The organism is Telluria sp. ZT3P25 (genome assembly GCF_059685895.1).
The window spans coordinates 283,303-340,973 of sequence record NZ_JCASIJ010000001.1 but is presented as its reverse complement, the minus strand read 5'-3'; the positions used below and the strand labels follow the sequence as shown (position 1 = coordinate 340,973).

At 63.0% G+C, this 57,671-nt stretch carries 48 protein-coding genes (2 of these 48 only partly in view); 23 read left to right on the top strand and 25 right to left on the bottom strand.

Annotated elements, in window-relative coordinates:
• The 4 genes from AC56LY_RS01560 to AC56LY_RS01545 form a co-directional block, all read left to right on the top strand.
• Positions 1-117 carry the 3' portion of an ABC transporter permease gene (locus AC56LY_RS01560; RefSeq protein WP_499575923.1) on the top strand. 990 nt of this gene lie to the left of the window's left edge, so 117 of the gene's 1,107 nt are visible here — the last part of the coding sequence; the start codon falls outside the window, past its left edge; it ends in the stop codon at positions 115-117.
• Between the two features lie 3 nt (positions 118-120).
• Positions 121-1,086, top strand: a complete 966-nt coding sequence (locus AC56LY_RS01555; protein WP_183557370.1) for an ABC transporter permease — start codon at positions 121-123, stop codon at positions 1,084-1,086.
• Positions 1,087-1,319: 233 nt separating this feature from the next.
• Positions 1,320-2,933 carry a methyl-accepting chemotaxis protein gene (locus AC56LY_RS01550; RefSeq protein WP_499575921.1) on the top strand — a complete coding sequence of 538 codons (1,614 nt, stop codon included), beginning with the start codon at positions 1,320-1,322 and terminating at the stop codon, positions 2,931-2,933.
• Positions 2,934-3,200: 267 nt separating this feature from the next.
• A complete protein-coding gene (locus AC56LY_RS01545) occupies positions 3,201-3,683 on the top strand; it encodes a hypothetical protein (RefSeq protein WP_499575918.1) in 483 nt (160 codons plus the stop codon).
• A 162-nt stretch (positions 3,684-3,845) separates the two neighbouring features.
• Here AC56LY_RS01545 and AC56LY_RS01540 read toward each other — a convergent pair whose 3' ends face one another.
• Positions 3,846-4,955, bottom strand: a complete 1,110-nt coding sequence (locus tag AC56LY_RS01540; RefSeq protein ID WP_499575916.1) for a serine hydrolase domain-containing protein — start codon at positions 4,953-4,955, stop codon at positions 3,846-3,848.
• 243 nt (positions 4,956-5,198) lie between these two features.
• Here AC56LY_RS01540 and AC56LY_RS01535 point away from each other — a divergent pair, with 243 nt between their 5' ends.
• The gene (locus AC56LY_RS01535) at positions 5,199-5,762 is read left to right on the top strand and encodes a hypothetical protein (RefSeq protein WP_499575913.1); all 564 of its coding nucleotides are present in this window, start codon (positions 5,199-5,201) and stop codon (positions 5,760-5,762) included.
• Positions 5,763-6,360: 598 nt separating this feature from the next.
• On the opposite strand, the gene AC56LY_RS01530 is transcribed toward AC56LY_RS01535, so the two are convergent.
• Entirely contained in the window at positions 6,361-6,669 is a 309-nt protein-coding gene (locus AC56LY_RS01530; RefSeq protein WP_499575911.1) for a hypothetical protein, read from the bottom strand.
• Here AC56LY_RS01530 and AC56LY_RS01525 point away from each other — a divergent pair.
• The 5 genes from AC56LY_RS01525 (at position 6,668) to AC56LY_RS01505 (ending at position 9,987) form a co-directional block, all read left to right on the top strand.
• Positions 6,668-7,333: a helix-turn-helix transcriptional regulator gene (locus AC56LY_RS01525; protein WP_499575908.1), complete on the top strand. Its 666-nt coding sequence runs from the start codon at positions 6,668-6,670 to the stop codon at positions 7,331-7,333. The two genes, AC56LY_RS01530 and AC56LY_RS01525, sit on opposite strands and share 2 nt — an antisense overlap.
• 61 nt (positions 7,334-7,394) lie before the next feature.
• Entirely contained in the window at positions 7,395-7,694 is a 300-nt protein-coding gene (locus AC56LY_RS01520) for a hypothetical protein (protein WP_499575906.1), read from the top strand.
• 531 nt (positions 7,695-8,225) lie between these two features.
• On the top strand, positions 8,226-8,882 hold the full coding sequence (locus AC56LY_RS01515; protein ID WP_499575904.1) for a Vat family streptogramin A O-acetyltransferase: 657 nt from the start codon (positions 8,226-8,228) through the stop codon (positions 8,880-8,882).
• A 154-nt stretch (positions 8,883-9,036) separates the two neighbouring features.
• The gene (locus AC56LY_RS01510) at positions 9,037-9,324 is read left to right on the top strand and encodes a hypothetical protein (RefSeq protein ID WP_499575902.1); all 288 of its coding nucleotides are present in this window, start codon (positions 9,037-9,039) and stop codon (positions 9,322-9,324) included.
• 114 nt (positions 9,325-9,438) lie between these two features.
• On the top strand, positions 9,439-9,987 hold the full coding sequence (locus AC56LY_RS01505; protein ID WP_499575899.1) for a DUF6438 domain-containing protein: 549 nt from the start codon (positions 9,439-9,441) through the stop codon (positions 9,985-9,987).
• Positions 9,988-10,188: 201 nt separating this feature from the next.
• Here AC56LY_RS01505 and AC56LY_RS01500 read toward each other — a convergent pair whose 3' ends face one another.
• From AC56LY_RS01500 to AC56LY_RS01445, 12 genes are all read right to left on the bottom strand, one after another.
• Positions 10,189-11,052: a MipA/OmpV family protein gene (locus AC56LY_RS01500; protein WP_499575896.1), complete on the bottom strand. Its 864-nt coding sequence runs from the start codon at positions 11,050-11,052 to the stop codon at positions 10,189-10,191.
• Between the two features lie 101 nt (positions 11,053-11,153).
• Positions 11,154-12,227 carry a S1/P1 nuclease gene (locus AC56LY_RS01495; RefSeq protein WP_499575894.1) on the bottom strand — a complete coding sequence of 358 codons (1,074 nt, stop codon included), beginning with the start codon at positions 12,225-12,227 and terminating at the stop codon, positions 11,154-11,156.
• 17 nt (positions 12,228-12,244) lie between these two features.
• A complete protein-coding gene (locus AC56LY_RS01490) occupies positions 12,245-13,930 on the bottom strand; it encodes a bifunctional metallophosphatase/5'-nucleotidase (RefSeq protein ID WP_499575891.1) in 1,686 nt (561 codons plus the stop codon).
• Positions 13,931-14,127: 197 nt separating this feature from the next.
• Positions 14,128-17,544, bottom strand: a complete 3,417-nt coding sequence (locus AC56LY_RS01485) for a TonB-dependent receptor (RefSeq protein ID WP_499575889.1) — start codon at positions 17,542-17,544, stop codon at positions 14,128-14,130.
• A gap of 511 nt (positions 17,545-18,055) precedes the next feature.
• The gene (locus AC56LY_RS01480) at positions 18,056-19,549 is read right to left on the bottom strand and encodes an adenosine deaminase (protein ID WP_499575885.1); all 1,494 of its coding nucleotides are present in this window, start codon (positions 19,547-19,549) and stop codon (positions 18,056-18,058) included.
• Positions 19,550-19,633: 84 nt separating this feature from the next.
• A complete protein-coding gene (gene guaD, locus AC56LY_RS01475) occupies positions 19,634-20,938 on the bottom strand; it encodes a guanine deaminase (protein ID WP_499575883.1) in 1,305 nt (434 codons plus the stop codon).
• A complete protein-coding gene (gene xdhC / locus AC56LY_RS01470; RefSeq protein ID WP_499575881.1) occupies positions 20,938-21,930 on the bottom strand; it encodes a xanthine dehydrogenase accessory protein XdhC in 993 nt (330 codons plus the stop codon). The genes guaD and xdhC overlap by 1 nt, the downstream gene beginning before the upstream one ends.
• A 2-nt stretch (positions 21,931-21,932) precedes the next feature.
• Positions 21,933-24,266, bottom strand: coding sequence for a xanthine dehydrogenase molybdopterin binding subunit (gene xdhB, locus AC56LY_RS01465; RefSeq protein WP_499575879.1), 2,334 nt, complete (start codon positions 24,264-24,266; stop codon positions 21,933-21,935).
• A 10-nt stretch (positions 24,267-24,276) separates the two neighbouring features.
• Positions 24,277-25,746 (bottom strand): xanthine dehydrogenase small subunit, encoded by a 1,470-nt coding sequence (gene xdhA, locus AC56LY_RS01460; protein WP_499575876.1) that lies wholly within the window; start codon positions 25,744-25,746, stop codon positions 24,277-24,279.
• A gap of 119 nt (positions 25,747-25,865) precedes the next feature.
• Positions 25,866-26,813 (bottom strand): allantoinase PuuE, encoded by a 948-nt coding sequence (gene puuE, locus AC56LY_RS01455; protein WP_499575872.1) that lies wholly within the window; start codon positions 26,811-26,813, stop codon positions 25,866-25,868.
• A gap of 86 nt (positions 26,814-26,899) precedes the next feature.
• Complete coding sequence (locus AC56LY_RS01450) at positions 26,900-28,072, bottom strand: sigma-54-dependent transcriptional regulator family protein (RefSeq protein ID WP_499575870.1); 1,173 nt, start codon at positions 28,070-28,072, stop codon at positions 26,900-26,902.
• Positions 28,072-28,464: a response regulator gene (locus AC56LY_RS01445; protein ID WP_499581909.1), complete on the bottom strand. Its 393-nt coding sequence runs from the start codon at positions 28,462-28,464 to the stop codon at positions 28,072-28,074. Before AC56LY_RS01445 ends, AC56LY_RS01450 begins: the two co-directional genes overlap by 1 nt.
• A gap of 141 nt (positions 28,465-28,605) precedes the next feature.
• Between AC56LY_RS01445 and uraH the strand changes: the two genes are divergently transcribed.
• From uraH to AC56LY_RS01400, 9 genes are all read left to right on the top strand, one after another.
• Entirely contained in the window at positions 28,606-28,959 is a 354-nt protein-coding gene (gene uraH, locus AC56LY_RS01440; protein ID WP_499575867.1) for a hydroxyisourate hydrolase, read from the top strand.
• Positions 28,960-28,964: 5 nt separating this feature from the next.
• Positions 28,965-30,758 carry a DUF4153 domain-containing protein gene (locus AC56LY_RS01435; protein ID WP_499575865.1) on the top strand — a complete coding sequence of 598 codons (1,794 nt, stop codon included), beginning with the start codon at positions 28,965-28,967 and terminating at the stop codon, positions 30,756-30,758.
• Positions 30,759-30,983: 225 nt separating this feature from the next.
• Entirely contained in the window at positions 30,984-32,210 is a 1,227-nt protein-coding gene (locus AC56LY_RS01430) for a porin (RefSeq protein ID WP_499575863.1), read from the top strand.
• Positions 32,211-32,219: 9 nt separating this feature from the next.
• Positions 32,220-32,621 carry a type 2 periplasmic-binding domain-containing protein gene (locus AC56LY_RS01425; protein ID WP_499575861.1) on the top strand — a complete coding sequence of 134 codons (402 nt, stop codon included), beginning with the start codon at positions 32,220-32,222 and terminating at the stop codon, positions 32,619-32,621.
• 66 nt (positions 32,622-32,687) lie between these two features.
• On the top strand, positions 32,688-34,265 hold the full coding sequence (locus tag AC56LY_RS01420; RefSeq protein WP_499575860.1) for a methyl-accepting chemotaxis protein: 1,578 nt from the start codon (positions 32,688-32,690) through the stop codon (positions 34,263-34,265).
• Positions 34,266-34,564: 299 nt separating this feature from the next.
• Positions 34,565-36,289, top strand: a complete 1,725-nt coding sequence (gene pilB / locus AC56LY_RS01415; RefSeq protein WP_499575858.1) for a type IV-A pilus assembly ATPase PilB — start codon at positions 34,565-34,567, stop codon at positions 36,287-36,289.
• Positions 36,290-36,308: 19 nt separating this feature from the next.
• Positions 36,309-37,541 (top strand): type II secretion system F family protein, encoded by a 1,233-nt coding sequence (locus AC56LY_RS01410; RefSeq protein ID WP_499575856.1) that lies wholly within the window; start codon positions 36,309-36,311, stop codon positions 37,539-37,541.
• 201 nt (positions 37,542-37,742) lie between these two features.
• Positions 37,743-38,786 (top strand): S41 family peptidase, encoded by a 1,044-nt coding sequence (locus tag AC56LY_RS01405; protein WP_499575854.1) that lies wholly within the window; start codon positions 37,743-37,745, stop codon positions 38,784-38,786.
• Between the two features lie 223 nt (positions 38,787-39,009).
• Entirely contained in the window at positions 39,010-39,495 is a 486-nt protein-coding gene (locus tag AC56LY_RS01400) for a hypothetical protein (protein ID WP_499575852.1), read from the top strand.
• 92 nt (positions 39,496-39,587) lie between these two features.
• On the opposite strand, the gene AC56LY_RS01395 is transcribed toward AC56LY_RS01400, so the two are convergent.
• The 9 genes from AC56LY_RS01395 to AC56LY_RS01355 all read right to left on the bottom strand — a co-directional run bounded on the left by AC56LY_RS01395 (position 39,588) and on the right by AC56LY_RS01355 (position 54,470).
• On the bottom strand, positions 39,588-40,211 hold the full coding sequence (locus tag AC56LY_RS01395) for a 4'-phosphopantetheinyl transferase superfamily protein (RefSeq protein ID WP_499575851.1): 624 nt from the start codon (positions 40,209-40,211) through the stop codon (positions 39,588-39,590).
• Positions 40,208-44,239: a Pls/PosA family non-ribosomal peptide synthetase gene (locus AC56LY_RS01390; protein WP_499575850.1), complete on the bottom strand. Its 4,032-nt coding sequence runs from the start codon at positions 44,237-44,239 to the stop codon at positions 40,208-40,210. Before AC56LY_RS01390 ends, AC56LY_RS01395 begins: the two co-directional genes overlap by 4 nt.
• A 254-nt stretch (positions 44,240-44,493) precedes the next feature.
• On the bottom strand, positions 44,494-46,143 hold the full coding sequence (locus AC56LY_RS01385; protein WP_499575847.1) for a methyl-accepting chemotaxis protein: 1,650 nt from the start codon (positions 46,141-46,143) through the stop codon (positions 44,494-44,496).
• Between the two features lie 208 nt (positions 46,144-46,351).
• A complete protein-coding gene (locus AC56LY_RS01380; protein WP_499575845.1) occupies positions 46,352-47,377 on the bottom strand; it encodes a porin in 1,026 nt (341 codons plus the stop codon).
• 30 nt (positions 47,378-47,407) lie between these two features.
• Entirely contained in the window at positions 47,408-48,112 is a 705-nt protein-coding gene (locus tag AC56LY_RS01375) for a MarC family protein (RefSeq protein ID WP_499575842.1), read from the bottom strand.
• Positions 48,113-48,434: 322 nt separating this feature from the next.
• Positions 48,435-49,823 carry a c-type cytochrome gene (locus AC56LY_RS01370; protein ID WP_499575840.1) on the bottom strand — a complete coding sequence of 463 codons (1,389 nt, stop codon included), beginning with the start codon at positions 49,821-49,823 and terminating at the stop codon, positions 48,435-48,437.
• 12 nt (positions 49,824-49,835) lie between these two features.
• On the bottom strand, positions 49,836-51,611 hold the full coding sequence (locus tag AC56LY_RS01365) for a GMC family oxidoreductase (protein ID WP_332533090.1): 1,776 nt from the start codon (positions 51,609-51,611) through the stop codon (positions 49,836-49,838).
• Positions 51,612-51,614: 3 nt separating this feature from the next.
• Positions 51,615-52,340 carry a gluconate 2-dehydrogenase subunit 3 family protein gene (locus tag AC56LY_RS01360; RefSeq protein WP_499575836.1) on the bottom strand — a complete coding sequence of 242 codons (726 nt, stop codon included), beginning with the start codon at positions 52,338-52,340 and terminating at the stop codon, positions 51,615-51,617.
• Positions 52,341-53,102: 762 nt separating this feature from the next.
• Positions 53,103-54,470 (bottom strand): MBL fold metallo-hydrolase, encoded by a 1,368-nt coding sequence (locus AC56LY_RS01355; protein WP_499575834.1) that lies wholly within the window; start codon positions 54,468-54,470, stop codon positions 53,103-53,105.
• Positions 54,471-54,665: 195 nt separating this feature from the next.
• Between AC56LY_RS01355 and AC56LY_RS01350 the strand changes: the two genes are divergently transcribed.
• The 4 genes from AC56LY_RS01350 to AC56LY_RS01335 all read left to right on the top strand — a co-directional run bounded on the left by AC56LY_RS01350 (position 54,666) and on the right by AC56LY_RS01335 (position 57,193).
• Positions 54,666-55,535, top strand: coding sequence for a prepilin peptidase (locus AC56LY_RS01350; RefSeq protein WP_499575833.1), 870 nt, complete (start codon positions 54,666-54,668; stop codon positions 55,533-55,535).
• The gene (gene coaE, locus AC56LY_RS01345; RefSeq protein ID WP_499575831.1) at positions 55,532-56,137 is read left to right on the top strand and encodes a dephospho-CoA kinase; all 606 of its coding nucleotides are present in this window, start codon (positions 55,532-55,534) and stop codon (positions 56,135-56,137) included. The genes AC56LY_RS01350 and coaE overlap by 4 nt, the downstream gene beginning before the upstream one ends.
• An 87-nt stretch (positions 56,138-56,224) precedes the next feature.
• Positions 56,225-56,980 (top strand): cell division protein ZapD, encoded by a 756-nt coding sequence (zapD, locus tag AC56LY_RS01340; RefSeq protein WP_499575829.1) that lies wholly within the window; start codon positions 56,225-56,227, stop codon positions 56,978-56,980.
• Positions 56,981-56,995: 15 nt separating this feature from the next.
• Positions 56,996-57,193, top strand: coding sequence for a DNA gyrase inhibitor YacG (locus AC56LY_RS01335; protein WP_499575826.1), 198 nt, complete (start codon positions 56,996-56,998; stop codon positions 57,191-57,193).
• A gap of 48 nt (positions 57,194-57,241) precedes the next feature.
• Here AC56LY_RS01335 and AC56LY_RS01330 read toward each other — a convergent pair whose 3' ends face one another.
• On the bottom strand, positions 57,242-57,661 hold the full coding sequence (locus AC56LY_RS01330; protein WP_499575824.1) for an NUDIX domain-containing protein: 420 nt from the start codon (positions 57,659-57,661) through the stop codon (positions 57,242-57,244).
• Positions 57,658-57,671, bottom strand: the end of a protein-coding gene (locus AC56LY_RS01325) for an ATP-binding protein (RefSeq protein WP_499575822.1). It continues 877 nt past the right edge of the window; the window shows 14 of its 891 coding nt (coding positions 878-891); its start codon lies off the right edge, out of view; the stop codon is at positions 57,658-57,660. Before AC56LY_RS01325 ends, AC56LY_RS01330 begins: the two co-directional genes overlap by 4 nt.

Below are 57,671 nucleotides of genomic sequence, written 5' to 3'. Positions count from 1 at the left end.
ATTTTCATCCAGGGCCTGATCATCCTGTTCTGCGGCGCCATGGAAAACATGTACGCGCCGGCGGTACTCAAACTGATCAACGCAACACGCTCCAACAACGGCGCAAGCAAGGGATAAGCCATGGAAGACTTCCAGTTCGCCAGTATCGTCGTCTCCACCATCCGCAATGCGCCGGTGCTGATGTTCGCGGCCATGGCCGGCCTGTTCGCCGAGCGCAGCGGCGTGGTCGACATCGGCCTCGAAGGCAAGATCCTTGCGTCGGCCTTTGTCTCGGCCGGCGTTGCCTACACCTACCAGGATCCGTGGCTGGGCATCGCGGCCGGCATCGTCGCCTCCGTCGTGCTGGCGCTGATCCAGGCCTTCGTCTCGATCACCCAGAAGGGCAACCAGCTCGTGGCCGGCATCGCGATCAATATCGCGATGAGCGGGCTGACGTTCGTCGTCGCCCAGTACTTCTTCCAGCAGGGCGGCCGCACGCCGGACCTCGGCGAAGCGCGCCTCGCCAGCGTCATCCTGCCCGGGACCGAACTGGTGGCCGACGTCCCGGTGCTGGGCTGGGTCTATGGCAGCCTGATCGGCGGGCACTCGGTGCTGGTGTACCTGGCCTTTGCCCTGCTCCCGATCGTGCACTGGGTGCTGTTCTACAGCCGCTTCGGCCTGCGCCTGCGCGCCTGTGGCGAAAACCCGCATGCAGCTGACGCGGCCGGCATCTCGGTCCAGCGCACCCGCTACACGGCGATGATCATTGCCGGCGTGCTGTGCTCGTTCTCGGGCGCCTACCTGTCGATCGTCCAGAGCGGCTTCTTCTTGCGCGACATGTCGGCCGGCGCCGGCTATCTGGCGCTGACGGCGCTGGTGTTCGGCAACTGGCGCCCCGTGCACACGGTGCTGGGCTGCATGATGTTTGGCTTCTTTGCCGCGGTGCAGATCCAGATCGAAGGCGTCGACCTGCCGGTCGTGGGTCGTATTCCGGGTTCGCTGATCCAGATGATTCCGTACATCGTCACGGTGGTCGTGCTGGCGGGCCTGATGGCCAAGTCGGTGGCGCCCAAGGCGCTGGGCAAGCCGTTCGTCAAATCGCGCTAACGCGTATTCCCCGTCCTGCCCTCCACCGCTGGGGGCAGGAAAGAATTCTCTCAAAATCCCACAACCAACAGTAGTATTGACACTGAAATCGTCGGTATCTCGCCACAATTGCGCGAATTTATCGTCATTACAGCAATTTTTCAGTTTTTCTTGTTCCGAATCTGCAACAATGTGATTCCCCATGGAAACTTTTGGTTTCTATGGACATCGTATTTACTGACTCACGGAACGCCATGACATTTCAAAACCTTAAGATTCGTACGCTGATCCTCAGCGGCTTCGCCACCATTCTTGCAACCATGCTGCTACTGGTGGGAATCGGCCTGCTGCAGATGCAGAAAGCCGAAGCCCTTACCGACAAACTGACCGGCGAAAGCATGTACCGCCTGACCATGCTGCAGGAGTGGCAAGCCATCATCGACGCCAACGCCGCGCGCACCCTTGCCGCCATCAAGGTGACCGATGCAAGCGACGAAAAATACTTCGTCGACGCGATGTCCAAGGCGTCCAAGCGCTCGGATGTGCTGCACAAGGCCCTGGTCGACAGCCTGGCCGGCAACGACGCTGCCATGGCGCTGTTTGCCAAAGTCGACGAGCAGCGCGAAGGCTACCGCAAGGCGCGCAAGAGCGTGATGGCGCAAAAGGCGGCCGGCGACGACGCTGCGGTGCGTGCCTTCCTCACGACCGACATGCTGCCACGCGTGCAGTCCTATCTCGATAGCCTGAGCGCAATCGTCAAATTCCAGCAAGAGGTCGTGGCCGCCGATTCGAAGCAGATCCAGGACGGCTTCCAGACCAGCCTGAAGCTGCAAGTGGCGTTTGCCACGATCGCACTGATCATCGGCGGCCTGTTCGCCTGGTGGATGGGCCGTCGCATCACGACCCCGCTCGAAGAAGCCGTACTGGTCGCGCAGACCGTCGCGACGGGCGACCTGAGCAGCCAGATCGTCGTCCAGGGCAACAATGAAACCGGCGCGCTGATGGGCGCCCTGAGGGACATGAACGACAACCTGGTCGGCATCGTCAGCCAGGTGCGCAGCGGCACCGAAACCATCGCCGAAGCAGCCGACCAGATCTCGGCCGGCAACCTTGAACTGTCGGCCCGCACCGAGCAGCAAGCCGGCGCGCTGGAAGAAACCGCATCGTCGATGGAAGAACTGACCGCAACCGTCCGCCAGAACGCCGACAACGCCCGCGAAGCCAACACGCTTGCGCAGAACGCTTCGCAGGTGGCCGGCCGTGGCGGCGACACCGTTGGCCGCGTCGTCCAGACGATGGACGCGATCACCGATTCGTCGAAGAAGATCGTAGACATTATCGGCGTCATCGACAGCATTGCGTTCCAGACCAATATCCTGGCGCTCAACGCGGCAGTCGAAGCAGCGCGTGCCGGTGAACAGGGCCGCGGTTTCGCGGTCGTGGCATCCGAAGTGCGCAGCCTGGCGCAACGTTCGGCGGCTGCGGCGAAAGAGATCAAAACCCTGATCGGCGACTCGAGCGCCAAGGTCGAAGAAGGCAGCCGCCTGGTGTCGGATGCCGGCGCAACGATGCAGGAAATTGTCAGCAGTATCGGCCGCGTGACGAGCATCATGTCCGGCATCGCCATGGCAAGCCAGGAGCAGTCGGCCGGCATCGAACAGGTGAACCAGGCGATTGCGCAGATGGACCAGGTGACGCAGCAGAACGCGGCGCTGGTCGAAGAGGCGGCCGCCGCATCGACGTCGATGCGCGAACAGGCGAAGGCGTTGTCGCAGCTGGTGTCGACGTTCCGCTTTGAAGCGCAGCAGGTGCGGCCGGCGCTCAAACACGCGGCGCGGCCGGCGCTGGGGATGCGCGAAGCTGCGTAATCCGGGACACATCGAGTTGCTAGCCAAACGCCGGGTTCGCCCGGCGTTTTTCATGGTTTGAAGGAAGGTAGCCAGGGTCACAGCCGACACAGCCGGGGTCAGGTCTGACATTTGGACACGGACTCTTCCTTATTACCGTCCCCACGGCATTCAAAAATCGACGTTTTGTTGAGCTCGTGTCTGAATGTCAGACCTGACCCCGGCTCCAGACCTGACCCCGGCTCCCGGCTCCTGACCCCGGCTCCCATGCTGTGAGTCGAGTGTTGCATGGTCGATGGCGAATCAGGATTTTTACACAACCTTGGCCGATTCCAGTCCTTCGTGACCGTCCGATGTTTTGCGGCCATGGCAACCTGCTATGCTCAGTCCAACGCGCGGGTTCGGCCAAGAGCAGACATGGCTGGAAGCTCAACATCACATCAACGCATCCTTATGAAACTTTTAGACGCGATCTTCCTGTCGGCGCAGATGCCGGAAAACTCTGTGATATGCGCTCGGGAGCCGTTCCACCAGAATAGTGAAGCAATGATCGTTCAGTTTGGTGAGGACTTTTCGATTCCGTGGGAGGTGACGCAGGATGGCTACGTTTATTTTCTTGAGACAGACGGCGTGACAGAGTTGCTTGAGATGATCAGCCAAAAGCGCAGTTCCAGAGAAACGAAAGTTGAGTTTGTTTGCTACTACGCGTCGTGGGATGCATATCCAGCGTTTTACAACGATCTGGGAGACGTAGCCGCACTGAGCCGGTGACCGCTTCGGGTCGGTACCGGCCTGTCGTGACAGTCCATGCTTTTTCAAGCCGGGCAACCTGCCAAGCGGACGCGAACGGCCGGGGTCGGCCAAAAGCGGCGTTACCGACGGTCGTTGAAAAGTGGTGTCAAGTTACAGGCCGTCCCCTCGCCTGATGGTCCTCTACTGCTCTACGGTCGCAGCAATTTGGCGGAACAGTTTATTGACCTCGATTGCCCCCGCCTCATCGTTGTACATCCCCGCAGTGACAACGACAACCAGATCCAGCCCCGGAACCACAACCAGCCGTTGCCCGCCATTCCCGAATGCCGCCGTCCAGGCTTGCTCGCCACCCATCGCCCGGGTCTTTCCGTGCCACCAGTGATAGCCGTACTGGAAGCCGTTACCCGCGGCAATACGAGGTTGCAGCGATGCGTCGATCCATGTGGAAGGCACAATCTGCTTGCCGTTCCAGCGTCCGTGCTGCAGGAGTAACTGCCCAATTTTGGCCAAGTCTTTCGGGCGCATTCGCAAGCCCGCAAAGCCCAGCGGCCGGCCACGGATGTCGTTCAGCCATTCCCAGTCGGTGATGCCCAGCGGCGCGAACAGGCGCGTACGCGCATAGTCTGGTAGGGACATGCCGACGCCTTTTTCGAGCATGGCGGTCAGCACTGCCGTGCCGCCGCCGTTGTAGCTGAAGCTCTGTCCCGCGGGATCTTTCATTGGGCGATCGAACAGGTAACGCGCTTGGGAAGAACGCCAGTACAGGCCCTGTTCTGGATTGCCCGGGCCGTAACCGCCCGACTCGTTCCAGGCCAGCCCGCTGGTCATGTTCAGCAGGTGGCCGATCGTGATGTCCTGGCGCCCCGCCGTCTTCAAGCCAACCAGTTCCGGCATCAGGTCTAGCACACGCGCGTCGAGCGGCGGCACCTTGTTTTCCGATTCGGCGATGCCCCATAACAGGCTCGTTACCGATTTGCTGATCGAGCGTAAGTCGTGTCGGGTGCTGGGATCGAATTCCAGAGTGTGGTCGAACAGCGAGTAGACCGAGCGGTCCTTGCCAGCACGGTAGCACTCAGCCACGACGACGCCGTGGCGTTCGATGACCAAGCCGTGCAGATTGGCACTGTTGGTCTGGAATGCGAACAGCGCCGCTTGCAGCCTGACAGGATCGAAGCCATTGGTGGTGCCAGAAACAGTGTCGCAGCCGGATGTCGCCGCATGGCCAGTACTGCACAACGCCCAGCCGCCAAGGAATGCAGCACCAAGAAATCGGGGAGAAAGGAATCGCATGACTCATCTTGCCATGAAAAAGTTCCTTAAAAGTATCAAATTATTATTGTCGCAGATGGTTTGCTGCACGGGCACTGATCCGGCATTCCTCGCCAGTCACCGAGCGTCCGCACTGGGTCGATTCCTACCCTTCGTGAGAGTTCGCGACTTTTTCGTCCCAGCAACCTGCTAAGCTAACGCTAACGTCCGAGTTCGGCCAAAAGCGGTCATTTAATGCTGCACCTTATGTCAACGATAGAGTCCATGAAAGTAGAATTCACCAGTCCTCGGTATCCCCGGGTTGAGTGCGACCAAGTTCTCGTTGCAGGTGGTGAATTTTCGGACTCGAATGTTGTCGCAAGCGTCTCTGTGGCTGTCGATAGTGCAGTAGTTGCCCGGGTGGACATTCTCTCGAGTGCAGGCGAATCAGGTTTCAGAAGCCTACGTTCCATCGGCAGCATGATCTACATCGGCTTTGGGCGGTTCTTGTTCGTGGTTGATGTTCATCTCAGCCACGTGCGCCGCTATTCACTGAGTGGTTACTTCGGGTATTTATACGACTCCCGTGACCTCGATCAACTTGATAGTCACATCTCCGTCCTTGTCACTTCTGCATCTGAAGTGCTCGCATTTGACCTTACAGGCGGTCTGATCTGGCAGCAGTCCGACCTTGGAATTGATGGCGTGGTACTCCATCGTGCGAGCTCGGGCCAAATTGATGGAGAAGGAGAATGGGATCCGCCTGGCGGCTGGCGGCCGTTCAGCCTGAAGTCAGAAACCGGTTTGATCATCCGAGGACCGCTTCGGGTCGATTCCTGCCCTTCGTGAGAGTTCGCGACTTTTCCATCTCGGTGACCTTATATGCTGAACAGCCGGGTTCGGCCAGAAGCGGTCCTTCGCATACGTCGTGATCGGCCAACTGCGGACGTACAAATTACCGGACTGGAGCTACTGCCGGCCGTTACCGATATAAGGCAAATGATGTCAAGACGTTCTCGCAAAATTATTTGGAGCCGCACAGGACTGTGCTTAGTAGGAATCTACTTCATCCTTACGGTATTGGCGCTCATTGCTGCCTTTTCGACGGGCGATACGAAAGGGAATTTTGTCCTATTACAGCTTCCAATAGCTCTCCAAATAGGGGCGATGCCGGAAAGCCTGTTGCGCCAGTTAGCTGGACTTTCGTGGGGTGTGGCCTATCTCATCATCTGGCCCGCAACCGCGCTGATCCTATACCTGCTTGGTTACTGTGCTGGGTACCTGGTGAAGCCTCAGTCGCACTAACTTACAACAACACCCGGCGAACGAGGAAAACGCCTTGAAACGAAGCACTCTTATCCTTGGCCCAGGCATTCTTGTGGAGGGGAAATAAAGCTCGACACAAAACAATAACGCACATGGTACTGGCTTCGTGGCGTTACCAACCTCATACACCTGCGTCACGGCAGATCCGGCGTTCACGTACGTTGTGCGTCAACCGTGCCGGGCGGCTGCATTGCGGTGATCTTTTTACATCGTTGAATCGGCCGGCCTGCTGCGCTGCGGCTGCCATGGCGCCGGCCAGCGCCCGGCATTCGTTCTCGCCCTGGGCCAGCAACATGCGAAACGAGGGAATGCGCGATATCGACCACAAGATGGCGGCCGTTACCCAGAACGGGCTGGCGTGCAGCCGCCGTTTCCCGGCTGGATAGAGCTGGTCGCCGCCGCTGACGATCAGCGCAAAACACGCCTGCATGCCGCGTGCCAGGACTGCCGCTGTCTACGGCCTGGGCGGCTACTTCGCTTTTGACAGCCGCCATGCTGACATCCTGCTCGGCGTGCTGCCGCCCATTGTGCACATCCGCGCGGAGTCGGACCGTGCAGCATTGCGTAGTGCAATGGAGCGTGTCATGGCCGAACTGCGTACACCTTTGCCGGGCGGATTTTTGATGGCGCGGCACCTGGCGCACCTGGTATTGCTGCAGGCGCTGCGCATCATCCTGGCCGAGGGTCGGGCTGGCGGCATCGGCTGGATTTATGGCCTGGGCGACAAGCAGATTGGCGCCGCGTTGAATGCGCTGCATGGCGATCCGTCCCGCAAGTGGACGATCGACGCGCTGGCCGCCTTGGCGGCGATGTCGCGTTCGACGTTTGCGCTGCGCTTCAAGGAGCGCGTCGGCGAAACGCCCATCGATTACCTGACGCGCTGGCGCATGCTGTTGGCCGCCGACCGGCTGCTGACATCGCGCGACGCGATCGCCGTCATCGCACCGGCGCTCGGCTATGAATCGGAGAGCGCCTTCAGTACCGCGTTCAAGCGTGTCATGGGTTGCGCACCGCGCGACTACGTACGCCAGCCCAGCCCAATTGGGCTGCCCGTAGTCAGGTCACGTAGCCAGCATAGCCAGGGTCAGGTCTGACATTCGGACACAGACTCTTCATTAATATCGTTCGTGCGCAATTCATACATGGAGGTTTTGAATGGGTCCTCTGTTCTCGCTGATTTTGATAGCGGTGGCATCGGCAGCACTATTTGGGGTAGTGTTCCTCGTGTTGAAAATGTTCCTGCGCACCACTGATTCGCTTCGGCGCGCAGGTGGTTTTGTCATAGGAACTGGAATTGGCGCGATCCTGTCTGCAGGGGTACTTGCTCTAGCAATGGGAACTGATGTCACGCTTGCGACAACAACACATGTATACGCTTATCTTTCTGCGGTCGCTCTCGGTGCTCTCGCTGGCGGCACCGCTCTCTCATGCTTCGTCGCGTGGAAGTTTCGTTAGAGCGGCGTCCGCTTCGGGTCCAGGCTGTGTAAAAATGCAAGCAAGGCGTCGGCTTGGCGACACTCGACCTTTCAGATCGCTCACTACGGCGTGTTTTTACACAGCCCCGGTCTTCAGATCGGCGAGCTGCCAAGCTGTCGTAAACGGCCGGGTTCGCCCACAAGCAGCCATTCAACGCAGCCACCAAGAACGGTCAGACTTATGACGGCCAAATTCGTATTGGATTCTCCCCGTGCCAGACTCCTGGTGGAGTTGCCAGCCGACCGCGATAGAATTCTCTCACCCGAAGGTCGGGTTCCGAGGATTGGCGACTTGGTGGTACCGGACCAAGGATTCACTGGTCCGGAGGGATGTCGGATGGTCCTGGCATATTTCCCGACGCTCGACGCCTGTGCGTACGAAGCTGAAATCTATGAGTCGGCATTAAAACAGATTTAATGCCGTGCTAACGCCGAATGTGCGGTGACAAGGGGATGAACGTTCACTTCGGCACGCATTGCCGGCGGTAGACCTAGAAATGAATAATGGAGAATGCACATGCATGGCCCTAGTCCGGACACGGCGTATCCGATGGACGGTTTTCCTCAGATCTGCTTCCTGAAAAACATCGTTACCCGCCCGAACATCGACATTGGCGACTTCACGTATTACGACGATCCCGATGGTGTCGACAACTTCGAAAATAACGTGTTGTATCACTTTCCTTTCATTGGCGATCGGCTGATCATCGGTCGATTTTGTGCAATCGCGCGTGGCGTCAAATTCATCATGAATGGCGCCAATCACCAGATGAATGGTATTTCAACCTTCCCGTTCTTCATTTTCGGCAATGGTTGGGAAGTTGCTCGTCCAGCTGCGGGCGAACTTCCGTACAAAGGCGATACCATCATCGGCAACGATGTCTGGATCGGTTACGACGTATTGATCATGCCCGGCGTGACGATTGGCGATGGCGCCATCCTCGCTGCGCGCTCGGTGGTCACTGCCGATGTCCCGCCTTACACCGTCGTTGGCGGAAACCCTGCTCAGGTCGTGCGACGGCGCTTTGATGCCGACATCGTGCGGCGCCTGCAAGCGGTCGCGTGGTGGGCCCGTTCACCTGCGTGGATCACCAGGCATCTCAATCACATTCGGGCCGCCGACATTGACGCTCTCGAAAGCGCGGCCAATGCCGATCCGCTCGAGTAGACTGTTTTGCTTGCTTACGTCAGGCTGATTTCGGTGTCAGCTTCGCGTCGAGGGGCTGCCGTACGGTGTGAGGCAGAGCCCGGCCAACAACGGCCCGCACGGTCAAACCCTCATTGTTCCGGGACAGATCGGTCCATTAACCAAGCAAGCGTAGATGACCATATTTTCAAACGAACTGAAAACGGCCAAAAGAACAGTACGTATCAGTATCCTGGTGGCGTTAGCATTGGTTGGCCTTGGAATCAATGAGCTTCGTTCGCAACAGACCGGTTCATTTGGTCAGGGAGCAAGCGGCCTGCTTCGCGAGTTTCTATACACCTACGTTGGCGTCACTGGCCTTTTTGCTCTATGGATCGTGCTGGCAATGATCCCTCTCTCGCTTGCACGATTGATATGGCGCCACACACCTCATGCTCCCAGCGATCGCTGGTACCAGAACTAATTTGTGTCGGTAGGTGCCCGCAATCACAGTGGCGCCGGATTTCAAGCCTGGCAATCGGCTAACCATGACTGAGATAATTCAATGAGATCATTCTGCACACGGATCATCGTCACAGTGGCATTGCTGCTTTCGGCGTGCACGGATGCCGGTTCACCTGAGAGCAAAGAGCCGAAGCCGTTCACCGACTTCGATGTGCTTACAATCGATCAATCGGCCTGTTTGTTCGACTGCCCCGTCTTTGAGGTCAAGATTTTTCATGACGGGCGGGTGCGTCATTCCGGCCCAACCTTCGAGCAAACCGGCGGCCCCGATGAATTCCGTATCGACAGGCGCGGCCTGACGCAAATCGCACAGGCGCTGCGCGACGCGCGTTTCGATGAAATGCGCGATCGTTACCAAGACGAGGCCGACGGTTGCGAATTCACGGCGTCCGATATGTCGACCCTTAGTTTGAGCATGAGCCGCGGCCGGGGATTTCGCAATAAAAACGTCGTGCTCTATACCGGCTGCCTCGGCCCCGCCATCCCGACCGAGCGCATCGATACGCTCATCAAGGCTATTGATCGGGTCACAGGCACAGGAGCGCTACTTGAACGAAGGAAGCAGGCACGCCAACGACATGGTGGGGCGGGCAAGCCCGGGAATAGCCGGGGTCAGGTCTGACATTTGGACACGGACTCTTCCTTATTACCCTCCGTACGGTATTCAAAAATCTACGTTGTGTTGAGCTCGTGTCTGAATGTCAGACCTGACCCTGCTTTTAGGCTGTTGACATGCCGTCGACTGTTGAACGCGTGGACGGGGAAACCGTCCACCCTACATCGCATCAAAAATGACCGGGCAGCGCGATCAGTGCCTTGATATTCACGGCGTGACCGGATCCACCGGCTCGAAGCCCGCCGCACGCCGGGTCGAGCGCGCCAGCGTCCAGGCGAAGCCGATGCCGGCCGACGTGCCGGAATTTTTCAGGTGCAGCGGGCTGTCGCGGTTGGCGCTGCCGGCGTACGACTCGTAGCGCACGTAGCCGAACAGGCGCACGTCGGGATTGAGCTGGCGCGTCGCAAACAGGCCCACGCGCGCCAGTACCAGACCGGCGTCGGCGCTGTACGCATCGCGGCTGGCGGTCGCATACTGCGGCGCGACTTCATAGAAATAGCGGTTGATGCGCTTGTCGCCGAACACCACCGACGTATTGGCTTCGAACGACCACAGACCGCGCTCGCCGCGCGTTTCGTAGGCCAGCTTCGGCTCGAACGTCCAGCCCTGACGTCGCAGGCCACCGCGTGCTTCGATCACGGCGCGCAGCGGCAGTTCGGCGCGCAGGCGACTCGTCGCGTCAATGTCGGCCACGCGGATTTTCAGGCGCGGGCCAAATTCGAACAATGCACCCAGGTCTGGCATGCCGGCACGCGCCTCGACGTCGTCCGAGTCCGACGGCAAGGCGCCCGACAAGCCAACGTCGAACTCTAGCCGGTCGGAGCGGAACAGGCGCGCGCCGATACCTGACTGGTCGGCGCGCAGCACTTCCCCGCGGTAGAGCAGGAACGGGATGGGCAGGATGCGGTTGGTACGGTCGTCGGCGCCGGGATAGGCGGGCGTGCTCAGCGCAGCAGCGCCAAGGCCGAATTCCCACAGCGGCAGGCTGGCGCCGGCCAGGGTCTGTGCGTGAGCGTGGAATGCGGGGAACAGGCAGGCTGCCGCGATGGCAACCTTCAATGGAACGTGCATGGGGCCTCGGGAGTCTGGTCGGGGGATGACCGGATTCTATCCGAGGCCGTGCCAAAAGTGCACCGCGCGTGCGAACAATCCGCGCGATGCATGCCGTGGGCTTACGGCCAGATTGCCTGCAGCATCGCGGCCAGGTTGTACCCGCCCTTGATCAGCTGGGTCTTGGCGATTTCGGAGCTCGGCACCGGATAGTTGGCCGGCACTTCGAGCGCGAAGGTGTAATAGGTCTCGCCCTTCTTGCCCGTTTGCGGCGTCAGTTTGCCCGGCACCACGTCAGCATACGCCAGCTTGGCCGACTTCAGGCCGTCTTCCACCCACTGCACCGGCCAGGTGGCCACGTCGCCTTTGGCTTTCGCAACCAGCGGCCCACTCGCGATCGCCACGTCCGCGAACTGCTCCGGTGTGCGCGTCTTGATGCGGCGGAACGCGTAGTCGACCGTCGTGCTGTCCCAATACGAGTGGAACGGCTTGGTCAGCGCCTTTGGCACGCCTTCCTTGACGACGACCGGCGCATCACCCGCTTCTGCAGCAGGAATCACGCCTTTCGACAGTGCCGCCAGTTTTTCGTCATCGAGCAGCAGGTTGTTGCCGCCGCGCGAATCGAACACGAGCGCGTCGTCGATCTCGGCGCGCGATTTCGGCACGATGAACTTGCCGTCCTTGCTGACGAACGCCGAACCGACGTGCAGCGGCTGGTGAATATCGCCGGCGAAGTGCGCCAGCAGGATCAGGGCCTGACGCTTGGTGAACTTGTGCGGGTTCAGGGCCGGGTCGGTCTTGCCCTGCAAGACGGCGATGCACTGCTCCAGCGTCTGCACGATATCGACGTCGCTCGTGCCTACGCCGTGCTCATGATAGTGATCGAGCTGGAACGGCACGTTGGTGTAGTGGTATTCGTTGTGGCGCGGATTGCCTTCGACGTATTCCACCATCTCGGGCGTCTGCGGGCCGCAGTAGGTGCCCTTGACGCAGTCGGCCCAGTTGGCGACCGACGCCAGCGATTCGCCCGGCTGCAGCAGCAGCGCGATCTGCTTCTGGGCGTTGGTCCCCTTGAGCAGCTTGTCGGCGATCGAGCCGACGGCGCGGTGGCCGTCACGGCCCCAGGCAGCGGCGTCCGATGCGCCCAGTAATCCGAAGGCGCTGGTGAGCGCCAACACGCATGCGAGTTTTTTCATGATCATTTTTGATGTGCTTAATTGAGGCGCACGATGCGCGGGGTAGCCGGGGCCAGCGCGGCGCCCTGCCCTTCGAGTTTTTTCAGGTAGGTGATGAAGCCATCCAGGTCGCGCAGGCCGGTGTCGATACGCTCGGTGCCGAGTGCGAATTCGGGATAGCCGTCGCTGCCTTCGGCCAGGAAGTTGTTCAGCGCCAGCCGATAGGTTGCGGTATCAACCAGCGGCTTGCCATCGAGCTTGATACTGCCCGGTACCAGGCGGGTGCCAGCCGGCCGCTTGGCATCCCAGGTATAGGTAAAGCCTTGCGAGACTTGCAGCACGCCGGACGTCACGTTCGCGCCGTCGGGCCACTGGCGTTCGAGCAGATTGCGGATCTGCGCGCCGGTCAGGTTCATCACGACAGTCGTGTTCCCGAATGGCAGCACGGCCTGGGCCTGGCCGAAGTTGACGGTCTTGTCGGCGAGCGCTTCGAGGTCGCGCCGGATGCCGCCATTGTTCATGAACGCGAACTGCGCACCCAGGCTGCGGGCCGAGTCCAGCGCCGCGTCGGCGACCAGGTTACCGAGCGGCGATTCACCCGCGTCGTTATTCTTGCGCAGCAGCGGCGCGACGGCGATCTTCGCGATCGGGCGCGTCAAGGCCGCCTCGCTGCGCTCTTTTACCTGCGCGATATACGCGACCATCTTCGGATCGGCCGGGTACTCGCCCGGCTTCATCACGACATTGGCGACGGTCAGGTTCGACACCGCGCCGCTGGTCGGCTCGACCTGCATCGACACACGCGTGAGAAGATGGCCAGCCGTATCGGCCTGGGTCACGACCCGGCCACCGACATCGCACAGGTAGCCCTGGTGCGAGTGCCCGGTCAGCACCAGCTTGACCGACGGATCGATCTTCTGGACGACCGGGACGATGTCGCCCGTCAGCTTGCTGCAACCGGCTTGCAACGGCGACTCGACCGTGCGGCCGCCCTGGTGCACCAGGGCCACGATGACCTTGGCGCCGGCCGCGCGCATGGCCGGCAGCGCGTTGTTGATCGCTTCGGCTTCGTCGCCGAACGTCAAGCCCGCGATGCCCGATGCGACTACCATGTTCGGCGTATCGCGCAGCACCACTCCGATCAGGCCGACCTTGATGCCCTTGACGGTTTCGATGGTGAAGCCCGGGATGATCGGCTTGCCCGTGACCTTGTCGATCACGTTCGCGCCCAGATAGGTAAATTTGGCACCGCCAAACGTCGGTGTGAATTTGCAGGCCTTGGTCGGGTGCGGCGAATCGCAGCCACCGTTCTGCTGGCGCAGCAGTTCCTTGCGGCCGCCGTCAAATTCGTGGTTGCCTACCGCGCTGGCGCGCAGGTTCAGCATGTTCATCACTTCGATCGTCGGCTCGTCAGCCCACAGCGACGACAGCGCCGGGCTGGCGCCGACGATGTCGCCGGTCGACACGAGCAGCAGGTCCTTGTCCTGTTTGCGCCAGGCCTGCAGGGCTGCGGCCACCGCTTCGGCGCCGCCCGCGCGCATGACCTGGTCCTTGCCATCGGCGCCCTTGAGCACGTAGCGGCTTGGCTCCAGGTTGCCGTGGAAGTCGTTGAGCGATACCAGATTGATGGTAACCGGGGCCTGGGGAGCGGTCACGCAGCCGGCCAGCAGCAGCGCAAAGGTCAGCGTGGAAAGACGGGCGCTTGCGCGACGCGAAACGATCATGAAAAACACCTTTTATGGAATCGGGCCGGGGTGGCCGGCACCCGGACAGCGGGGCTTGGATAAGCGCAACAGCAGGCATTATCCCATGCCGCCTGTGCGCAGGAAATCCTTACAGCATCAGGGCTACCGACTTTTTTGATGAAAAAACGGCCGGTGTTTCCACCGGCCGTTCTGGCTACTTCAGCGAACCCAAGTACTTAGAACTCGTACTTGACGGTTGCCTGGATAGCCCACTGCGATTCGCCCTTGGCCTGACGCAGATCCTGCGATTCGACTTGTGGACGCACTGCGTACACATAACGTCCCTGCGCATCGATACCTGCGTAGTCAACGAAGCTGCGCGCCGTGCCGCCGTTACCCTGGAATGGCACTTCGTAGATACGGCCCCACTTCTTGTTCAGCAGGTTGCCGAAGTTCAAGATGTCGAGTGAGAACGTGCCCTTGTTACGCTCGAACAAGCCCGGGATTTCCTGGCTGATGCGAACGTCGAAGCTGTTGGTCCACTTGGCGAAGCTGCCGTTGCGTTTCACGGCGCCACCAGCGGCGCTCTTGAGCTGGTCGTTCGAATTGACGATGTCCCAGAACTTCTGCTCATTCGCCTTGTTGGTCGCGGTATCGCCGTAGAACACGACTTCGCCGGAACCGAACGCGGTCGGAATGTACATCAGGTCGTTGCCGGCCAGGTTGTCGCCGTTCATGTCATTGTTGAACGTCCAGCTGTACGGCTTGCCTTCACGGCCTTCGTAGAAGATGCCAAGACGGGTGTTGTACTCGCCGAAGAATTTCTTCTGGAAGTTCATCAACGCGCTGACACGGTTCTTCACCAGATAGCTCGAGTTGGCGGTGACTTCTTCGTTCGGGTTGAACACCGAGCGGCCGGAATAGTTCGAGCTCGAGGTCGACGAGGTCAGTGGCGAGACTTCGGTCGCATCGGTATAGCTGTAAGCAACCGACCAGCCAAAGCCCTTGGTCAACGGACGCGACAGCGACAGGGTAACGATATTCGCATCACCCTTGTCGGTGCCCTTGGCCAGCAGCACATTGTTGTAGCTCAGGTTGCTCAGAGCGCGCGACGTCACGCAGCCCGAACGGGTCGAGACGGTGCCATTGGCAACGCTGAAGCAGCTGGCGTCGCGGCCACCGGCGTTCCAGAACAGTTGACGACCATCCGAACCGGTCGCGGTTGCGGCGCCCAGATTCAGGTTTTCGTAGTAGATGCTGTCTTTGTTCTTGGTGTACAGGTACTCCGCACCAAAGACAACGCCATACCATGGCAGTTCAGTGTCGAAAGCAACGTTGGCCTTCCAGATCGACGGCTGTTTGAAGGTCGGATCGAGAATGTCGACGTTGGCCGCTGGGGTCACGCCTGCCACGTTAGGCTGGGCGTTCGGATCGATGTTGAACAGGCCACCGGTGGTCGGGCAGTTGACAGCAGCAGTCGTCGAGCAGCTCACGAAGCGCGTTGCAACGCCCGGGTTCGAGAACGGATTCGACATCCACACGGTTGCCGCCGCGCCCTGGAACAGGCCGAAGCCGCCGCGCAGCTGGGTTGGCCGTGGCGCGTTGCTGAAGCGGTAGTTGAAGCCAACGCGCGGCTGGATCAGGTCCTGGCCATCGATGGTGCGGGTGTTGTCGTAGCCGAAGCCGCCGCGCTGGCGCACGCCGGTTGCCGGGTTGCCTGCGATGACAGCCTGAGCCACGGCAGCATTGGCCAGTGGACGCCCGCCGACGTCGTTGCGGTCATAGCGCACGCCGTAGGTCACGGTCAGGTCTTCGCTGACGGTCCAGGTATCTTGCAGGAACAGACCGGTGTTCTTGACTTCGAACTGGGCGATCGCATTGTTCAGCGAGCCGCCGGCGACTGGCGTCTGCACATTGTAGAAGGTCGGACGGCCGCGGCGGAAGTTCTCCAGCACGGCTGCTTCCAGCGTTGCCTGGCTCGCGGTCGAGCAGTTCGGCAGCGCGCCGAAACCGTAGAACGTGGCGCTGGTGCTGGCGATACAGCCGAAGGTGTACTGGCCGTACACGCCCTGCAGGAACGCGTTGTAGACCTTGTTCTTGGTCTGGTCGACGCCGCCCTTGATTTCGTGGTCGCCCACGATCCAGTTGGCGCCGGCGTAGAAGTCCTTGGTGTCGGTGCGCAGCACGTTGTTTTGACGGCTGTATTCGGTACCGAAGTTCAGGAAACGGTTACCAGTCGGCACGCCGGCTGGGGCGCCGGCTGGCAGCGCGCCCTGGAACTGCAGCGAGATGGCTGGCATCGCGGTTGCGTTCTTCGGGATCGAATCGTAATCGCGGGTCGAGAAGCGCAGTTCGGTCGAGAAGTTCGGGGTCCAGTCCGAGAACAGCTGGGCCACGACGGTCTCGATCGACTTGCCCTGATTGTAGAAGCCCGACGACAGGCCGACGCCGGTGGCCGAGAAGCCCGGGTAGAACGGCTCGTTCTGTTCGGTCTTGGCGTAGCGCAGGTTGGCGCGGTGTTCGTCAGTAATATTCCAGTCGAACTTCAACATGCGCTCTTTCGAGGTCAGCATGGAACCGGCAGGCACTTCCGTACTGCCGATGTCAGTGCCGTAAGTCGTCTGGGCGATGTTCTGGGCTGCAGCGATGGCCGACTGGGTAATGCCGACGGTGGTACCAGCACCGCTGCCGATCGGACCGAAGGCCGGGCTCGAGCGCGAGCTTTCGAAGTTCTCGGCCAGCGCGTAGATGAACAGCTTGTCCTGGATCAGCGGGCCGCTGGCCCAGATACCCTTGGTCGTTTCCTTGGACTTCGGTGCATCGCTATAGGTGTCGTCCGTCGGGTTGTAACGGTCGCCCGACATGGTGTCGTTGCGGAACACGTAGTACACACCACCCTTGTAGGTGTTGGTACCCGACTTGGTTACGGCGTTGATGTTGCCGCCGGTATAGCCTTTTTGGGTGACATCGTAGTTGGCGACGTTGACCTGCACCGACTGGATCGCTTCGATCGAAATCGGCTGGCGCGCGGTCGGGCTGCCGTTCGCTTCCAGGCCGAACGTGTCGTTGATCGCGACGCCGTCGATGGTCAGCGAGTTGTAGCGCGAGTTCTGGCCGGCGACCGAGATTTCGCCGCGTTCCTTGTCGGTCTGCGACACACGCGGGTCAGCGCGGGCATAGTCCTGCAAGTTGCGGTTGATCGATGCCTGGGTCTGGAGCTGGGTATTGCTGATCGCGGTGCCCGCACCCATATTGTTGTTCGAGAAGACTTCCGAACGCGATGCGGTACCGGCGACGGTCACGGTCTGCACGCCCAGGGTGGCGTCGACTTCGGCGGTCTGTGCCAGGTCGAGGAAGACGTTGTTACGGGTTTGGGTGATGCCATCTTTGGTGATGGTGATCGTGTATGGACCACCCACGCGCAGACCGCGTGCAACGTAGCGGCCTTCAGCGTCGGTCACGACATTGCTGACAGAACCCGACTCGGTGTGCAGGATCTGCACTTGCGCGCCGGCAGCCGGCTGACCCGAGACGTTCGAGATACGGCCACCGACGGCCGAAGTGGTGTTCTGTGCGAACGACGGCGACGCCGCCAACGCAACTGACAAAGCCAGCGCCAACTTGGTGAGCCGGATCTGCTGTTGAGTGATCATTGATTACCCCAAAAAGAACTTCAAAGTTGTTTGTTGGACGCCCGACGGACATCCTCCCCTGCTTTACTGCTTGTTATATTCGTCGTGCCGCGTCAGTGATTCAGCCGGCAAGCGGCTGCGATTGTATCGGTACAATGTTTCAACAAAATGACACGATGTGTGGTTTGATTTACACCAGAATTGCGCCAATATGCATCAGCGTTTTCAGCCCGACAAATTCAATTTGGCTTCGCTATTCAGAGCTTTTCCGTATAAATCACCCCGTCGACGTTGTCGTTACGCGACATAAATCGTGTCATTTGGCGCGCTTTATGACATGGCGGAATTATATGCGTGGCATTCCACGGTGAAATTTTTTCGGCAAAAAATCAGTAGAACCAGCGGTGCAAGGGGAAATTCTGTAGCGAGAAGACGACAAACCCGACTTCCGGACGCACTTAGTACCGAAAAGTCGAAGGTTGTTTATGACAGGGAGGCGATCCGGCGAGCGCCGGATCGGGGATGACACACTTTATTTCGCGCGCGCGGTCTGGCTCGCCATGGCAGCGACTTGCGCTTCGAATCGGACGTAACGCCCGTCGAGCTGTTTCGTTAAGCGTTGTTTTTCTGCAACGGGCAGGAACGCGTAGCGGATGCTGTTGTACGACGCTTTCTTGATTTCCGCGTAAGCAGGCTTGAACTGGCTGGCAAATTGCACGTACTCGTGCGACAGCGTGTGACGGGTCACGCCGGCGTCGTCAGTCGAAATCACGTAGGGCACGCCATACTTGCGGTACAGGTGGATCGGATGATCCGCGCCTGCCACGCCGCTGATGAACGCGTTCGAGGTCAGGTTGATCTCGACCGGAATATCCTTCTCGCGCATCGTCTTGATGATGGCCGGTGCATTGGCTTCATGCGCCAGGTCCAGGCCATGGCCGATGCGGTCGGCGCCGGCAATGCCCAGGGCGCTGTCGATGTGGAACTTCAGGCCTTCGGGCGGCACTTCACCCAGCGCCAGTTCGCCCGCATGCATCGCCACTTTCACGTCCGGATACACCGTTTTCAGGAAGCGGAACATCTTCATGTGCAGCAGGTAGTCGCGCATCGACACGTTCAGGCTTTCCTGGCCGACGATGTTCACGCCGACGATGCGGCCGCCCTTGGCGGCGGCCTTGAAGCTCGACACCATCGCCGAAAACACCTGCGACGGCGCCAGGAGGCGCAGCGTGTAGTTCTGGTAGCGCATCGTGAAGCGCTCGTCGTCGATGCCTTCCGACGCAGCATTGATCTGCGCGACGAAGGTGTCGATCGACGTGTTGTAGGCGGCGTTGGCGTCCAGCGCGGCCAGTTCGGCGCGCAACTGGGCGCCCAGCGCCGCGTCGTCGTTCACGCTGGCGCGGGTGCTGGTGTCGAACGCGGGGTTGGCCACGAACGGCGAGAGCAGGAACATCGTTTCGATGTAGCCGACATTTTCGGCGATGGCGCGCGCCTTGATCTCTTGCAGGCCTTCGCGCAGATTGTCGTTGGCCACCGGGCCGAAGTAGCCGAAGGTGCCGAAGAACAGGCGGTCCGGCGCCGGCTGGATGGCGACGTGGTTGCCGAAATCCTTGTTCGACCAGCGCTTGACCAGCTCGCGCCAGGTGTTTTCATCAGCATTGACTTGTGCGCCCGACAGGCAGGTACGCTCCGCAGCCGGCTTGGCGCGCTGCGCGGCGATGGTCGCCTTGTCGGTCTCGATGCGGTAGGTGGTTTTGTCGATGCAGAAGCCCTGCTTGTCGACGAAATCGACATAGGTCTCGGCATAGATCGCGCCCGAATAATGGTGGTGCAAATCGCCGCCCTTGGGCATCTGCGTGAAGAACATCGTCAGCTCGGACAGGCGCGGCGTGCTGCCCTCGATCAGGCTGGCGTAGTGACGCGCGGTGGCCGATTCGTTGGCGGTGACCGATGGCGCCCGGGCCAGGACGGGCGAAGCGACGACGGCCAGCGCCAGCAGCGCACTGCCGGGCAAATACTTGTGCATGGTGAGACTTTCAGGATGAATGGCGAATAAATGACAAGCGCCCAACTCTAACGCCTTCGTGCGGGGTTGGCAATATTGTCAACCCTACCTTTCGTGCACCAGGCGACCATACGAATACGTCGCGGCTACCGTGCGGTCATCACCCAGCAGCGCCAGCGCGAACAGCAGCTCTTCGAGCGAGTGGCTGTGGCTCGTGCGGCGCGCCATCAGCGGCGTCGCTTCGCGGTCAAGCACCACGAAATCGGCTTCGAGACCGGGCGCGAAGCTGCCGATCGTATCCTCCAGCCCCATCGCGCGCGCCGCGCCCAGCGTGGCGAGATAAAACATGCGCAGCGCCGTCAGGTAACTGCCCTTCATGCGCGCGACCTTGTACGCTTCGTTCATCGTCTGCAGCAGCGAGAACGAGGTGCCGGCGCCAACGTCCGTGCCCAGCGACAGCAGCATGCCGGCCTTGTCGGCGCGTTCGAAGTCGAACAGGCCGCTGCCCAGGAACAGGTTCGACGTGGGGCATACGGCGGCGGCCGAGCCGGTAGCCGCCATGCGCGCCATGTCCTCGTCGTCGAGCCAGATGCAGTGGCCGAACATCGCGCGCGGGCGCATCAGACCGTAGCTGTCGTACACGTCGAGATAGCTGCGCGCCTGCGGGAACAGCTCGCCCACCCAGGTGCACTCGTCGCGGTTCTCGGCCACGTGGGTCTGGATGAAGGTGTCCGGGTACGCCGCCGCCAGTTCGCCCGTCAGGCGCAATTGGGTTTCGGTCGACGTCGGCGCAAAGCGCGGCGTGATCGCATACAGCGCGCGGCCGCGCTTGTGCCAGCGCTTGATCAGCGCTTCGCTCTCGCCAAGCTCACCTTCGAGGTCGCGCAGGAAGTCCGGGCAATTGCGGTCCATCAGCACCTTGCCGGCCACCATGCGCAGGTTACGCGCTTCGCTCGCGGCAAAGAACGCGTCGACCGATTGCGGGTGCACGGTGCAGTAGACCATCGCCGTCGTGGTCCCGCAGCGCAGCAGTTCGTCGAGAAAGAAGTCGGCCGTGGAGCGCCCATCTTCATGATCTTCGTAGCGGCGCTCGGTCGGGAACGTATAGGTCTCGAGCCACGGCAGCAGGCCCGGGGCCGGCGAAGCAATCATGTCGGTCTGCGGGTAATGCAGGTGCGTGTCGATGAAGCCCGGGACGATCAGCTTGCCGCGGTAATCGACGGGTTCGAGGCCCGCCGGCAGCGTGGGCGCGAGCGCGGCGTAGTCGCCGGCGGCCTGGATGCGGCCATCCTCGACAATCAGCAGGCCGTCTTCGTGAAACAGCGCGGCGCCGTCGTCGAACGCCGGATCGGCGCGAAAGTGCAGCAGGCTGGCGCGATAGGCCTGCACATTGGGTGATGCAGTGGGCATTACAAAAATTCCGGTTGAGGTTCGGGGTGATGTGCAGCTTCCCACACGGCCAGCAATTGCGCCACACTCGACGCCGCGATCACGGCCGGGGCCTTGCCGGCAATATCGGGCAAGCCGATCGGGCAGACCATATTGGCCAGGCGCGCATCGTCGATGCCGCGCTCGCGCAGGCGCGCTTCGAACTGGCTGCGCTTGGTGCCTGATCCGATCAGGCCGAACCAATCGGGCGTGGCCGGATGCGCGGGGCGCGCCAGGATCGCGTGGCACAGGCGCAGGTCAAGCGCGTGGCTGTGGGTCATGACGAGAAAGCTCGTGCCGGGCGCAGCGTGTGCTACCAGCGCCTCGGGCGTATCGGTCGCCTCGATCGTCACGTTCGCAGGGGTGGATGCCGGGAACATGGCGTCGCGCTCATCGACCCACGTCACGCGGCATGGCAGCTCGGCCAGCGCACGCACGATGGCGGCGCCCACGTGCCCGGCGCCGAACAGCATCAGGTGCGCGCGCGGCGCCAGGACCGGGTCGAGCAGCCAGCGGCGCCCTCCCTCGCCTTCCAGCACCCGGGCTTCGGGTACGCGTTCGAACGCTGGCGCGTCCGGCGTACCCGCGAGGGGCGCCGCGTCGTCGAACAAGGCCCACTCGCACGCGCCGTCCAGCGCGACGAGGCGCCAGGTGTCGACGTTGCAGCGCGTGCGCAGCAGGTCAACCTGCGCGGCATCGATACGCTCGAACGCCAGCCAGGCGATGCCGCCGCAGCACTGGCCAAGGCTCGGGCCAAGCGCAAAGCGTTCGAAGCGGCGCGCTTCGCCAAGCTGCAGCATCGTGCGCGCAATCTCCAGCGCGCGGTGTTCGAGATGGCCGCCGCCGATGGTGTCGTCAAAATCGTGCGCGCGCACCAGCATCTTCGCGCCCGGCTCGCGCGGCACCGAGCCCTTCACGGCTGCCACCGTCACCAGCACGGACGGCACATTGCCCTGGGCGCGCAACCAGTCCATCGTCACGCGCGCGCGCCGATGGCGCCCTCGACGAACGCGATCGCATCCAGAATGGCTTCGCTCGTCGCGGGGGCATTCAGTGGCGGATTGACCCGGTGTCCGCCCACGCTCGAGATGGCGTCACGGATCGCGAAGAACACCGAGAACGGCAGCAGCAGCGGCGGCTCGCCCACGGCCTTGGAGCGGTGGATGCTGTCTTCGACGTTGGCATTGTCGAACAACGCGATGCGGAAATCCTCGGGACAGTCCGAGACCGCAGGAATTTTGTAGGTCGACGGCGCGTGCGTCATCAGCTTGCCAGCCGGGTTCCACCACAGTTCTTCGGTGGTCAGCCACCCCATGCCCTGGATGAACGCGCCTTCGACTTGGCCGATATCGATGGCGGGATTGAGCGAGCGGCCGGCGTCGTACAGCGCATCGACACGCAGCAGCTTCCATTCGCCGGTGAGCGTGTCGACCACCACTTCCGACACCGCCGCGCCGTAGGCGAAGTACGAGAACGGACGCCCCGTCATCGTCTTCGGGTCCCAGTGCAGGCCGGGCGTGGCATAGAAACCATCGGACCACAGCTGCACGCGCGCCAGGTAGGCTTTGGCGACGACTTCCTCGAACGGCAGCGCCAGGCCGGCGACGAACACGGTGCCGGCTGCGAAGCGCACCTCGCTGGCCGCGCCCCCGTACTGCTGCGCCGCGAATTGCGCGAGTCGCGCGCGGATCTTGCCGGCCGCATCCTGCGCGGCCTTGCCGTTGAGGTCAGCACCGGTCGAGGCGGCGGTGGCCGACGTGTTCGAGACCTTGCTGGTGTTGGTGGCGGTCGCGCGCACGCGCCCCAGTTCGACGCCCAATTCGTGCGCCACGACCTGCATCACCTTGGTGTTGATGCCCTGCCCCATCTCTGTGCCGCCGTGATTGACGAGGATGGAGCCATCCACGTACACGTGCACCAGCGCGCCGGCCTGGTTCAGGTGCGTGACGTTGAACGCGATGCCAAACTTGAGCGGCGTCAGCGCCAGCCCCTTCTTGAGCACGGGGCTGCTGTGGTTGTAGTCGTCCACGGCTGCACGGCGCGCGCGGTAGTCGCTGCCCGCTTCGAGTTCGGCCACCAGTTCGGGGATGACGTTGTCGACAATCGTCTGGCCATACGGCGTGACGTTGCGATCCTGCGCGCCGTAGAAATTCAGGCGCCGGATATCGAGCGCATCGCGGCCCAGGTTGCGCGCGATTTCGTCGAGTACGTATTCGATGGCAATCGCGCCCTGCGGACCACCGAAGCCGCGAAACGCGGTGTTCGATTGCGTGTTGGTCTTGCCGCAGGCGGCGCGGATGTCGACGTCGGACAGGTAATACGCATTATCGAAGTGGCAGACGGCGCGCGTGGCCACGGGACCGGACAGGTCGGCCGAGTAGCCGGCGCGCGTGACCATGTCGACCCGCGCGGCCAGGATGCGGCCTTCTTCGTCGTAGCCCACTTCGTAGTCGTAATGGAAGCAGTGGCGCTTGCCGGTGACGAGCATGTCGTCGTCGCGGTCGGCGCGCAGCTTGACCGGGCGGCCCGTACGCACTGCGGCGATGGCGGCAGCGGCAGCCCACAACGCCGACTGCGATTCCTTGCCGCCAAAGCCGCCGCCCATGCGCCGGCACTCGACCGTCACGTGGTGCGAATGCAGGCCAAGCGCATGGGCGATCACGTGCTGCATCTCGCTCGGGTGCTGGGTGGACGAATACACGTGCATGCCGCGGTCCTCGCCGGGAATCGCATACGCGATCTGGCCTTCGAGGTAGAACTGCTCTTGCCCACCCACGTACAACTGGCCCTTGACCGTGTGCGGCGCGCGTGCAAACGCGGCTTCGGCGTCCCCGCGCGTCAGGCGCATGGGCGGGAGCACATACGATTGCGCGGCGCGCGCTGCCTGCGGCGTCAGGATCGCCGGCAGGTCCTCGTACGTGACCTGCGCCAGGCGCGCTGCACGGCGTGCATTGTCGTGGCTGTCGGCGACGACGATGAAGATCGGCTGGCCCACGTACTGCACCAGGCCATCGGCCAGGATCGGATCGTCATGGATGATCGGGCCGCAATCGTTCAGGCCCGGGATGTCGGCCACGGTCAGCACGGCGACCACGCCGGCGCTGGCACGGACTGGCGCCAGGTCGATGGCGGTGATGTGCGCATGCGCGTGCGACGACAGGCCGAGCGCCGCATGCAGCGTACCGGCCAGCTCGGCGATATCGTCGGTGAAGGTCGCGCCGCCGCGCACGTGCAGCTCGCTCGACTCGTGCTTGCGTGCGCGGCCCACTTCGGCCCAGGCGTCCAGGTTCTTGATGCCGCCGTCGTTCATGATCGTCTCCTCAGGCGCCGGCAAAGGCATTGACTGCCTGCGCGGGCAGCGGATCGTGCAGGCGCGTCTCAAGCCAGAAGCGGCGCAGCAGGTTCTGCGCAGTGCGCATCCGGTAGCTGCTCGAGGCGCGGGCATCCGACAGCGGCGCATAGTCGCGGCCCAGCGCGGCCATCGCGCCCGTCAAGACGGCTTCGGTCCACGGCTGGCCCAGCAGCGCAGCCTCGGCCTGCGCGGCGCGCTGTGGCGTTGCAGCCATGCCGCCGAACGCGATGCGGGCGTCGACGATCGTCTCGCCGTCGAGCACGATGGCAAACGCGGCGCACACGGCCGAGATGTCCTGGTCGAAGCGCTTGGCCAGTTTGTAGGTGCGAAAACGCAGGCCCGGCCGCGATTGCGGCAGCGGCACGCGCACGGCCTGGACGAATTCACCGGGCCGCAGATCCTTCTTCTGGTAGCCCAGGTAAAAGTCGTCCAGCGCCAGCACGCGCGTACCGGCGCTGCTGGTCAGGACCACCTGGCTGCCCAGCGCAATCATCCACGGCATCGAGTCGCCGATCGGCGAGCCGTTGGCCACGTTGCCGCCCAGCGTGCCGGCATGGCGGATCGGCAGCGACGCGAAGCGCTGCCAGAGTTCCGTCAGTTCATCGGGATAGCGCGCGGCCAGTGCCTGGTAGGCGTCCTGCAGCGAGACGCCGGCGCCGATCTCCAGCATGCCGTCTTGTTCGCTCATCGTTTTAAGCTCGGTGACCTGGCCGAGATAGATCACGTCGCCCAGCTCGCGCAGGTGCTTGGTAACCCACAGCCCCACGTCGGTCGAACCGGCCAGCAGCACGGCGGCCGGGTGTTCAGCGCGCAGCGCCGCCAGTTCAGCCACGGTGCGCGGCACATGGAAGCGTTGGCCATGCGCTGCGTACGTGAAGCCGTGGCTGCGTTGCAGCGTGCGCAGGCGTTCGGCCAGCGCAGCGCGGTCGAAGGCAACCGGAGGCAGTTCGACCATGCGGCGCGCGGCGTCGATGATCGGGCGGTAGCCGGTGCAGCGGCACAGGTTGCCGGACAGCGCATCGTTGATCTGGCAGCGCGATGGCGCGCGCCCTTCCTGCTTCAGGTACATGCCAAACAGCGACATCGCAAACCCCGGCGTGCAAAAGCCGCATTGCGAGCCGTGGCACTCGACCAGCGCCTGCTGCACGGGATGGGGCGCGCCATCCGGCTGCGCCAGATCTTCCACTGTGAACAGCGCCTTGCCGTCGAGCGTCGGCGTGAACTGGATACAGGCGTTCACGGCGCGCAGCGCCAGCTCGCCATCTTCCAGCGAACCGATCACCACGGTGCAGGCGCCGCAATCGCCCTCGGCGCAACCTTCCTTGGTGCCGGTGCAGCGCAAGTCCTCCCGCAGGTGCTGCAGGATGGTTTGCGTGGGCTTCACGTCGCGCAGTTCGCGCACCTGGCCCTGGTAGAGGAATCGGATCGGTTCTGACATGCCTGTCTTTGGTGAGTGGATTGCTGGACGCCAAAGGCGGAAGGCTACCATTCACGGCCCACCAACCCATAATCAATGGATGATACGGCTCATATCACGAAACATATAATGTAACGCCGTCACAGGGTCCAAGGATGCACCGTTTTCCAATGATTGGCGATGTCGATGCGGCGCGTGACCCAGACCTTGTCGTGCCGGCCCACATAATCGAGGAAGCGTGCCAGCGCTGCCGTGCGGCCCGGGCGGCCCGCCAGACGGCAATGCAGGCCGACCGACAGCATCTTGGGCTGGTTCAAACCATCCGGATCGCCCTCGGCGTACAGCACGTCGAAGGCATCCTTCAGGTAATCAAAGAACTGCGTGCCCGAATTGAAGCCACCGGCCGAGGCAAAGCGCATGTCGTTGGTGTCGAGCGTGTAGGGCACCACCAGGTGTGGCGTGCGGCGCACCAAACCATCGGGTCCGGCCGCCTCGACGTGCTGCCAGAACGGCAGGTCGTCGCCGTAATGGTCGGCGTCGTAGGCAAAGCCGCCATGCTCCACCACGAGGCGGCGTGTGTTGGGCGAGTCGCGCCCCGTGTACCAGCCCTGCGGCGCCGCCCCCGTCAGGTCGCGGAAAATCGCCACTGCTTCGTGCAGGTGCGCGCGCTCGGTGGCTTCGTCGACGTTCTGGTACGAGATCCAGCGCAGACCATGGCAGGCAATCTCGTGGCCCAGTTCCTGGAACGCGGCCACCGCGTCGGGATGGCGCGCCAGCGCCTGCGCCACGCCGAATACGGTCAGCGGCAGCTTGCGGTCCTCGAACAGGCGCAGCAGGCGCCACAGGCCGGCGCGCGAGCCGTATTCGTAGAGCGACTCCATGCTCATGTGGCGCGCGGGGAAGGCACTGGCGCCGACGATCTCGGAAAGAAAAGTTTCGGACGCCGCATCGCCATGCAGCACGTTATTTTCAGCGCCCTCTTCGTAGTTGAGCACGAACTGCAGCGCGATGCGCGCCGCGCCCGGCCACTGCGGATGGGGCGGCGTGCGGCCGTAGCCGGCCAGGTCGCGCGGGTAGGAGGTCGGCATCAGCATTCCAGATAGGAGTTTGTCCGATCGTATGGTGCCATGCGATGCCTGCAGCAGTCCAGTGTGGATGCCTGGCCCGTCGTTCTCTACGTCACTCGCAAGGATTCGACCACCGGCCCGGGGCGTACCCGGCCGTCGATGGCGCGTTCCTTGAGCGCAGTGCGCCCGACGCCCCCAACCGCGCCGACGTCGACGACCAGCGTCGAGCCGGGTGCTGCCTTCTGCAGGGTCGACAGAAAGCCGCCGAGCAGGCGTCGCGTCAGCGCCTGGCGATCGTCCAGCACCGTGACGCGGTCGGCGGCGCCCCACTCGAACTGCACGCCGACCACCCGCGCTTCGGTGGCAAGCAGGTCCAGCAGGTCCTGCACGATGTCCGCAAGTGCCAGCGGCTCGGGCTCGGCGGGGCCAGTACGCTCGAGTGCCAGTACGCGCCAGGTGCGCGCCTGGCGCGCGAACTGCGCGCTCATTGCCTTGGAAGTCTGCACCATGGCGGTGACGTCGGCACCGGCGGCAATCCGGCGCGCCGCAACCTCCATACGCAGGCGTGCGCTCGTCAGGCGTTGCAGCATGTCCTGGCGCAGGCGTTCCAGGGTGTGCTCGATCTCCGGGCCGCTGGTGCTGGAGAGCCACTTGGCCAGCAACTCGCATTCCACCGCTTCCGTGGCGCAGAACAGGATGTCACGCACACGGTCGGCCGTGGCCAGCGTCCGCACCGACATGCTCAGCACGCCCATCGGACCTAGTGGCCCGGTGATCGGTACACCCTGGCACGTGAAGGCATGAAAGCCTTCGATGAAATGCTCGGGGCCGACCAGTTCCACATAACCGTTTTCCGCGATGGCGGTGCCAACGCCGTTGGCGCCGGCATGCGCCTCATCGAGCAGGGAGCCCGGGCGCGGGAAATTCTCATCGGCCATGGTTTCAGGGTCGCCCGTCAGGCACAGCAGCCGGCCGTCGGTGTCCGCCAGCATCGCCGCGTGCCGGTTCTCACCTGCCGCCCGGGACAGGGCTCCAAGAAACGGCGCGGTTGCCGTGATGAGCTCGTGACGCTCTGCGAGCAGCTGCTGGGTGTCGTGCTCTCCCAGCAAGTCGGCGCGGCCGAGGCGAGGATTGCAGCCACTGGCGCGTGCGCGGTCCCAGGCTCTGAGCACGTACGGCCGCAGCGTGTCCGGCGCAAGATTTTGGTGCTGCACATAGCGTTCCCACGTCGCGCGCACCTGGTCGACATCAGGGTGCCGGACATTCGACAGGAAGTACATCAGGACATTCCTGGATCGGATGCGCGCGCAGCTGGCAGCAGGCGTCGCATCAGGCGGACCATCTGGTCGAGCTCGAATGGCTTGGACAACGCCTCATCGAAGCCGGCAGCGGCCGATTCGGCAGCCAGGCTTGCCATGGCCGACACCAGCACTGCCGGTGCCGTCAATCCGCATTCGCGCATCTGCTTGAGGGCCTGCGAGCCGTTCAACCACGGCATGCGATAGTCGAGCATGACCAGATCCGGGGTCAGCCCGTCACATACGGCGGCCACGGCCCGCCGCGGGTCGTCGTGCAGCGACACCCGGAAGCCTTCAGTTTCAAGAAGCCATGCGACGCTCTCGAGCAAATCCAGCTCGTCGTCCACGATCATTACGTGCCATTTGCCTGTCATCACTCATGATACACCTGCTACCAAGAATCAACTCAGGATGCCGGCACACGGTATTGCGAATGGACCCTGCCTCCACCTCACCAAGTGACGCGGCCCGTCTGCCACGTTATGATGGGAAACCATCCGGACGCAAGGACACCCATGGGCAAACTCACCACCCACGTACTCGACACCGCGCACGGCTGCCCCGGCGCCGGCATCACCGTCGAGCTTTACGCACTCGACGCGGCGGGCCGCACGCTGGTCAAGGCCGACGTGACGAACGACGATGGCCGCTGCGCCAGCCCCTTGCTCGATGCAGCAGCGCTGCGGCCCGGCCAGTACGAGCTGGTGTTTCATGCGGGCGACTATTACGCGGCGCGCGGCGTGGCCTTGTCTACCCCGCGCTTCCTGGACCGGATCACGCTGGGCTTCGGCATCGGCGACAGCGCCCAGAATTACCACGTGCCGCTGGTGATGACACCCTGGTCGTACTCGACCTACCGGGGTAGCTAAGCGCCATGGATACGCTCCCTGATACCATCGACCACCGCCTGCCCAGCTGGCTTGGCCACGCGCGCATCGGGATCGGCCTGGCGCAGGGTGCGCTGCTGTACCTGCTTTACACGGCACTGCAACACAATTCATGGCCCGCGACGGTTCCCCTGCTGTTCGCGCCGCTGGTGATGCTGGGCGTGCTGCTGCCGATCATCCTGAGCAGCGCCCTCGGGCACCTGCCGCGTCGCACACTGGCGCGCTGGTGCGGCGCCGCCGCCGTCGCGATCGCGCTGCTGACCATGTACGACATCTGGCGCCGCCTGGGCGGCACTGAGATGCTGCGCCCTACGCCGTCCGGCGCCCTGTGGGTGTGCCTGGCGGCCGGCTGCTTCATCGCCCACGCGCTGGTACTTGCCGGCGCGCGCGAGGGCCGGCGCGTGGCGTCGTACGCCACCTATTTCGAGGTTGCCTGGACCCTTGGCCTGCAGGTGGCCTTCAGCGGCCTGTTCGTCGGCGCGACCTGGCTCGTGCTGCAACTGGGCGCATCGCTGTTCGACCTGATCCGGCTCGACTTCCTGAGCCAGGCCATGCGCAAGGCCTGGTTCTTCATTCCCGTGACCACCTTCGCCTTTGCCAGCGCACTGCACCTGACCGACGTCAAGCCGGCCATCGTGCGCGGCATCCGCAACCTGCTGCACGTGCTGCTGTCGTGGACCCTGCCGGTGCTGACGCTGCTGGTGGGCGGCTTCCTGGCCAGCCTGCCGTTTACCGGGCTCGAGCCGCTGTGGGCCACGCGCAGCGCAGCCGGGATGCTGCTCTCGGCGGCGGCCACCTTCGTGGTGCTGATCAATGCGGCCTACCAGGATGGCAGCGAGCGTCCGGCACGCGTCATCGCCATCTCGGCGCGCGTGGCGAGCCTGCTGCTGGCGCCGCTGACGCTGCTTGCGGCGTATGCCCTCGCGCTGCGCGTGGTCGATCACGGCTGGTCGACCGACCGTGTGATCGCTGCCGCCTGCCTGCTGGTGGCGGCGTGCTATGCCGGCGGGTATGCAGCGGCAGCCCTGCGGCGCGGCTGGCTACCCACGCTGGCCGGCGTGAACATCGCCGCCGCCTTCACGGTGATTGGCGTACTGGCGCTGCTGCTTTCGCCGCTCGGCGATCCGGGGCGCATCGCCGTGGCCAGCCAGCTGGCACGTCTGGACGCCGGCAAGATCCCGGTACGACAACTGGACCTGGACTATCTGTGGCATCACGGCGCGCGCTATGGCCGCGCCGCACTGGCTCGTGTCGAGAGCAACACGACCGGTACGGATGCCGCCTGGCTGCGGACCGAACTGGCGCGCCTGCGCCAGCCCGACCTTGACGCCGGCCCGGGCACCGGCGTAATGCGACTGGCCGACCAGCTGCGCGTGTGGCCGGCGGGCACCACGCTGCCGGCAGGTTTCGTGGAGACCGAATGGCGACACGCGCAGCAATGGGGGCGCCTGCCGCGCTGCATGCGCAGTCAGAACGCCGCGTGTGACGCGTTCGTGCTCGACCTGGGTGGCGACGCGCGGCCCGAGGTGGTGGTGGTCGGTGCCGACGGGGATGGCGGCGCCGTATTGCGCCAGAACGCACGCGGTGCCTGGGAACTGGCCGCCAGCCTGCCCGTGATGCTCGGCGATTGCACGCCCCTGTTCGACGCCATGCGCGCCGGTCGTCTGCGCGCCGCGCCGCCGGTGCTGGCGGACCTGGAGATCGATGGCCGCCGCATTCCCCTGCAAAACGATCCCGGCCATGTAAATTGCACCACGCCATCCGTGGAGCGCATCGACTAACTTGCCATAATTGAATCCAACCTGACCACTTACTGTGTCAGTTAGGCCACACTACACCGCGAATTGTCTCGAATACTCTCCACGTGTCATAAAACTGTTGCTGTCAATATTGCCGCGTGGATAGAATAAATTCCAGTATGTACCGGTGCTCTTGTCTGCTGCCCTTGTCAGCGCCGTCGTTTCCAGCAGCTCACGTTTCAGCTTAATCCAATTATGAAAAAAACAATGATCGCCAGTTTGCTGGCGCTGCCTCTGTGCGCGTCGGTCGCACAGGCACAGGAGAACGCCGTGAAAATCAGCGGATTCGGCACCGCTGCTGCCACCTACTCGGATGACGACCGTGCCGAATTCGCCCGCCCGAACCAGGCCAGCGGCAGTGCGGGCGACTTCCGCACCGGTATCGACTCGAACCTCGGCCTGCAAGCCGACTACACCGTCAACGACTGGTTGTCGCTGACCGCCCAGGGCCTCGTGCGCAAGGACGCTGAAGAAGGTTATGGCGCCGAACTGAGCTGGGCCTTCGCCAAGTTCCGCATCTCGGATGCACTGAGCGTGCGCGTGGGCCGTGTCGGCCTGCCGATCTTCATGATCTCGGACTACCGCAATGTGGGCTATGCCAACACGATGCTGCGCCCGCCGTCGGAAGTGTATTCGCAAGTGCCGTTCAACAGCGTCGATGGCGCCGACATCACCTGGCGCCACGAGTTCGGCAATACGAGCCTGACCACGCAGTTCGCAGCCGGCAGCACCAAGGCGCCGGTGACGAGCTTCCACGTGCGCGGCAAGGACATCCTGGCGCTGAACCTGGTGGCCGAAAACGGCCCGTTCACACTGCGCGTGGGCCACGCCCGCACCAAGGTCACGCTAGACGACCTGCCATCGCTCAATACGCTGATCGGCTCGCTGCGCGCCGCCGGCGCCGGCTACCGCCTGCCCCAGCTGACCGCACTGGCAAGCGAAGTAGAAGCCAAGGGCGACAAGGGCACGTTCAATTCGATCGGCCTGACCGCCGACTGGAACAACTTCGTGCTGCAGAGCGAATTTGCCAAGCGCAAGACCGAGACCTACATCAACGACACCACCTCGTGGTACGTGATGGGCGGCTACCGCATCGGCAAGTTCCTGCCGTACTACACGCGTTCGGAACTGAAGATCGACAGCACCATCAACAACACCGTGCCGACCGCCTGCCCTGCCGGCTTCCCGGCCGCCTGCACCCCGACCCTGCAGGCGCTGCGCGCCGGCGTGAGCCGGATTGCCGTCTCGGGCGTCGGCCAGGGCGAGCAGACCACCGACACCATCGGTGTGCGCTGGGACTTCTACAAGTCGGCCGCGCTGAAGGTGCAGATCGACCGCATCAAGCCAACCGGCAACGGCCTGTTCATCAACGTCAGGCCTGGCTTCTCCGGTCCGGTGACCGTCGGCGCCGTCGCCCTCGACTTCGTGTTCTAAGGAGCGACCATGAAAAAGATCATCATCGCTGCCTTCCTGAGCACGGGCTTTGCTGCACTGCCGGCCCTCGCCGAGGTTGTCGTCGTCGTCAATCCGAAAGCCGCCGAGAGCGCGCTGACCAAGGACCAGGTCGCCCAGTTCTTCCTGGGTAAGTCGACGTCGATGACGCCGATCGACCAGCCTGACAGCGCGCCGGTGCGCGCCGAGTTCTACAAGAAGGTCGCGGACAAGGACGCGGCCCAGGCCAAGGCCCTGTGGTCCAAGCTGGTGTTTACCGGCAAGGCCACGATGCCGAAGGAAGTTGCCGACAGTGCCGGCGTCAAGGCGGCCGTCGCTGCCAACCCGAAGGCCATCGGCTACATCGACAAGAGCGCCGTCGATGCCAGCGTCAAGGTCGTCCTCACCCCATAAGCAAGTAATAACCCTGCCCGCCACCGGCTCTGCGCCGCGTGGCGGGCGTTGTATCTGGAGACAAGCATGAGCATCAAGCGCAGGATCTGGGCACTGCCCATCATTTCCGCCATCATCTTCGGCCTGGGCGCCGGCATCAGCGCGACTATCGCGAACGGCGCCCTGAAGTCGATCACCACCACCGAGTCGGTGGACTATCCGCTGATGGACGCTGTCAAGGTCCTGTCGCTCGACATCGGGGCCGTCACCGTCATGCTGACCGATGCTGTCACCGAAAACGACAAGGCGCTCGTCGACCAGGCCAACAACCAGGCCGCCAAGGTGCGCACCGCGCTCGGCGAGCTTGCCAAGATCCCTGGCCAGCAAGCCACGAGCGCCCGCCTGAACACCGAATTCACCGCTTACTACACGCCGGCACTGTCGTCGGCCCGCATCATGCTCGAGCTGGAGCAAGGTGACCCGCAAGCCACCGTCGGCGCCATGCAGAAGGCCTTGGCCACGCTCAATGGCGACCTGGCCAAGACGGCCGAACTGGCCCAGCTCCAGTTTGCCGCCGGCATCGAAGCCAGCCAGAACAGCGTGCGCCAGACTGTCATCGCGATGGTGCTGTCGGCCCTGATCGTGATCGCGGTACTGGTGGCGATCTCGTGGTTCATGGTCCGCACCATCTGGCAGCAGCTCGGCGGCGAGCCCGCCTATGCGCGCACGATTGCGCAGGCCGTGGCCGCTGGCGACCTGTCGATGGAGATCCATACCGATGCGGGCGACAGCAGCAGCCTGCTGGCCGCACTGAAGGAAATGCGCACGCGCCTGTCCACGCTTGTGGGCGACATCAAGGCCTCGGCCGACGCCATCGCCAGCGCCAGCAGCGAAATCGCCACCGGCAACGCCGACCTGGCCAGCCGCACCGAATCGCAGGCCTCGAACGTCGACCGCACCACGCGTGCGATGGCCGAGCTGACGGGCGAAGTGCGCCAGAATGCCGCCAACGCCAGCGAAGCCAGTGCGCTCGTGGTCACGGCCAACGAGATCGCCTCGCGCGGCGGCGACGTCGTCGGCGGCGTGGTCACGACGATGGGCGACATCAGCGCCTCGTCGAAACGCATCGTCGACATCATCGCCACCATCGACGGCATCGCCTTCCAGACCAATATCCTGGCGCTGAACGCAGCGGTCGAAGCCGCGCGTGCCGGCGAACAGGGCCGCGGCTTTGCCGTGGTCGCCAGCGAAGTGCGCACGCTCGCGCACCGCTCGGCCGCCGCCGCCAAGGAGATCAAGGAATTGATTGGCGACTCGGTCGCCAAGGTCGACGCCGGCAGCACGCTGGTGGACGAAGCCGGTGCGACGATGGCGCAGATCGTCGAGGCGGTGGGCAAGGTGCAAACCATCATGCTCGAAATCCGCGATGCCGGTACGCGCCAGAACGCGGGCATCGAGGACATTGGCCTGGCCATCGGCAGCATCGACGAAATGACGCAGCAGAATGCGGCGCTGGTCGAAGAAGCAGCAGCGGCTGCCGAATCGCTGACCGGCCAGACCGACCACCTGACCGAGGCGCTGGCCGTCTTCAAGCTTGCGCATACGCCTGGCGTGGCCGGCGTAACCGGTGCAGCATCGACCACCCGCCTGGCGCTCGCACGCTAACAGCAGACAGCCAGCACGGGCCAAAGTGTTGCGAAAACCCAGCTTTGCAAGGCGACCACAACCGTAATGGGTTTGCCAAGAGTGTTTCATCGCCGCCAATGCGGCTCACTCTGTAGCGTGCTCAAGGCGTGCGTCGCCATGTGGACGATCCGGCATTGCATGCCAGATTGTCCACATGGCCGTCTTGCGGCCGGTCACACCAAAACCTTTACAAAAGTAATGCCCATAGGCATCATCCCTTGACCCGCCGGTGACTCTGGCGCCCTAGTCACTTCCCTGAGGTACCACACCCGGCTCATATGGCAGCAGTCCTCCCTCATCCGACCACCGGCACACCGTTGTCGGGCCTTGCGCGCGCGCTCGTCCAGGCCAACCGCCTGAGCGCCGTGCAGGCGGACATGCTGCACAAGAAAGCCGCGCAGGAAAAAGGTGCGTTCATCGATGCCCTGCTGGCCAGTGGCGCAATCGACGCGCGCACGCTGGCCGCCTTCTGCGCCGAGACCTTTGGCTATCCGCTGCTCGACCTGTCGACGTTCTCGGTGGGCGTGCTGCCTGCCAGCGCCATCGATGCCAAGCTGATGCAGGCACAGCGCGTGATTGCGCTGGCCAAGCGCGGCAACAAGCTGTCGGTCGCGCTGTCGGACCCCACCAACAGCCAGGCGCTGGACCAGATCAAGTTCCAGAGCGAGGCCACGGTCGAACCGGTGATCGTGCCGCACGACGCCCTGCTGGCCCTGCTGGCGGCCATCGCCAAGGGCGCCGAACAGGACCTGAGCGACCTGGCCGGCGAAGAAGCGGCGATCGAGTTCGCCGACGACGACAAGGAAGCCCCGCCCCTCGAGGCGGCCAACGATGTCGAGGACGCGCCGATCGTGCGCTTCCTGAACAAGATCCTGATCGACGCGGTGACGATGGGCGCATCCGACATCCACTTCGAACCCTTTGAAAAGTTTTACCGCATCCGCCTGCGCGTGGACGGCGTGCTGCGCGACCATGCGTCGCCGCCGCTGGCGATCCGCGAAAAGCTGGTCTCGCGCATCAAGGTGCTGGCGCGCCTGGACATTGCCGAACGACGCGTGCCGCAGGACGGCCGCATGCGCCTGATCATGTCGGCCACGCGCACGATCGATTTTCGCGTCAGCACGCTGCCCACGCTGTTCGGCGAAAAGACCGTCATGCGTATCCTGGACGCGACCCAGGCCCAGATGGGCATCGACGCGCTCGGCTACGATCCGGACCAGAAGGCGCTGCTGCTCGACGCCATCGCCCGCCCCTACGGCATGGTGCTCGTGACCGGGCCGACCGGCTCCGGCAAGACCGTCTCGCTGTACAGCTGCCTGAACCTGCTCAACAAACCGGGCATCAATATCTCGACCGCGGAAGACCCGGCCGAAATCAACCTGCCCGGCGTGAACCAGGTTAACGTCAACGAAAAGGCCGGTCTGACCTTCCCCGTCGCCCTGAAGTCGTTCCTGCGCCAGGATCCCGACATCATCATGGTCGGCGAGATCCGCGACCTGGAAACGGCCGACATCGCGATCAAGGCCGCGCAGACGGGTCACATGGTGTTCTCGACGCTGCACACGAACGATGCGCCGTCGACACTGACGCGCCTGATGAACATGGGCGTGGCACCGTTCAACATCGCCTCGTCAGTCATCCTGATCACAGCCCAGCGCCTCGCGCGCCGTCTGTGCACCTGCAAGCAGCCGCTGGCGACGAGCCACGAAGCACTGCTCGCCGCCGGCTACCGCGAGAGCGACATCGACGCCACTTGGCAGCCTTACGGCCCGGTCGGCTGCGACCGCTGCCTGGGCTCGGGCTACAAAGGCCGGGTCGGCATCTACCAGATCATGCCGATCTCGCCCGCGATCGAGGCGCTGATCCTCGCCAACGGCAACGCGATGGACATCGCGGCCCAGGCCGAGAAGGAAGGCGTGAACTCTCTGCGCCGCTCCGGCTTGATGAAAGTCAAGCAAGGCCTGACCAGCGTCGAAGAAGTCCTCGGCTGCACCAACGAATAAGACCTGAACAGGAACCCCTATGGCAACTTCCCTATCCCCCAAGAGCCGCGGCGCACAGGTCAAGGAGAACGTGTACGCCTGGGAAGGCAAGGACAAGACCGGGCGAACCGTGCGCGGCGAAGTGCGCGCCGGCGGCGAAGCGATCGTCAACGTGACCCTGCGCCGCCAGGGCATCATGGTCACCAAGGTCAAGAAGAAGGTTTACCGCAGCGGCAAGAAGATCACCGACAAGGATCTGACCATGTTCACGCGCCAGCTCGCGACCATGATGAAGGCCGGCGTGCCGCTGCTGCAATCGTTCGACATCGTCGGCAAGGGTCACGGCAACCCGTCGATGGCCAAGCTGATCCAGGACCTGCGCAACGACGTCGAAACCGGCACGAGCCTGAACCGCGCATTCCGCAAGTTCCCGCTGTACTTCGATCCGCTGTTCTGCAATCTGGTCGGGGCCGGCGAACAGGCCGGTATCCTGGAAGACCTGCTCACGCGCCTGGCGATCTACAAGGAAAAGACGCTCGCGCTCAAGGGCAAGATCAAGTCGGCGCTGACCTACCCGATCGCCATCCTGGCCATCGCCTTCATCGTCACCGCCGTGATCATGATCTGGGTGGTGCCGGCCTTCAAGCAGGTCTTCGAAAGCTTCGGCGCCGACCTGCCTACGCCAACGCTGGTGGTGATGGCGATCTCGGACTTCTTCGTCACCTGGTGGTACCTGATCTTCGGCTCGATGTTCGCCACCGGCTATTTCTTCTTCCAGTCCTGGCGCCGCTCGCTGAAGATGCAGCAGGCGATGGACCGCCTGCTGCTGCGCCTGCCGATCTTTGGCCCCGTGATCCGCAAGGCCACGATCGCGCGCTGGACCCGCACGCTGGCCACCATGTTCGCCGCCGGCGTCCCGCTGGTGGAAGCGCTCGATTCGGTTGGTGGCGCATCCGGCAATGCCGTCTACCTGGAAGCAACGCGCAAGATCCAGAACGAGGTCAGCACCGGCACCAGCCTGACGGCGTCGATGCAGAATGCTGACGTGTTCCCGAACCTGGTGATCCAGATGGTGCAGATCGGCGAAGAATCCGGCTCGCTCGACGCCATGCTGGGCAAGGTCGCGGACTTCTTCGAGGAAGAAGTCGACGAGGCTGTCGCGGCGCTGTCGTCGCTGATGGAGCCGTTGATCATGGTGATTCTGGGCGTGCTGATTGGCGGGCTGGTGGTTGCGATGTATTTGCCGATCTTTAAGCTGGGGTCGGTGGTCTAAGCGAGGTTTGCAGGTTTTCGGAAAACGTTGCGGTGAATGCACAGTGGATCTCACCCGGGCCGCTGTAGCTCTACCTCTGTCCGAGGTAAAGCTACAGCCTAGGTACGTCTGCCTTTCCATGCTCGTGAAAATGTGCGCATCTTTCCCGCGTTGAGTGTGCCAAACTTTTGATCCTCCCCTCATCTGGAAGCGGATCTCAACATGCAGTCAGCATTTGGCATCGCGGTCGTGGCCGCCATGTTTGTCACGCCTGCCGCTGCGGCTGAAGCGCCTGCCCAAACCATGTCTGTTTCATTGGCACGTGAAGTCGCCAGCAAGACGGTGACGCTTGTCGAAAGCCGTGGCCTGTATCCACGCCAGCAAGCGGAATATGACCGGGCCAGGATGGCACTGCTGGCCATGTTTGACGGTCAACCGCTGGAAATCGACCGGACAGAGCTGTACACAAGCATCACCGGTCTGCTGGCGACACTCGACACGAACGGGCATAGTTTCCTGATACCTGCACGCCATGACTTGACCACACGGAGCACGCAATCAACGTCAAACGACCTTCCACCGGCGACTTTTCAGGTGCTGCAAACAAGCAAAGGCAAAGTATTGCGCTGGACACCTCCGCCTTCCGTCAACAACAGCATGAGGGCAATTGGCCCCTACCTGACACGCTTTCATGACGAGGCCGGGACAACGCCCGACATCGCCGACGCCTGCGCTCTGGTGATCGACCTGAGCGACCAGACTGGTGGGAATGCCTGGCCGCCGCTGGTGGCGATGTATCCATTGTTCAGCGATGCAAACAACGCGATGTGGGTCGACCGCGACGGCAAGCGCTCCGCGGTGGTGAATCGTTCCGGCCTGCAAGAAATGCGCCAGAGGACGGGTGAAGGCCGTGCCAATCCGTTAATCCGTTTCGATAAGGGACCGCTGGCGGTCGTCACCCACAAACGCACGTCGAGTGCGGGGGAAATGTTGTTGATTGCTCTGCTGGGCGAGGCCAGAGTGCAGACCTTCGGCAGCACCTCGTCAGGGATGACGACTGCGAACGCGACCTATCCTTTGCCGGATGGTTCAACCCTGGTGTTGACGCAGTCCCGATATGCACTTGGAGAAGGGCCGGTGATTCATGGAGGGATTGCACCGATGCACCCGATCAACCCGGGAGAGAGTTCAGTTGAGGGGGTTGCCAACGCTGCCGAATGGGTAGCAGCAAACTCCGTAAGTTGTCGTCCCACCGGGCACAAGTAACAGCTATCGAACCAAGCCGTTGGTCGTTCGGTTCGGGTCGGCAGCTGCCGGTCGAGCAGGTGTGTGATTTTTCCAGCGCGGTAAATTGCTATGCTGGGCTGATCGGCCGGATTCGGCCAACAGCAGCCCTAAAGCATTAGGGCGGACGTGAGGTCGGTGTATCTCCGATTCGCGCAACGAAGCAGGAGGAGTGCAGGTGTTGGTGAATCGAAGGAGAAACGGTTTGGAATGGACAGGAATACAATTGCGCGAGGCACGAAATGAGCTGCGCGCGACTGTAGAAACGCTTTTGGGTCGGTTGTTGTTTGAGTATTCGGGGCTTGAGACGGCGTTAGATTTAAGCCTTGCGTGGGTAGATGAAGGGAACACTTTCGATGAACGCTCAAAGAAAATTCAATGCTTCAGTTTTTTTCAAAAGTTGGAACTTCTAGAAGCAGATGTTCAAGGTCGGTGTGCCAACGATGGATTGCCTTTTTACCTGGCTTGGGTAAAGCGCAGCCATGCATTGCGCGAGCATAGAAATATTTTAGTGCATGGGAGAGTCGGCTTTGACATGAGTCGCAGCGTCGTCGTCGTTGTGTCAAGCAGGGCAACTTCCGAAACTTTAGTCTCAAACGAGTACAACTTGGATGAACTCAAGAACGTAGTTGGCGAGGCCGTGTCTTTAACTCAGGAGTTGTCTACTTTGCGTTCCAGTTTCCCGTTATAGAGCAGTAAAGGCTGCTGTTCGTGGTGACACGCAACCAGGTGACAGCGACGGGGTCAGGTAGGTGAGGTCTGCAAGTTCTCGACATATCGCCATTAAACAGACGACATTGCCGGCAGCGCGACATAACCCATGTAGCCGTCCGGCAGCGCCAGCGGAAAGCAGCGGCATGCCTGCAGCGCGACGGCGCGCTCTTCGCACCACTCGGCCAGTTGCAGGCCGAGGCACTTCAGGCGGGCCTCGTGTTCGCTCCAGGCATGCGCAAATGCGGCATCCCGCTCGCCATCGGACCGGGCTGCCAGCTTACTTGCTGCGACCGGCCCCAGGTAATCGCGCGCCACCGCCCACCAGTCCGGTACGGGCGAGATCGACATCACATCGATGCCGACCGCGCCGCTGAAACAATAAACGGCTACCGAGATGTCGCCGTCATGGCTGATCGACAGCGCAACCCGCTGATCCCCCGCATCCAGCGCCACCACCGCCCAGGGCGCTACACCCTGCGGCGAATGCAGTGCGATTCGGCCAGCATCGATACCGAAATGCGCGGCCAGCGCTGTTGTCAGCGCGGCGCGGATGCGCAGCCGGGCCGCTGCACGTGCTGACTCGCGTGCGGCCTGCCCGCGTACCCCCAGCAACGCCAGGCCAGGTGGCACAGCAAGCGAGGAACCGCTGGCGTCGCCGTCCCAGCAAATAGCCAGCGGCGTCACCACACTCACCCCGCCGCCCGCAAAGGCGCCGCAGGCAGACCAACCCAGCTCGTCGCGGCCGGAATATGCTCGCCCTTCATCACCAGCGTGAGTGGTCCCAGACGCGCGTTATCCCCCACCCGGGCGCTGTACAGTACCGCGCTGCGCGGACCGAGGTAGACCTTGCTGCCGATGTCGACCCGGTCGATCTTCATCACCCGGTCTTCGAACAGGTGGGTCTGTGGGCAGGACAGCGCATTGAGTTCGCTGTGGTCGCCAATGTGCACGCAGTCGAACTCCGTGATGTCGGTGGTGTCCATGTACACGCCCTTGCCGATGTGGCAGCCGAGCAGGCGGAAGGCGACCGGCAGCCATGGGGTGCCGCGCAGGTAGCGCATGAAGTTGGGCACCGCAATGCCTTCGTACATATTGGTAACGCCTTCGGACAGCCACACGAACGGCGTCCACATCGGCTCTGCGCGCTTTTCGTAGCGGCCCAGTAACAGCCACTTGAAGGCCAGCACGAACAGGTAGTTACCGATGCCGTAGGCCAGCCCGATCAACGCCAGGTAGGCAATGACAGCGCCCCAGTGCCCTGCCCCCGCGATCGGCATCAGGTCCAGCACCACCGTGTAGCCGACCGTAATCACCATGGCATGCGGCGCAACGATGCGGAAGGCTTCCACCAGCGCGCGGCCCAGGCGGCGCAGTAGCGATGGCTTGTAGGTCAGGTGCTCCGGATAACCGCCGACCTGTTCGCGCGCCGGCAGGCGAATCGGGGGCGAGCCAAGCCACGTGTCGCCCGCCGTCATGCGCGCGTTGTCCGGAGCGTGGGTGTGCACGCCGACCAGCACGCCTTCCGGCAGGATGGTGCCGTCCGGGATGTAGCTGCCGTTGCCGACGAACGAGCGGTTCGACACCACGGTCGGCTGCATCGTCATCCAGCCGCCATCGACATGTTCGTCGCCCAGCATCACAGCATCGGCGATGAAAGTTTCATCGCCCAGCGTCAGCATGTCCGGCACCACGCCCAGCGCGGTGGAGATCTCGGCATCGCGGCCGACCTTGGCGCCGAGCAGGCGGTACCAGAACGGCGCGTACACGGTGGCATAGATGCCGTGCAGGACATTCAGGCTCGACTCCTGGATGTGGCTGACCAGCCACTTCTTGCAATAGGCGTTCGAGTGGACGGCGTAGCGGCCCGGCTGGATGCGTGGCAGGAAGCCCCAGCGGATCGCCGCCGACACCAGCATGGTCAGGAACACCAGCACGGCGCTGGCCGGCAACGCCAGGACGAAGTAGCGCACCAGCTGCCCTTCGATGGTGCTCGCCTGCAGCCAGGCCAGCGCACCGCGTTCGTCGAACCAGTCGATCAGCACGAAGCTCGGGAACACCGGCATGAAGAACAGCGTCGCCACCAGCAGGATGCCGAAGACGAAGAACAGCGCTTCTCCTGCACGGCGCAGCTGACTCGTGTGCGGGCGCGGCGGCAGTGCCGATGGATCGAACGCATGGGCATCGCGTGCCGGAGAACCCTTCCAGACGCGGTTTGCGGGCACGACACCACCGTCCTGCAGCGCCGACTGGCCCTCCAGATGGCCGTGCCGCTCCACGCGGGTATTTCCTTCCAATATGGCGTACGACGACACGAAGGCGTCGTCTTCGAGCGTGACACTGCCCAGAATCAGGCGGCCGCGCTCCACGCGCGCGTTCTCGATATTGACGGCATTGCCGATGCTGACGTTGTCGCCAAACTGCAGCAGCTCGGGCGCGCGCACCGTCATCGAGCCGATCACGACATCGTCGCCAATCTTCGCGCCCAAGAGGCGCAGCCACCAGGTGTACAGTGACGACCCGGCCAGCAGATAGGTGGGCGCCGCATCGATCAGGCGGTCGGCCAGCCACCAGCGATAGTACGTCATGCCCCACAGCGGGTACGAGCCAGGCTTGAGCCGCCCGGCAACGAGCCATTTGCCGCCAATCGCCAGCACGAACTCCATGATCGTCGCCAGCAGGAACACGCCGATCGCCGCCGCGACGGCCCGGGGGACGCTGTCGCCGGGCGCGCCGGTCATGGAGTGGTAAGCGAAGAACGGCGCCAGCCACTGCGCCATGCGCAGCGTTACCAGCAGCGGGAAGACCGCCAGCTGGGCCAGGCCGCAGACCCAGCGTCGTGCTGCCGGCGGCGGGGTCCAGTCGGCCTCCATCGCCGTCGTTCCCGCGCCCTGATCGAGGCTGGCCGCGATCGCGCCAACCTGGCGCTTCTGGTAGATGTCACCCACCGTCATGTGGGCAAAGCGCGGATCCTGGCGCAAGGCGCTTGCCAGGCGGGCGGCAAAGAACGAGTGGCCGCCCAGGTCGGAGAAGAAATCCTGCTCGCGCCGGATCGGCTGGCCCGGGAACAGCTGGACAAGGGCCGCGAACAAGACGGTCTCCCCCGCTGTTTCCGGCGCATCCGATGCCGCCAGGTCGCTCGGCAGTGGCGCGCTCAGCGCCATGGCCTTGAGGGCCTTGCGGTCGATTTTTCCTGAAGTTAAACGCGGCATGACCGCGAGTACTTCGAAGCGGCTCGGCACCATGTAGGGCGGCAGGCGGCCGGACAGCGCCGTGCGCAGCGCAGTGCTCGCAAGCTGTTCGTCGGTTGCCGTCGGCGTCGGCACCAGATAGGCCACCAGACGGTCAATACCATCGTCCTTGCGCAGCAGGACGGCGGTGGTACCGATGCCATCCTGTTGGGCCAGCACGGCCTCGATCTCGCCCAGTTCCACGCGAAAACCACGGATCTTGACCTGGTCGTCGGTACGGCCCAGGCACACCACCTGCCCGTCCGGTTCGATGCGCGCAAGGTCGCCCGTGCGGTACAGGCGCGCATCGTCGCTGCCAGAGGCCCATGGGTTGGGCAGGAATTTTTCGACAGTCAGGTCAGGGCGCCCCAGGTAGCCGGCCGACAGGCCGGGCCCGGTAATGCACAGCTCGCCGGTGTCGCCGCGCGGCAAAATCTGCAGGCCCTTGTCGGTCTCGGTCGAGATGACCAGCAGCCCATAGTTCGGCAGCGGATCGCCGATGGTGATGGTGCGACTAGGCTCCATGCGGGCCAGGCTGGCCGAAACCGTCGCTTCGGTCGGACCATACGTGTTGAACATGACACGGCCGGGCCGCGAGAAGCGCTCGACCACGACTTCCGGACACATCTCGCCGCCCAGGTTGATGATGCGCAGGCTCGGAACGTCTTCGGCAAACAGCGACAGCAGGGTTGGCACCGCATGCAACACGGTGACGCCGTTTTCGGCGAGCAGGCGCGGCAGCGCCTCCGGATCGCCTGCGGCTTCCTTGGGGCCGAGCCAGAGCGTCGCGCCGACAAGGTAGGAAATCCAGATCTCTTCAAACGACATGTCGAAGGCGACCGAGAATCCCTGGTAGACACGATCGTCCGCACGCACACCCAGCACCGCGTTCTCGCTGCGCAAAAAATGGCAGATGCTGCGCTGGTCGATCAGGATGCCTTTCGGCTTGCCAGTCGACCCCGAGGTGTAGATTACATACGCAGGCGCACTCCCCGGGACCGCGCCGCGGCGCTTGAGCACGTAGCCATCCGCTGACGGCAGCAGCAGGGTCTCGGCCATGTGGATGGGTTGGGTAATACTGCCGAGGCGCTCGCGCATCCGTTCGCTGGTCACCAGCGCTGGCGACCCGGCGTCCGTCATGCAGACCAGCAGGCGCTCGGCCGGCGTGTCTTCGTCGACCGGCAGCCAGGCGGCCCCGGTCTTGGCGATCGCCGCCTGCATGATCAACAGGTCGATCCCGCGTGGCATCCACAGGCCGACGATATCGCCCGGCTTGATGCCTGAGTCGATGAGACGCGAGGCGGCCAGGCTGGCCTGCTCGTCGAGTTCGCGGTAGCTGAGCTGGCGTGCACCGGACACGAAGGCGGGCCGGTCGGGCGCACGCTGCGCGCTGGCTTCGAGCAGGTCGGCCAGGATTTCATCGCGCAGCAACTCGGGCTGGTGGGGTCCGTACAGGATGTCGGGGTGCTGCGTCGAGGAAATAGAATTTTTCATCGAGAATAAATGAGGCTGAGATGCATTTAAGCAAGGCTGTTGCAAACCGAAAATCCACATCGCCACGGCACACCCAGCGACACGACCACGCCATCGGGATGATTGCTTCCCAAGCTCAACTGGAACTGTTCCTGGCTGAAACTATAGCGGCGCCTTGGATTGTAGAGCAGCTGTATTGATGGCGTTGGCAGTGGGGCTGCATGATGGCCGTGTCGCCCGGCCCCGGTTCCCATAGGTTGGCCGGGGCTGAATACTTACCCGCGCAATGCCGGCATCGTCCGCGCGGACACGCGTGCTGACACACCCTGCTGCGCAACTGGTCCGTTGGTCTTGAACGACGACACCACGTGCGTCAGTTGCGCTGCCTGGTTCTGCATCGATTCGGCGGCAGCTGCCGCCTCTTCGACCAAGGCCGCGTTTTGCTGTGTCACCTGATCCATCTGCACGACGGCAGTGTTGATCTGCTCGATGCCCGATGACTGTTCGGCACTGGCGGCACTGATGTGGGACATCACGTCGTTCACACGGCGAATACTGTCGACCACTTCATTCATGGTGGCGCGGGCGTCGCCCACCAGTCGTGTCCCTTGGGCGACCTGGACCACCGATTCATTGATGAGGGCCTTGATTTCCTTCGAGGCGCTCGCACTGCGCTGCGCCAGCGTGCGCACTTCACCGGCGACTACGGCAAAGCCTCGCCCCTGCTCACCCGCACGCGCCGCTTCGACCGCGGCGTTCAGCGCCAGGATGTTGGTCTGGAACGCAATGCCGTCGATCACGCCGATGATGTCGGCAATCTTGCTCGAATGGCGGTTGATGCCGTCCATGGTATCGACCACGCCGGCGATCACTTCTCCGCCACGGACAGCTACCTGGGAGGCCTGTGCGGCCAGCGCATCGGCCTGGCGTGCGTTGTCGGCATTCTGTTTGACCGTGGACGTGAGTTCCTCCATCGACGATGCCGTTTCCTCGAGCGACGATGCCTGCTCTTCGGTCCGGGACGACAGATCCTGGCTGCCCACCGCCACTTGCGAGGAGGCGATCGCGATGGTCTCGGTGCTAGCCCGGACGCGTTCCACAATGCCGGCCAGGCTGTCGTTCATCTGCTTTAGCGCGCCGAGTAGTTGACTGGTTTCATCTTTGCCGCTGACGACGATGACGCTCGTCAGGTCGCCGGCAGCGACGGTCAGTGCCACCGACACGGCCTGGCGCAGTGGCTGCACGATGCTGCGCGTAATGGCGACGGCGCAGATGGTGGCGATCGTCAGCGCCACAAGGGCGACCGTCGCCATCGCCACCCGTGCAGCGGCGGCGCTGTCGTCGGCCATCTCGATGCTGGCACTGGCAATGGCGTTATTGAGGGCCACGATCTTCTCCAATGTCCCTTCAGAGCGCACGAACAGCGGCTCGGCAGCGCTGACCTGCTGGAAGAAAGACGAAAACAGTTTCTGGCGCCGCTCCGGCGACGTATTGCCAGCAAGCGCGGCCATGGTACGCGCAACCTGTTCTTCCGCGACTTGCCAGGCCTTCCACTCGCCCTGGAACTGATTCCAGAGTACGGTCTCTTCGGGCGTCTGTGGCAGAGGCTCATACAGGCGCCAGCCGGCGTCGATTCGTTCCCAGGCTTTGCGGCGGTGCGCAAGAATGGCATCCAGCTGCTGCCGCGCATCAGGATTGTTCTGGTATAGCGCTACCGACATGTCGTAGCCCTTTACTGCCGTCTGTCCTTCGCTCACTGACAGCAGCCCATGGATCGACGGCAGGCGTACGTGGCCCACTTCAGCGCCTGCAGCCGAGACCCGTTGCAGGCCGGTATTGGCGCTCCAGCCGAAAGCGATCATTGCCGCCAGCATGATGGCAACGAGCAAACCGAGTTTGCGGGTGACGTTCAGATTTTTCAGCATGATTCGGTATGTCGCGACACGAGATGGGGGATGGAATACATTGTCACCCGCGTGGCATGAAGTTTCCTAGTGGAAAATTCTTTTGCGTGTGTGATGCATCACGTCTCGCGACACGTACGTAGTACAAGCCCGTGCAACCACCTCGAGACCGCTGTGGTTTTCATGCAACCGAGGTACTGTGTTTTTCCGCAGACCCCTGCCCACCACATCAAAAATCGTAACGCAGCCCCACGGCCAGCGCACGACCACCACGCACACCGCCATCCACGTCCGCCAGGCCGCCGCGCCGCGTCGTCAACGCCGCCGTTTCGGCTTCACGATACAACTCGGCAAACAGCCTGGCGTCGCGCGACAGCGCGTAATCGATGCCGAGGTGGATGATCTCGTCACCGTAGTTGTCCACCTTCGCCAGCATCAGCTTGATCGTGCTCTTGCCCAGCGCATAGTGGCCATACAGATTGATGGCGCGGTTGCCATCGGTCGAGAAGCTGCCTGGCTGGCGGTTGCCCGTCTCGAATGTCTCGTACTTCACTGCGAGGTACAAGGCATCGGCCTGATGGCTCAGCGTGACGCCGTAGATGCGGTTCTTGCCATAGCCCGCGTCGCCGCGGTCATCGACCCCTGCCGCCAGGCGGGTGTCGCCGCGGACATACGTGGCCACCGCCTGCCAGCGGCGGTCGTCGATGCGCGAGGTCGAACGGCGGTTGCCGCTGCTGGGGGCATAGCCTGCGCCAAACGACAGGCCGTTGTAGTCCGGGGTCGTATACGCCAGCGTCTTGGCCACCCGGAACACGGTGTAGGTTGCATAGCCGCTGTAATAAGTGCTGAACATGTCCACCGGCGCCGCCACCGCGTTGTAGTAGGGCATCCACTGCTGGCCGTAGGTAAGCGCGCCGAGGGTGCCCTTCACCCCGACGCTGGCGATGCGGATGTTTTCATCCTGGTCGTAGGGGTCGCGCAGTCTGGCATTGGCGACATCGACCGGCAGCTCGACTTGGCCGACGAGCGCCAGATTCGCATTGATCGGGTATTTGCCGCTGACGCCCACGCGCGAATACGCGTCGCGCAGGCCGGTATAGGAATCGGCACGGTCTGGATGGACCGATTCGACCTGGGTGCGCAGCGAGCCGTAGAAGTCGAGTTCCGGCGTGTCCTGCGCGAACGCGGCGCTGCCGCAAAGCGAGCCCGATAATGCAAACGCCATGCGGGCAGGTGTGGTGGTGAGGAAAGTCATCGATGGTCTCCAAAGGTCAGGACCATAAGGTCACATTAAAACAGCAAGATGGGTGGCCACCGGCATCAGACTGAGCACCAGTTCGCGCACCCCGTCCCAGACGATTTGCACGCCCAGACACAGCAGGATGAACGCGGTCAGGCGCAGGAAGACGGCGGTGCCGGCTTCGCCGATCAGGCGCAGGAAATGCTCGCCGTAGCGGAACGCCAGGTACAGCAGCACGCCAATCAGGCCCAGGGCGAGCAAGGCGCCACCCATGCGCGCCAGTGAAAACACGACCTTGACATCATGCAGGGCCACACCGACCGTGATGGCGACGGCGATCGAGGCCGGGCCACAGCTGATCGGGAAGGTCAGCGGATAAAAGGCTTGGCGCTGCGCGTGTTCCGGTGTGAAGGTCTCGGCCAGGGAGGCCCGGCTGTCGGGCGTGGCTGGCGTCGCCCCGAGCAGGCGCCAGGCGACGGACGCCAGGATCAGGCCGCCGCCAATGCGAACGATCGGCAGCGAGATGCCGAAAAAATCGAGGACGTACGAGCCGATCAGCATCGAACCGGCCATCAGCCAGAACATGTTGCGGGCGATGCGGCGTGCCAGCAGCGCCCGGATCGTCGGCGATGCGCCTTCGGTCAGGCTCAGGAAAATCGGCGCGGTTGCGGCCGGATTAAGGATTGGCAACATCGTTACCAGTACAAACAGGAAGCTCCTGGCTGCCACCAGAATAAGTTCGATCGTCATGGATAGTCCGGCAGCCCCGTCAGGCTGCAACTCGGTTGCCAGCGCATGGGGTCGCTGGCGTGGTGGTTGTTTACGTGCACACCTTCAAGCGAAACACGACGCGTGCCGATGTGGAACCTGCCGTCGTCGCGGGGCTCTTTTGTCCGACAGCAGAAACTGTACAGGAAGGTCGGACGTGATGGACACACGCCTGACGTCAGCATGCCGATCGGAAAGCGTCGTTTACCGCCGGCACACGCCCAAAAAAAAGCGGCGCCGCCAGCACCGGATCACGTGAATGACCCTGTACCGACGGCGCCGCCGTCACGCTACCCTCACACGTTTAGTGCTTGGTATCGCCCTTGTCCATCTCGTGGATCTCGTGGTCCTTCAGTGCCTTGCGCACCTTGGCCACATCGGCTGCACCGACTGGCGCGGCCTTGTTGCCCCAGGCATTGCGCACGAAGGTGGTCAGGTGCGCCGTCTCTTCGTCCGACAGACGCCATGCGAAGCCCGGCATGCCCAGCTCCGATGGCGCCGTCTTGGTCGAAGGCAGGCGTGCGCCGGCCAGGATCACGCGGATCAGCGAGCTCGGATCCTGCTGCAGCACGGTCGGGTTGCCCGGCAGCGCAGGGAACACATTGCCCGAGGCCTTGCCGTCGACACGGTGGCAGGCCGAGCAATTGTCCAGATACAGCTGGACACCGCGCTGGCTGTCGTCGCCGCTCATGATGGTGTCGACCGTCGCCGTGCTGGCCGTGAAGCTGGCTTTCTTGTTGCCCGTGGCCGGCAGCGTCTTGAGGTAGCCGGCCATGGCGCTCAGGTCGGCATCCGTCATGTTCTGCGTGCTGTGCAGGACGACGTCCTGCATCGGCTCGCCGAGCACGCCGGAATGGCTGTTGCGACCGGTCTTGAGGGTATCGACGATATCCTTTTCGCTCCAGTTGCCCATGCCATCGACCTTGTCGCCACGCAGGTTCACCGCGAGCCAGCCATCGATCAGCGGACCGCCAGCCAGGTACTCGGGACCGGACTCGTCCAGCGCCAGCTCATTGAGCGTGGCGGCGCGCGGGGTGTGGCAGGTGCCGCAGTGACCCAGGCTCTGCACCAGGTAGGCGCCACGCGCGATGCGCTGGTCGGCGTACTTCGACAGGTCCATCGGACCCTGCACCGGCACGAAGGTCTTGCGCCAGATGCCCAGCGGCCAGCGGATCGACAGCGGCCAGCGGATGTCGGCCGCGCGGTTCGCGGCGCTTGCCGGCGCCACGCCGTGCATGAAGTAGGCGTACAGCGCGCGCAGGTCGTCGTCGCTCATGCGGGCATACGACGGGAACGGCATCGCCGGATACAGCGTGCCGCCGGTCGGCGTGATGCCGTGGCGGATCGCGCGATCGAAGTCGTCCAGCGAGTAATTGCCGATACCGGTCGTCTTGTCCGGCGTGATGTTCGTCGAGTACATATTGCCGATCGGCGACTGGATCACGCGGCCGCCCGCAAAGGCTTTGCCGCTTGGCGCCGTGTGGCAGGCGATACAGTCCGAGGCGGTGGCGACATAGCGCCCCTTCTCGATCAGGCCGGCATCAGGCTTGGCGCCCGCTGCAAGCTGCGGACCGGGTTCGATCTTGCGCGTCTCGGTAGGCGCGACGGCGTAGCCGTACATGCCGGCAAACACCAGCGCACCAACGATGCCAAGGGTCAGGAGGACTTTTTTCACAGGTTTTTTCGTCGTCATCTGTTCGTCCTCTTATGCCTGAACCAGTGGGCCTGGGTTCTTGATGTACTGCTCACGGATCGCCTTGGCACACCAGTACGCCAGCGCGCCGACCATGCCGGTCGGGTTGTAGCCATTGTTCTGCGGGAACGCGTTGGCGCCCGGCGCGAACACGTTCGGCACATCCCACGACTGCAGGTACTTGTTCAGGGCCGACGTCTTCGGGTTGTCGCCCATGATGGCGCCGCCGACCGTGTGCGTGCTCTGGTACTGGTTGATGTTGTAGTGGCTGCCCGCCTTTTTCGCATCGCCCTTGATGGCCAATGGATTGAGCACCTGGCACATGTCCTGCGCCTTGCCGACCAGGTATTGCGACGCGATGATTTCGTTCTCGTGCCAGTCGAACGTCATGCGCAGCAATGGCCGGCCGAAACCGTCCTTGTAGTTCGGATCGAGGTCGAGATAGGCATCGTCGTACGACATGCAGGAGCCCTGCACTTCGAAGTAGAACGAATGGCGCATCGCGTCCTTGGCGCCCTTCTTCCAGTCGCTGCCCCAGCCCGGTACGCCCGGTGCGGTCGCGATGCCACGCACGGGACCGCCGCCCGGCTGGCGCGCCCAGATGATGCCGCCGCCGATGAAGCCGGTCTTGGTCGGATCGTTGCGGTTGCCGTTCAGGTCATCGAACGTGGCGCCGCCACCGCCAATGCCCATGAACTGGTTGGCATGCACGGTCTCGTCGAAGAACAGCGAGACGCGGTTCAGGTTCTGGTACGAGTAATTCTTGCCGACGGTACCGGTCTTGGTGACAGGATCGTACGCCGGGCCAATGCCCGAGAGCAGCATCAAGTGCACGTTGTAGAGCGAGAACGCGGCCAGGATGACGATGTCAGCCGGCTGCTCGGTCTCGCGGCCCTGGGCGTCGAGGTAGTTCACGCCGGTGGCCATTTTGCCGTCCGGCGTCAGGTTCACCTTCATGACTTGCGCCATCGTGCGCAGGTCGAACCCCTTGCGGCCACGCAGCACCGGCAGGATGTTCGCGTTCGGGCTCGCCTTCGAGTAGTTCAGGCAGCCATAGTCCGAGCAGAAGCCGCAGAAGTTGCACGGGCCCATCTGGCAACCGTACGGGTTGACGTAGGTGCCCGAGGCGTTCGAGGCCGGGATCGGGTATGGGTGGTAACCCATCGCGTTGGCGGCCTTGTAGAAGTATTCGGCGCCGAGGTAGTCCGGGTTGGGCCCGAGCGGGAATTCGCGCGAGCGCGAGCCTTCGTACGGATTGCCGCCGGCAACTTGCGCGCCATTGATGATGCCGCCCTTGCCCGAGGTGCCGCACACGTATTCGAAGTGGTCGAAGTGCGGTTCCAGATCTTCATACGTGATCGGGAAATCCTGGATCGACATGCCGGCCGGCAGGATCTTCTTGCCGTACTTCTGTTCCATGATGCTGCGGATCTTGAAATCCTCTGGCAGCGCGCGGAAGTGGCAGCCCGACCAGTGCGAACCGGCGCCGCCGACGCCCGTGCCCGGCTTGAACGAGCCCATGCGGCGCATCGGCACGGCCGACGTCGTGCCGTTGTGGCGGATGGCGATGGTTTCCTGCGCCAGCGACTGGAGGTACTTGCGGTGCACCGAGCCTTCGAGCTCGTCGATTACGCGCGGATAGGCGAAGTCGGGCTGCGTGTCGCGGTCAGGGCCGCGCTCGAGCACGACGACGTTCATGCCGGCGTCCGTCAATTCCTTGGCAATGATGGCGCCAACCCAGCCCATGCCAACGATCACTGCATCTGTTTTTGGTTTTACGATTGCCATCTTTTATCCTCTCCGTCCCGCCAGATCGACCGGTCCGAGCGGATACGGTTTGTCGCGAATCTTGACCCACTCCAGATAATCGCCCCGCATGCCGGGGTAGCCGATCATCTTCCATGCGCCCATGTTCTTGTTGCCGCCGTGGCTCGGATCGGCAAAGTAGCCGGCCCGCACTTCGGCGAGGAAGTCAGCGAAGAACAGCTTCGACGAAATGTCGGCCAGCTTGATCTTGCCTTCTTCGAGATCCTTCAATACCGCCTCTTGCATGCGCAGATCGAGGTCGGCAAACGCCTTGCCCGAGAAGCTGCTGGCGCAATGCGCGTCGACGGCCTTGATGCCCACGCGGATGATGTCCTTGAGCGCCAGCTTGCCCTGGTAGCCGAATTCGGACGTGGCTTCAAGAAACGGCCCCTGCATGTACCAGATCGCGCCGGCGGCGTATGGTGTCTGCATATGGCGGTCGAGGAATTCCGGCACGCCCAGTTCGACGGCGCCAGGGCCGTGCTGGTCATGCGGGATCAGGCGATCGACGGCGGCGATGACGAATTTCCATTCGGTCGCGGTAAAGAATTTGGGGGTGTAGGCATCAGGCTTGCCTTCGGTTGGCGCTGCGGCCGTCGCGTTGGGCAAATTCTGCTGGATTGCCGCTGCCGCGCCCGCGCCCATCGGCACGAAGACCAGGGTCTTGATGAGCGTGCGGCGCCGGGAAGGAGATTGCTGGTCATCGGACATAATGTCGTTGCTCCATATTGACGTTGGATATAGATACTTCAGGCATCTCGCATGATAACCATGCTGAACTTGATGCGCTATTGAAAATCCTGGCGCTGAAATTCACACTGCCCATTATGTGTCGTTGATTGGCACCATTTTGCAGTGGGCCCGCTGCGCTAATTTCCGTATAGGGAAATACGTATCGACCCCACCCCTATATTTACAAATGAAACATTCGAATATTCAGAAGTTTCAAGAGTTCGAGTACCTTGGATGGATTGCACTTGCTATGCGGACACAGCGCTGCACGACACAATCACTGGCTGGCACAAACGGCGCCAATGTAAATACAAGTGTTTCGTAACGGATATCGTGCGGGTACGAGGCACAGGCCAGGATGTGCGTACGACATCCTGCAAGCAGGGTCCGAGAAGGATGCGTTGCACTCTGGGCACGCTTTTGCCAGCGCACCTGGATGTGGTCGACAGGCGCAGGCAAAAAACTTCACATGTTGCATAAATGAAACACTGTAATGACACTAATCAAGACCTGCAAAATGCGATCTCATTCAGAAACAGAGTCCGGTTAATAGCAACATAATAATGACTCGATATTTTTCGGCATCGGTATATGGTTGAGATGTAATGACAAAACCATGCGCATTTCTAATGATCCCATCACGTAATATGATGAGAACAAAATGAATGACCGATCCGGATTCATGCCCGCATCACAACCCGATAGTAATTGGCTGCGCTGCCGTCAATTCAAGCAGTGCATTTACGGCAATGATGTGCGTATTGCACGCCAGGCCCAGGCCAATACCGCACGCAGCAATGTACCGCCCAGCGTGCATGGTCGTTGTTGATTCAGTACGCGCCGGCAAAGACGCTGAGGCACGAAGAAACGCACAAATGTCGTCATGCCGCGCGCACGCATGCTTCGCAGGCAGCCACCCGCCACCGTCGTGTCGAACCCGTCCGCGGCGCGCAGCAGGTACAGCGCTGTCCCCGAACACATCGCGATGTCAGCCTGGGCATCGCGCGCCAGTGGACGCAGGCCGTGCCGGTACGACAGCACGAGCGTCCGGCGCAGGTCGGGCAACGCGAGGTGCAGCGGACGCACGACGCCAAGCCATTCCAGCCAGCGCGGCAGACCATGCAGGTGCACGTCGGCGCGCTCGCAGTAACTGGCGAACGCCTCTTTCAATTCAGGCAGCGTGGCCTGGGCCGGGCGCGGCAGCGGCGCCGGCTGCGCGCGCCAGCGGGCCATCCAGTACACCAGCGCTGCGTCGTGCTGCGCGCGCAAGGTGGCTGGCGTAACGAATCCCAAATCGAACTGCGCGCCGGGCTGCATGAACCGGATGACGCCACGTAGTGCGGCCAGCCGCGGCGCGGCGAGCACGTCCAGTGGCGTGGGAAGGCCGTGATTGCGCCACGCGTTGTCGATGCGGCCGAACTGCGCGAACGAGGCCACCGGCACGACCAGCCGAGGCCGGAGTTCGTCGATCTGGCACGCGATGCGCGCGATGCCGCGCCCGGCTGCCGCTTCGCTGCGCGTGGCATCGTCGGGATTGTCATACCAGGCCAGGTCGGCAAAGCTGGTCAGCAGCAGATCGACACGAATCTGCGCCGCGCGTAGTTGCACGGCCGCGCGGCGGCATGCTGCGGCGGTGGCCAGCGCCCGTTCGCCCAGGTGCAGCAGCGTGTAGCTGCCACACGCGATCAGGCAGTACGACCCGGCCTCGCCACTGGCATGGGCTGTCAGGCGCAGGCCGGGGGCCAGCGCGCGCGCCGCGCCGACGGGGCATTCGGCAACGGCCAGATGGTGGCGCCGCAATTCGTGGGCCAGGTGCCAGTCGCCCTGGCGGCAGAGAAAGGTGGCGACGCCGCGAAATTCGGCGCGAAAACGCGTGACGAACTGGCGCGACAGGTGATCCGGCCGGGCGCTGGAGCACCAGACAAAGACCGGCAAGCCGCTGGCATTGAGTTCGGCGATCAGACCGGCGCTGCCGGTAGCGCCGTCGAGCAGGCGGCAGGCATCGTTGTGCACCGTCCCTTCGAGCCACGGGTCGATCAGCAATAGCACACTGTCGGTGCGCAGCAACCAGCTGGCGTGGTTCAGGAATGTGAATGTCGGGCTTGGCATGGGCGTGGTCGAACGGAGCGTCGATGGACCGAGTCTGGTGGGTTGTTGCGCAGCCTGCGTGAGGCGTCGCAATCGTGCGCGGGGACGGGCAAAGCGCTTCGCCAAACGGGGGAAACGCCCTACAATAAGGTTGTTCTACAGAATCTACCGTGCAGCCTGCCCGTACTGCACGCCACCTGACCCGAAACGACCGACATGCCCCTGGAATCCCTTTTGTTTGCACTCCCTGCGCAGCTTGCACCCACGCTGGTAGCGGCCCTGCTGGGCCTGTTGGTCGGCAGCTTCCTGAACGTCGTCATCTACCGCATCCCGAAGATGATGCAACGTGAATCCGACAACTACGTCGCACAGGAAAGCGGCCAGCCGCCACCGCACACGGACCGCTTCAACCTGACGGTGCCCCGCTCCGCCTGCCCGTGCTGCGGGCATCGGATCACGGCCATGGAAAATATCCCGGTCATCAGTTATCTGGTCCTCGGCGGCAAGTGCCGCAAGTGCAAGACGCCGATTTCGCCGCGCTATCCAGCCGTCGAACTGTTCACTGCCATCGTCTCGGCCCTGCTGGTCTGGACCTTCGGCAGCGGCGCGATGGGCATGGCCAGCCTGCCCTTCGCGTGGCTCCTGATCGCGATGACCTTCATCGACTACGACACGCAGCTGCTGCCGGACGATTTGACCTATCCGCTGCTGTGGGCGGGCCTGCTCATCAACCTGAACGGCACCTTCGTGCCGCTGCAGGATGCCGTCATCGGCGCCGCCGCCGGCTACCTCGTGCTGTGGTCCGTGTACTGGCTGTTCAAGCTGGCCACCGGCAAGGAAGGCATGGGCTATGGCGACTTCAAGCTGCTTGCCGGCCTGGGCGCGTGGCTGGGCTGGACTGCGCTGCCGACCATCATCCTGCTGTCGTCGGTCGTCGGCGCCATTGTCGGCATCAGCCTGATCGTGTTTGCCAAACGCGCACGCGACAAGGCGATCCCGTTCGGCCCTTACCTGGCGGCCGCGGGCCTGCTGACGATGCTGTATGGCGCGCAGCTGGGCGGCTTCACGGCGGGCCTGTTCGGATGACGCCGGCGTTTTCGGTGGGGCTTACCGGCGGCATCGGCTGCGGCAAGAGCACGGTCGCCGACCTGTTTGCGGCGCGGGGCGCGACGATCGTCGACACCGACGTCATCGCCCATGCGCTGACGGCGCCTCAGGGTGCGGCGATGCCCGCCATCGTGGCCGAATTCGGCCCCGACTTCGCGCAGCCGGATGGCGCGCTTGACCGCGCCCGTATGCGCACCCTCGTGTTTTCGGATGCCAGCGCCCGCGCGCGGCTGGAAGCCATCCTGCATCCGCGCATCCGCGCCGCGACCGAGGCGGCCGGCCAGGCGGCCACGGGCGCTTATGTCATGTATGTCGTGCCGCTCCTGATCGAATCGGGCAGCTGGCGTGAACGCGTCACGCGCGTGCTGGCCATCGACTGCAGTGAAGACACGCAGGTGGCGCGCGTCATGCAGCGCAGCCACCTCTCTGCCGACGAGGTGCGGGCGATCATGGCAACCCAGGTCACGCGCACCCGGCGCCTGGCCGAAGCTGACGACGTCGTCGACAACGATGCCGGCCTGGACGCCCTGCAAAAGCAGGTACAGGCATTGCATGAACGGTATCTCGCGTTAAGTCTGTAACAATAGTGATGCAGGGTTTGTAATTTCGGCCCGCATGGTTCAGAATCACGCAGTTGCCTTCCCGCCTACATTCAGAGGAATGTCATTTTGATCGTCTACGAATATCCTTTCAACGAGCGGATTCGCACGTTGTTGCGGCTGGAAGACCTGTACGAAAAATTCAAGTTCTTCGTGCATCAGGAACACCCGATGCAGCACCACGTCGCGCTCGCGACGATCTTCGACATGCTGGAAGTGGCCGGCCGCGCCGACCTCAAATCCGACCTGCTGCAAGAGCTCGAGCGCCAGAAGCAATCGCTGCTGGCTTACCGCAGCAACCCGGCCGTCGTGGCCGAAACCCTCGACGCCGTACTGGCCGAACTCGATGCGGCCAGCAGCGCGCTCGTCGCCAGCCAGGGCAAGACCGGACAGAACGTGCGCGAGAACGAATGGCTCATGAGCATTCGTGGCCGCACGATCATCCCGGGCGGCGCCTGCGAGTTCGACCTGCCGTCGTACTTCGCCTGGCAAAAGCGCCCGTTCGACAAGCGCTTCGAGGACATCATGGGCTGGTTCGGCCCGCTCTCGCCGCTGCTCGAAGCGCTGTCACTGGTGCTGCGCCTGCTGCGCAATTCGGGTACGTCGGTCAAGCTGTTCGCTGCCGCCGGCAGCTACCAGCAGATGTTGCAGGGTAAAATCTACCAGATGCTGCGGCTAACGCTCGACGAAACCACCGGGGCAATCCCCGAAATTTCGGCCAACAAATACATGCTGTGGGTGCGCTTCACCAGCCAGGACGGCGACTGCAAGCCCAAGCCGCTTGAAGTGGACGTGCCGTTCGACCTGACGCTCTGTAATTTTTAACTGATTGACCGTACGATGACCGTTGTCTCCTGCCCTACCTGCAGCAAGAAAGTCGAATGGACTGAGGCGAACAAGTATCGCCCGTTCTGCTCCGAGCGCTGCAAGCAAATCGACCTGGGCGCCTGGGCCGAAGAAAAATTCGTCATCCCCGGCGCCGTGCCGGCCGACCCGCTCGATCCGTTCGACGAACCACCACCGCCACCACAGCGCTGACATGGGGCGCGCGCCTGGCGCTGTGGCCGGATCTTGATGAGCTGAGCTTTACGTGACAGTGTCCGCAAAGCGGACGCGGTCGAGCCATTCCAGCAGCGGGATCGTGGCCGGCAGCAGCGGGCTGACGCCATACGAACCCTGCCAGGCAAAGGCCTGCCCTTCCAGGCTTTGCGGTTCACCAAGCCACTCGCGGCAGATGTAGAAATACAGGCGCACGTGAGCGTGCTCGTAGACGTGTTCGACGCAGCACCACGCCTCTCCGCTCACGACCTGGACCCCGAGTTCTTCCATGAACTCGCGCTGCAGCGCCGTGAAGATGTCTTCGCCCGCTTCGACTTTCCCGCCCGGGAATTCCCAGTAGCCGGCATACGGCTTGCCATCCGGGCGCTGGCCGAGCAGCACGTCGCCATCCGGGCGCATCAGCACGCCGACGGCGACATCGACAGGATTGGCGTTCACATTACTCATGCTGCTTGAT

Excerpts from the sequence above, each read along its gene's own strand:
- AC56LY_RS01435 (WP_499575865.1), top strand. The coding sequence starts at position 28,965 with ATGGATACGCTCCCTGATACCATCGACCACCGCCTGCCCAGCTGGCTT.
- AC56LY_RS01405 (WP_499575854.1), top strand. The coding sequence starts at position 37,743 with ATGCAGTCAGCATTTGGCATCGCGGTCGTGGCCGCCATGTTTGTCACG.
- AC56LY_RS01540 (WP_499575916.1), bottom strand. The coding sequence starts at position 4,955 with ATGCGATTCCTTTCTCCCCGATTTCTTGGTGCTGCATTCCTTGGCGGC.
- AC56LY_RS01485 (WP_499575889.1), bottom strand. The coding sequence starts at position 17,544 with ATGATCACTCAACAGCAGATCCGGCTCACCAAGTTGGCGCTGGCTTTG.
- guaD (WP_499575883.1), bottom strand. The coding sequence starts at position 20,938 with ATGCCCACTGCATCACCCAATGTGCAGGCCTATCGCGCCAGCCTGCTG.
- AC56LY_RS01445 (WP_499581909.1), bottom strand. The coding sequence starts at position 28,464 with ATGACAGGCAAATGGCACGTAATGATCGTGGACGACGAGCTGGATTTG.
- AC56LY_RS01500 (WP_499575896.1), bottom strand. The coding sequence starts at position 11,052 with ATGCACGTTCCATTGAAGGTTGCCATCGCGGCAGCCTGCCTGTTCCCC.
- xdhB (WP_499575879.1), bottom strand. The coding sequence starts at position 24,266 with ATGAACGACGGCGGCATCAAGAACCTGGACGCCTGGGCCGAAGTGGGC.
- AC56LY_RS01330 (WP_499575824.1), bottom strand. The coding sequence starts at position 57,661 with ATGAGTAATGTGAACGCCAATCCTGTCGATGTCGCCGTCGGCGTGCTG.
- AC56LY_RS01510 (WP_499575902.1), top strand. The coding sequence starts at position 9,037 with ATGACCATATTTTCAAACGAACTGAAAACGGCCAAAAGAACAGTACGT.
- coaE (WP_499575831.1), top strand. The coding sequence starts at position 55,532 with ATGACGCCGGCGTTTTCGGTGGGGCTTACCGGCGGCATCGGCTGCGGC.
- AC56LY_RS01555 (WP_183557370.1), top strand. The coding sequence starts at position 121 with ATGGAAGACTTCCAGTTCGCCAGTATCGTCGTCTCCACCATCCGCAAT.
- AC56LY_RS01480 (WP_499575885.1), bottom strand. The coding sequence starts at position 19,549 with ATGCACAAGTATTTGCCCGGCAGTGCGCTGCTGGCGCTGGCCGTCGTC.
- xdhA (WP_499575876.1), bottom strand. The coding sequence starts at position 25,746 with ATGTCAGAACCGATCCGATTCCTCTACCAGGGCCAGGTGCGCGAACTG.
- pilB (WP_499575858.1), top strand. The coding sequence starts at position 34,565 with ATGGCAGCAGTCCTCCCTCATCCGACCACCGGCACACCGTTGTCGGGC.
- puuE (WP_499575872.1), bottom strand. The coding sequence starts at position 26,813 with ATGCCGACCTCCTACCCGCGCGACCTGGCCGGCTACGGCCGCACGCCG.
- AC56LY_RS01385 (WP_499575847.1), bottom strand. The coding sequence starts at position 46,143 with ATGCTGAAAAATCTGAACGTCACCCGCAAACTCGGTTTGCTCGTTGCC.
- AC56LY_RS01495 (WP_499575894.1), bottom strand. The coding sequence starts at position 12,227 with ATGAAAAAACTCGCATGCGTGTTGGCGCTCACCAGCGCCTTCGGATTA.
- AC56LY_RS01370 (WP_499575840.1), bottom strand. The coding sequence starts at position 49,823 with ATGACGACGAAAAAACCTGTGAAAAAAGTCCTCCTGACCCTTGGCATC.
- AC56LY_RS01425 (WP_499575861.1), top strand. The coding sequence starts at position 32,220 with ATGAAAAAGATCATCATCGCTGCCTTCCTGAGCACGGGCTTTGCTGCA.
- AC56LY_RS01365 (WP_332533090.1), bottom strand. The coding sequence starts at position 51,611 with ATGGCAATCGTAAAACCAAAAACAGATGCAGTGATCGTTGGCATGGGC.
- AC56LY_RS01420 (WP_499575860.1), top strand. The coding sequence starts at position 32,688 with ATGAGCATCAAGCGCAGGATCTGGGCACTGCCCATCATTTCCGCCATC.
- AC56LY_RS01535 (WP_499575913.1), top strand. The coding sequence starts at position 5,199 with ATGAAAGTAGAATTCACCAGTCCTCGGTATCCCCGGGTTGAGTGCGAC.
- AC56LY_RS01545 (WP_499575918.1), top strand. The coding sequence starts at position 3,201 with ATGGTCGATGGCGAATCAGGATTTTTACACAACCTTGGCCGATTCCAG.
- AC56LY_RS01350 (WP_499575833.1), top strand. The coding sequence starts at position 54,666 with ATGCCCCTGGAATCCCTTTTGTTTGCACTCCCTGCGCAGCTTGCACCC.
- xdhC (WP_499575881.1), bottom strand. The coding sequence starts at position 21,930 with ATGGACTGGTTGCGCGCCCAGGGCAATGTGCCGTCCGTGCTGGTGACG.
- AC56LY_RS01520 (WP_499575906.1), top strand. The coding sequence starts at position 7,395 with ATGGGTCCTCTGTTCTCGCTGATTTTGATAGCGGTGGCATCGGCAGCA.
- AC56LY_RS01355 (WP_499575834.1), bottom strand. The coding sequence starts at position 54,470 with ATGCCAAGCCCGACATTCACATTCCTGAACCACGCCAGCTGGTTGCTG.
- AC56LY_RS01530 (WP_499575911.1), bottom strand. The coding sequence starts at position 6,669 with ATGCAGGCGTGTTTTGCGCTGATCGTCAGCGGCGGCGACCAGCTCTAT.
- AC56LY_RS01450 (WP_499575870.1), bottom strand. The coding sequence starts at position 28,072 with ATGTACTTCCTGTCGAATGTCCGGCACCCTGATGTCGACCAGGTGCGC.
- AC56LY_RS01390 (WP_499575850.1), bottom strand. The coding sequence starts at position 44,239 with ATGAAAAATTCTATTTCCTCGACGCAGCACCCCGACATCCTGTACGGA.
- AC56LY_RS01375 (WP_499575842.1), bottom strand. The coding sequence starts at position 48,112 with ATGACGATCGAACTTATTCTGGTGGCAGCCAGGAGCTTCCTGTTTGTA.
- AC56LY_RS01430 (WP_499575863.1), top strand. The coding sequence starts at position 30,984 with ATGATCGCCAGTTTGCTGGCGCTGCCTCTGTGCGCGTCGGTCGCACAG.
- uraH (WP_499575867.1), top strand. The coding sequence starts at position 28,606 with ATGGGCAAACTCACCACCCACGTACTCGACACCGCGCACGGCTGCCCC.
- AC56LY_RS01410 (WP_499575856.1), top strand. The coding sequence starts at position 36,309 with ATGGCAACTTCCCTATCCCCCAAGAGCCGCGGCGCACAGGTCAAGGAG.
- AC56LY_RS01490 (WP_499575891.1), bottom strand. The coding sequence starts at position 13,930 with ATGATCGTTTCGCGTCGCGCAAGCGCCCGTCTTTCCACGCTGACCTTT.
- AC56LY_RS01550 (WP_499575921.1), top strand. The coding sequence starts at position 1,320 with ATGACATTTCAAAACCTTAAGATTCGTACGCTGATCCTCAGCGGCTTC.
- AC56LY_RS01360 (WP_499575836.1), bottom strand. The coding sequence starts at position 52,340 with ATGTCCGATGACCAGCAATCTCCTTCCCGGCGCCGCACGCTCATCAAG.
- AC56LY_RS01380 (WP_499575845.1), bottom strand. The coding sequence starts at position 47,377 with ATGACTTTCCTCACCACCACACCTGCCCGCATGGCGTTTGCATTATCG.
- AC56LY_RS01515 (WP_499575904.1), top strand. The coding sequence starts at position 8,226 with ATGCACATGCATGGCCCTAGTCCGGACACGGCGTATCCGATGGACGGT.
- AC56LY_RS01335 (WP_499575826.1), top strand. The coding sequence starts at position 56,996 with ATGACCGTTGTCTCCTGCCCTACCTGCAGCAAGAAAGTCGAATGGACT.
- AC56LY_RS01525 (WP_499575908.1), top strand. The coding sequence starts at position 6,668 with ATGCCGCGTGCCAGGACTGCCGCTGTCTACGGCCTGGGCGGCTACTTC.